This window comes from Wolbachia endosymbiont of Rhagoletis cerasi (genome assembly GCF_018454475.1).
Classification (GTDB): domain Bacteria; phylum Pseudomonadota; class Alphaproteobacteria; order Rickettsiales; family Anaplasmataceae; genus Wolbachia; species Wolbachia pipientis.
Map to the genome: position 1 here is coordinate 1 of NZ_JADCNC010000014.1, position 57,671 is coordinate 57,671.

Annotated in this window: 57 protein-coding genes, 1 tRNA gene and 1 pseudogene (1 of these 59 running past the window's edge); 22 read left to right on the forward strand and 37 right to left on the reverse strand. The window is 34.9% G+C overall.

The window, feature by feature from the left end; translation table 11 throughout:
* Positions 1–192 precede the first annotated feature (192 nt).
* The 8 genes from INQ25_RS06680 to rseP all read right to left on the reverse strand — a co-directional run bounded on the left by INQ25_RS06680 (position 193) and on the right by rseP (position 11,097).
* Positions 193–324, reverse strand: a complete 132-nt coding sequence (locus INQ25_RS06680) for a hypothetical protein (RefSeq protein WP_281410250.1) — start codon at positions 322–324, stop codon at positions 193–195.
* 202 nt (positions 325–526) lie between these two features.
* Positions 527–1,870: a signal recognition particle protein gene (ffh, locus tag INQ25_RS05200; protein WP_213863227.1), complete on the reverse strand. Its 1,344-nt coding sequence runs from the start codon at positions 1,868–1,870 to the stop codon at positions 527–529.
* Positions 1,855–3,414: a proton-conducting transporter transmembrane domain-containing protein gene (locus INQ25_RS05205; protein WP_213863228.1), complete on the reverse strand. Its 1,560-nt coding sequence runs from the start codon at positions 3,412–3,414 to the stop codon at positions 1,855–1,857. Before INQ25_RS05205 ends, ffh begins: the two co-directional genes overlap by 16 nt.
* A gap of 303 nt (positions 3,415–3,717) precedes the next feature.
* Complete coding sequence (locus INQ25_RS05210) at positions 3,718–6,600, reverse strand: FAD-dependent oxidoreductase (protein ID WP_213863229.1); 2,883 nt, start codon at positions 6,598–6,600, stop codon at positions 3,718–3,720.
* A 45-nt stretch (positions 6,601–6,645) separates the two neighbouring features.
* On the reverse strand, positions 6,646–7,077 hold the full coding sequence (gene fabZ, locus INQ25_RS05215; protein ID WP_065094742.1) for a 3-hydroxyacyl-ACP dehydratase FabZ: 432 nt from the start codon (positions 7,075–7,077) through the stop codon (positions 6,646–6,648).
* 4 nt (positions 7,078–7,081) lie between these two features.
* Positions 7,082–7,633, reverse strand: a complete 552-nt coding sequence (locus tag INQ25_RS05220; RefSeq protein WP_077188197.1) for an OmpH family outer membrane protein — start codon at positions 7,631–7,633, stop codon at positions 7,082–7,084.
* Positions 7,634–9,970, reverse strand: coding sequence for an outer membrane protein assembly factor BamA (gene bamA, locus INQ25_RS05225; RefSeq protein ID WP_213863230.1), 2,337 nt, complete (start codon positions 9,968–9,970; stop codon positions 7,634–7,636).
* Positions 9,971–9,978: 8 nt separating this feature from the next.
* On the reverse strand, positions 9,979–11,097 hold the full coding sequence (gene rseP, locus INQ25_RS05230) for an RIP metalloprotease RseP (RefSeq protein WP_213863231.1): 1,119 nt from the start codon (positions 11,095–11,097) through the stop codon (positions 9,979–9,981).
* A gap of 99 nt (positions 11,098–11,196) precedes the next feature.
* Here rseP and INQ25_RS05235 point away from each other — a divergent pair, with 99 nt between their 5' ends.
* Positions 11,197–11,475 (forward strand): FAD assembly factor SdhE, encoded by a 279-nt coding sequence (locus INQ25_RS05235; protein WP_006279484.1) that lies wholly within the window; start codon positions 11,197–11,199, stop codon positions 11,473–11,475.
* Here INQ25_RS05235 and INQ25_RS05240 read toward each other — a convergent pair.
* The 3 genes from INQ25_RS05240 to INQ25_RS05250 all read right to left on the reverse strand — a co-directional run bounded on the left by INQ25_RS05240 (position 11,450) and on the right by INQ25_RS05250 (position 13,809).
* The gene (locus INQ25_RS05240) at positions 11,450–11,776 is read right to left on the reverse strand and encodes a cell division protein ZapA (protein WP_213863232.1); all 327 of its coding nucleotides are present in this window, start codon (positions 11,774–11,776) and stop codon (positions 11,450–11,452) included. The genes INQ25_RS05235 and INQ25_RS05240 overlap by 26 nt on opposite strands.
* A 72-nt stretch (positions 11,777–11,848) precedes the next feature.
* Positions 11,849–12,127 carry an HU family DNA-binding protein gene (locus tag INQ25_RS05245; RefSeq protein WP_010963035.1) on the reverse strand — a complete coding sequence of 93 codons (279 nt, stop codon included), beginning with the start codon at positions 12,125–12,127 and terminating at the stop codon, positions 11,849–11,851.
* A gap of 29 nt (positions 12,128–12,156) precedes the next feature.
* A complete protein-coding gene (locus INQ25_RS05250) occupies positions 12,157–13,809 on the reverse strand; it encodes a 30S ribosomal protein S1 (protein WP_012673366.1) in 1,653 nt (550 codons plus the stop codon).
* 139 nt (positions 13,810–13,948) lie between these two features.
* On the opposite strand from INQ25_RS05250, the gene trmB reads away from it, so the two are divergent.
* Entirely contained in the window at positions 13,949–14,614 is a 666-nt protein-coding gene (gene trmB / locus INQ25_RS05255) for a tRNA (guanosine(46)-N7)-methyltransferase TrmB (protein WP_012673367.1), read from the forward strand.
* 476 nt (positions 14,615–15,090) lie between these two features.
* On the opposite strand, the gene INQ25_RS05260 is transcribed toward trmB, so the two are convergent.
* Positions 15,091–15,738 (reverse strand): heme exporter protein CcmB, encoded by a 648-nt coding sequence (locus INQ25_RS05260; protein WP_213863233.1) that lies wholly within the window; start codon positions 15,736–15,738, stop codon positions 15,091–15,093.
* A 106-nt stretch (positions 15,739–15,844) separates the two neighbouring features.
* On the opposite strand from INQ25_RS05260, the gene INQ25_RS05265 reads away from it, so the two are divergent.
* A complete protein-coding gene (locus tag INQ25_RS05265) occupies positions 15,845–16,237 on the forward strand; it encodes a TraR/DksA family transcriptional regulator (protein ID WP_213863234.1) in 393 nt (130 codons plus the stop codon).
* Positions 16,238–16,533: 296 nt separating this feature from the next.
* Positions 16,534–17,677 (forward strand): annotated as a pseudogene (locus INQ25_RS05270) (transposase).
* 9 nt (positions 17,678–17,686) lie between these two features.
* Here the strand turns inward: INQ25_RS05270 and INQ25_RS05275 are convergent.
* Positions 17,687–17,896, reverse strand: coding sequence for a hypothetical protein (locus tag INQ25_RS05275; protein ID WP_213863235.1), 210 nt, complete (start codon positions 17,894–17,896; stop codon positions 17,687–17,689).
* A gap of 131 nt (positions 17,897–18,027) precedes the next feature.
* Between INQ25_RS05275 and der the strand changes: the two genes are divergently transcribed.
* From der to INQ25_RS05300, 5 genes are all read left to right on the forward strand, one after another.
* The gene (der, locus tag INQ25_RS05280; RefSeq protein ID WP_012673406.1) at positions 18,028–19,353 is read left to right on the forward strand and encodes a ribosome biogenesis GTPase Der; all 1,326 of its coding nucleotides are present in this window, start codon (positions 18,028–18,030) and stop codon (positions 19,351–19,353) included.
* Complete coding sequence (locus INQ25_RS05285) at positions 19,350–19,871, forward strand: disulfide bond formation protein B (protein ID WP_065094847.1); 522 nt, start codon at positions 19,350–19,352, stop codon at positions 19,869–19,871. The genes der and INQ25_RS05285 overlap by 4 nt, the downstream gene beginning before the upstream one ends.
* Positions 19,846–20,388, forward strand: a complete 543-nt coding sequence (locus INQ25_RS05290; protein WP_006279362.1) for a demethoxyubiquinone hydroxylase family protein — start codon at positions 19,846–19,848, stop codon at positions 20,386–20,388. Before INQ25_RS05285 ends, INQ25_RS05290 begins: the two co-directional genes overlap by 26 nt.
* A gap of 580 nt (positions 20,389–20,968) precedes the next feature.
* Positions 20,969–21,949, forward strand: coding sequence for a phospho-N-acetylmuramoyl-pentapeptide-transferase (gene mraY, locus INQ25_RS05295; RefSeq protein WP_151807633.1), 981 nt, complete (start codon positions 20,969–20,971; stop codon positions 21,947–21,949).
* Positions 21,950–21,955: 6 nt separating this feature from the next.
* Complete coding sequence (locus INQ25_RS05300; protein ID WP_213863236.1) at positions 21,956–22,552, forward strand: ribonuclease HII; 597 nt, start codon at positions 21,956–21,958, stop codon at positions 22,550–22,552.
* A gap of 11 nt (positions 22,553–22,563) precedes the next feature.
* Here INQ25_RS05300 and virB9 read toward each other — a convergent pair whose 3' ends face one another.
* The 3 genes from virB9 to INQ25_RS05315 form a co-directional block, all read right to left on the reverse strand.
* Positions 22,564–23,346 carry a P-type conjugative transfer protein VirB9 gene (gene virB9, locus INQ25_RS05305; RefSeq protein ID WP_213863237.1) on the reverse strand — a complete coding sequence of 261 codons (783 nt, stop codon included), beginning with the start codon at positions 23,344–23,346 and terminating at the stop codon, positions 22,564–22,566.
* Positions 23,347–23,531: 185 nt separating this feature from the next.
* Positions 23,532–23,987: an outer membrane lipid asymmetry maintenance protein MlaD gene (gene mlaD / locus INQ25_RS05310; protein WP_213863238.1), complete on the reverse strand. Its 456-nt coding sequence runs from the start codon at positions 23,985–23,987 to the stop codon at positions 23,532–23,534.
* Positions 23,988–23,989: 2 nt separating this feature from the next.
* Positions 23,990–24,304: an NADH-ubiquinone oxidoreductase subunit NDUFA12 family protein gene (locus tag INQ25_RS05315; RefSeq protein ID WP_182309790.1), complete on the reverse strand. Its 315-nt coding sequence runs from the start codon at positions 24,302–24,304 to the stop codon at positions 23,990–23,992.
* A gap of 64 nt (positions 24,305–24,368) precedes the next feature.
* Here INQ25_RS05315 and INQ25_RS05320 point away from each other — a divergent pair, with 64 nt between their 5' ends.
* Genes INQ25_RS05320 through purF form a run of 3 tightly spaced genes read left to right on the forward strand, consistent with a single transcriptional unit; the run spans position 24,369 to position 28,403 of the window.
* On the forward strand, positions 24,369–25,835 hold the full coding sequence (locus INQ25_RS05320; protein ID WP_213863239.1) for a proton-conducting transporter transmembrane domain-containing protein: 1,467 nt from the start codon (positions 24,369–24,371) through the stop codon (positions 25,833–25,835).
* Positions 25,836–25,888: 53 nt separating this feature from the next.
* Positions 25,889–26,992, forward strand: a complete 1,104-nt coding sequence (gene rodA / locus INQ25_RS05325; RefSeq protein ID WP_213863240.1) for a rod shape-determining protein RodA — start codon at positions 25,889–25,891, stop codon at positions 26,990–26,992.
* 25 nt (positions 26,993–27,017) lie between these two features.
* Positions 27,018–28,403, forward strand: coding sequence for an amidophosphoribosyltransferase (gene purF, locus INQ25_RS05330; RefSeq protein ID WP_213863241.1), 1,386 nt, complete (start codon positions 27,018–27,020; stop codon positions 28,401–28,403).
* Between the two features lie 21 nt (positions 28,404–28,424).
* Here the strand turns inward: purF and INQ25_RS05335 are convergent, their stop codons facing one another.
* The 8 genes from INQ25_RS05335 to rsfS form a co-directional block, all read right to left on the reverse strand.
* Positions 28,425–28,931, reverse strand: coding sequence for a DNA-3-methyladenine glycosylase (locus INQ25_RS05335; RefSeq protein ID WP_213863242.1), 507 nt, complete (start codon positions 28,929–28,931; stop codon positions 28,425–28,427).
* A gap of 56 nt (positions 28,932–28,987) precedes the next feature.
* Complete coding sequence (locus INQ25_RS05340; RefSeq protein ID WP_246484103.1) at positions 28,988–29,920, reverse strand: hypothetical protein; 933 nt, start codon at positions 29,918–29,920, stop codon at positions 28,988–28,990.
* 65 nt (positions 29,921–29,985) lie between these two features.
* Positions 29,986–30,966, reverse strand: a complete 981-nt coding sequence (ruvB, locus tag INQ25_RS05345) for a Holliday junction branch migration DNA helicase RuvB (RefSeq protein WP_015589389.1) — start codon at positions 30,964–30,966, stop codon at positions 29,986–29,988.
* On the reverse strand, positions 30,963–31,544 hold the full coding sequence (gene ruvA, locus INQ25_RS05350) for a Holliday junction branch migration protein RuvA (RefSeq protein ID WP_213863244.1): 582 nt from the start codon (positions 31,542–31,544) through the stop codon (positions 30,963–30,965). The genes ruvB and ruvA overlap by 4 nt, the downstream gene beginning before the upstream one ends.
* Positions 31,545–32,406: 862 nt before the next feature.
* On the reverse strand, positions 32,407–32,736 hold the full coding sequence (locus INQ25_RS05355) for an SWIM zinc finger family protein (protein WP_007548583.1): 330 nt from the start codon (positions 32,734–32,736) through the stop codon (positions 32,407–32,409).
* 963 nt (positions 32,737–33,699) lie between these two features.
* Positions 33,700–34,950, reverse strand: a complete 1,251-nt coding sequence (tyrS, locus tag INQ25_RS05360) for a tyrosine--tRNA ligase (protein WP_007548582.1) — start codon at positions 34,948–34,950, stop codon at positions 33,700–33,702.
* A 1-nt stretch (position 34,951) separates the two neighbouring features.
* Positions 34,952–35,191 (reverse strand): hypothetical protein, encoded by a 240-nt coding sequence (locus tag INQ25_RS05365; RefSeq protein WP_010963049.1) that lies wholly within the window; start codon positions 35,189–35,191, stop codon positions 34,952–34,954.
* Complete coding sequence (rsfS, locus tag INQ25_RS05370) at positions 35,182–35,499, reverse strand: ribosome silencing factor (RefSeq protein WP_006279567.1); 318 nt, start codon at positions 35,497–35,499, stop codon at positions 35,182–35,184. Before rsfS ends, INQ25_RS05365 begins: the two co-directional genes overlap by 10 nt.
* 179 nt (positions 35,500–35,678) lie before the next feature.
* On the opposite strand from rsfS, the gene INQ25_RS05375 reads away from it, so the two are divergent.
* The 3 genes from INQ25_RS05375 to INQ25_RS05385 are packed head-to-tail and all read left to right on the forward strand — an operon-like array spanning position 35,679 to position 37,541.
* Complete coding sequence (locus INQ25_RS05375) at positions 35,679–36,296, forward strand: AAA family ATPase (RefSeq protein ID WP_246484104.1); 618 nt, start codon at positions 35,679–35,681, stop codon at positions 36,294–36,296.
* Entirely contained in the window at positions 36,289–36,777 is a 489-nt protein-coding gene (locus tag INQ25_RS05380) for an RNA pyrophosphohydrolase (protein ID WP_006279569.1), read from the forward strand. Before INQ25_RS05375 ends, INQ25_RS05380 begins: the two co-directional genes overlap by 8 nt.
* A complete protein-coding gene (locus tag INQ25_RS05385) occupies positions 36,774–37,541 on the forward strand; it encodes a TatD family hydrolase (RefSeq protein WP_010082353.1) in 768 nt (255 codons plus the stop codon). Before INQ25_RS05380 ends, INQ25_RS05385 begins: the two co-directional genes overlap by 4 nt.
* Positions 37,542–37,568: 27 nt before the next feature.
* On the opposite strand, the gene mdh is transcribed toward INQ25_RS05385, so the two are convergent.
* Genes mdh through INQ25_RS05420 form a run of 7 tightly spaced genes read right to left on the reverse strand, consistent with a single transcriptional unit; the run spans position 37,569 to position 41,398 of the window.
* On the reverse strand, positions 37,569–38,519 hold the full coding sequence (gene mdh, locus INQ25_RS05390; RefSeq protein WP_007548577.1) for a malate dehydrogenase: 951 nt from the start codon (positions 38,517–38,519) through the stop codon (positions 37,569–37,571).
* 3 nt (positions 38,520–38,522) lie between these two features.
* Positions 38,523–39,095 carry an NADH-quinone oxidoreductase subunit C gene (locus INQ25_RS05395; protein ID WP_213863246.1) on the reverse strand — a complete coding sequence of 191 codons (573 nt, stop codon included), beginning with the start codon at positions 39,093–39,095 and terminating at the stop codon, positions 38,523–38,525.
* Positions 39,088–39,594: a NuoB/complex I 20 kDa subunit family protein gene (locus INQ25_RS05400; RefSeq protein WP_006279574.1), complete on the reverse strand. Its 507-nt coding sequence runs from the start codon at positions 39,592–39,594 to the stop codon at positions 39,088–39,090. Before INQ25_RS05400 ends, INQ25_RS05395 begins: the two co-directional genes overlap by 8 nt.
* A gap of 3 nt (positions 39,595–39,597) precedes the next feature.
* Positions 39,598–39,951 carry an NADH-quinone oxidoreductase subunit A gene (locus tag INQ25_RS05405; protein ID WP_006279576.1) on the reverse strand — a complete coding sequence of 118 codons (354 nt, stop codon included), beginning with the start codon at positions 39,949–39,951 and terminating at the stop codon, positions 39,598–39,600.
* 18 nt (positions 39,952–39,969) lie between these two features.
* On the reverse strand, positions 39,970–40,338 hold the full coding sequence (locus INQ25_RS05410) for an HIT domain-containing protein (RefSeq protein ID WP_010082356.1): 369 nt from the start codon (positions 40,336–40,338) through the stop codon (positions 39,970–39,972).
* A gap of 3 nt (positions 40,339–40,341) precedes the next feature.
* A complete protein-coding gene (locus INQ25_RS05415) occupies positions 40,342–40,599 on the reverse strand; it encodes a hypothetical protein (protein WP_006279579.1) in 258 nt (85 codons plus the stop codon).
* 16 nt (positions 40,600–40,615) lie between these two features.
* Entirely contained in the window at positions 40,616–41,398 is a 783-nt protein-coding gene (locus INQ25_RS05420; protein WP_155969270.1) for a hypothetical protein, read from the reverse strand.
* Positions 41,399–41,583: 185 nt separating this feature from the next.
* Between INQ25_RS05420 and INQ25_RS05425 the strand changes: the two genes are divergently transcribed.
* Together INQ25_RS05425 and INQ25_RS05430 are read left to right on the forward strand one after the other, a co-directional pair.
* Positions 41,584–43,113 (forward strand): UDP-N-acetylmuramoyl-tripeptide--D-alanyl-D-alanine ligase, encoded by a 1,530-nt coding sequence (locus INQ25_RS05425; protein WP_213863247.1) that lies wholly within the window; start codon positions 41,584–41,586, stop codon positions 43,111–43,113.
* 50 nt (positions 43,114–43,163) lie between these two features.
* Positions 43,164–44,114 carry a complex I NDUFA9 subunit family protein gene (locus tag INQ25_RS05430; RefSeq protein ID WP_213863248.1) on the forward strand — a complete coding sequence of 317 codons (951 nt, stop codon included), beginning with the start codon at positions 43,164–43,166 and terminating at the stop codon, positions 44,112–44,114.
* An 8-nt stretch (positions 44,115–44,122) separates the two neighbouring features.
* Here the strand turns inward: INQ25_RS05430 and INQ25_RS05435 are convergent.
* Positions 44,123–44,196: transfer RNA gene (locus INQ25_RS05435), tRNA-Arg, on the reverse strand.
* Positions 44,197–44,908: 712 nt separating this feature from the next.
* Between INQ25_RS05435 and INQ25_RS05440 the strand changes: the two genes are divergently transcribed.
* The 3 genes from INQ25_RS05440 to INQ25_RS05450 all read left to right on the forward strand — a co-directional run bounded on the left by INQ25_RS05440 (position 44,909) and on the right by INQ25_RS05450 (position 50,803).
* Entirely contained in the window at positions 44,909–47,149 is a 2,241-nt protein-coding gene (locus INQ25_RS05440; RefSeq protein WP_213863249.1) for an ankyrin repeat domain-containing protein, read from the forward strand.
* Between the two features lie 87 nt (positions 47,150–47,236).
* Positions 47,237–49,687 carry a type I DNA topoisomerase gene (gene topA / locus INQ25_RS05445; protein ID WP_213863250.1) on the forward strand — a complete coding sequence of 817 codons (2,451 nt, stop codon included), beginning with the start codon at positions 47,237–47,239 and terminating at the stop codon, positions 49,685–49,687.
* A gap of 57 nt (positions 49,688–49,744) precedes the next feature.
* Positions 49,745–50,803: a leucine-rich repeat domain-containing protein gene (locus INQ25_RS05450; RefSeq protein WP_213863251.1), complete on the forward strand. Its 1,059-nt coding sequence runs from the start codon at positions 49,745–49,747 to the stop codon at positions 50,801–50,803.
* Positions 50,804–50,844: 41 nt separating this feature from the next.
* On the opposite strand, the gene trhO is transcribed toward INQ25_RS05450, so the two are convergent.
* Positions 50,845–51,651 carry an oxygen-dependent tRNA uridine(34) hydroxylase TrhO gene (gene trhO, locus INQ25_RS05455; protein WP_213863252.1) on the reverse strand — a complete coding sequence of 269 codons (807 nt, stop codon included), beginning with the start codon at positions 51,649–51,651 and terminating at the stop codon, positions 50,845–50,847.
* A gap of 129 nt (positions 51,652–51,780) precedes the next feature.
* On the opposite strand from trhO, the gene INQ25_RS05460 reads away from it, so the two are divergent.
* Positions 51,781–53,379 carry an ABC transporter permease gene (locus INQ25_RS05460; protein WP_213863253.1) on the forward strand — a complete coding sequence of 533 codons (1,599 nt, stop codon included), beginning with the start codon at positions 51,781–51,783 and terminating at the stop codon, positions 53,377–53,379.
* A 10-nt stretch (positions 53,380–53,389) separates the two neighbouring features.
* On the opposite strand, the gene INQ25_RS05465 is transcribed toward INQ25_RS05460, so the two are convergent.
* Together INQ25_RS05465 and apaG are read right to left on the reverse strand one after the other, a co-directional pair.
* Positions 53,390–54,283, reverse strand: coding sequence for an Rpn family recombination-promoting nuclease/putative transposase (locus tag INQ25_RS05465; protein WP_213863254.1), 894 nt, complete (start codon positions 54,281–54,283; stop codon positions 53,390–53,392).
* A 177-nt stretch (positions 54,284–54,460) separates the two neighbouring features.
* On the reverse strand, positions 54,461–54,862 hold the full coding sequence (gene apaG / locus INQ25_RS05470) for a Co2+/Mg2+ efflux protein ApaG (protein WP_174516854.1): 402 nt from the start codon (positions 54,860–54,862) through the stop codon (positions 54,461–54,463).
* A 99-nt stretch (positions 54,863–54,961) separates the two neighbouring features.
* Between apaG and INQ25_RS05475 the strand changes: the two genes are divergently transcribed.
* Positions 54,962–56,026 (forward strand): 5-(carboxyamino)imidazole ribonucleotide synthase, encoded by a 1,065-nt coding sequence (locus tag INQ25_RS05475; protein WP_213863255.1) that lies wholly within the window; start codon positions 54,962–54,964, stop codon positions 56,024–56,026.
* Positions 56,027–56,034: 8 nt separating this feature from the next.
* Here the strand turns inward: INQ25_RS05475 and INQ25_RS05480 are convergent, their stop codons facing one another.
* Both INQ25_RS05480 and INQ25_RS05485 read right to left on the reverse strand, forming a co-directional pair.
* Positions 56,035–56,235 carry a hypothetical protein gene (locus tag INQ25_RS05480; RefSeq protein ID WP_213863261.1) on the reverse strand — a complete coding sequence of 67 codons (201 nt, stop codon included), beginning with the start codon at positions 56,233–56,235 and terminating at the stop codon, positions 56,035–56,037.
* A 573-nt stretch (positions 56,236–56,808) separates the two neighbouring features.
* Positions 56,809–57,671, reverse strand: the 3' portion of a protein-coding gene (locus tag INQ25_RS05485) for a bifunctional 2-C-methyl-D-erythritol 4-phosphate cytidylyltransferase/2-C-methyl-D-erythritol 2,4-cyclodiphosphate synthase (RefSeq protein ID WP_213863256.1). The gene runs 340 nt beyond the window's last position; 863 of the gene's 1,203 nt are visible here — the last part of the coding sequence; its start codon lies beyond the right edge, outside the window; it ends in the stop codon at positions 56,809–56,811.

Below are 57,671 nucleotides of genomic sequence, written 5' to 3' on the forward strand. Positions count from 1 at the left end.
CGGTGGCATGACCTCGTCATCCCGCTACGTGTTAGCGGGATCTATGCTTTGAGATACCGCGAATGAATCGCGGTATGACGGTGTAGATGATGGTTAAGTAATTCGTCATCCCGCTGCTTGTTAGCGGGATCTAGAGATACCGCGAATGAATCGCGGTATGACGGTTCGCGGTGGCATGACGTAGGACTGCTGTCATTCCAGTCTGGAATCCAAAAAAAAGGATGACACCTCTGGGCGCTGGGATGACAGGAGAAGGAGGCTACTTTCATGACACCATTCTTTTTTCTGGATCCAAGTAGTCAAGCTACTCGGATGACACCCCACTGGTGGCCCACACTACAATGTTCGTACAGTTATGAAATGAATCGCGGTATGACGTGTTGCTTGGGTCAGCTATAGTATTTCTTAAAATTAATAATAAATTTCTTGGCTAGCAAGAAGCTGTAAATTTTTTTGCGAGACCTAAGCCGCTTTTGATATAGCTAAAGGTTTACTGATGATTTGTCTCATTCCACTACCTGCTGACTTACTTTCTGCTTAGCATATCCATCAAATCAGATTCTTTGAGTTTACTATGGTCAACTTTACTGAACTTATTTACCATAGAGCTCATTTGATTATACTGCTTAATTAGAAGATTAATGTCAGTTACAGTTGTTCCGGACCCCTTAGAAATTCTAAGTCTTCTTTTGCCATTTAAAATATCTGGATTTTGCCTTTCTTTTTCGGTCATTGAGTTTATGATGGCTATATATTTTTTCACTTTATTGTCATCTGGCACACTGCTACTTAGCTTTTTTGTAAATGAACTAGGAATGAATTTCATTATGTTGCTAATGCCATCCATTTTACTCAGAGTTTTTAACATTCCCACTAGGTCGTTTAGGTCGAATTTACCTTTTTTCACTTTCTTTTGTAACTTATCAATTTCTTCCTGACCAACAATCTCAGCAGCTTTTTCAACCAATGAGACAACATCACCCATGCTAAGTATTCTTTTTGCAATTCTATCTGGATAAAAATCATCGAGGTCACTTAATTTTTCACCATAAGCAATAAATTTAATTGGACAATCGGCGATCATTTTCATAGAAAGAGCAGCACCACCACGTGCATCACCATCAACACGGGTAAGAATAATGCCGGTTACACCTATTACCTCATTGAATGATTTGGCAATGTTGACCGCATCCTGGCCTATCATTGCGTCGGCTACTAAAATAACTTCTGCAGGTGAAGCTATTTCCTTTACGGCTTTCAACTCATTCATCATATTATTGTCAATATGAAGCCTGCCTGCGGTATCTAGTATTAATACATCATAATTATCGTTCTTTGCTGCTGCCAGTGCCCTTTTTGTAATTGTAATGGGCTTCTCGTCTATTACTACAGGTAAAGTTTGCACATCTATTTGTTTACCTAGCACTTCAAGTTGTTTTTGGGCAGCCGGCCTATAAATGTCTAAAGAGGCAAGCATCACTTTTTTCTTTTGCTTTTTTAGCTTTAAAGCAAGCTTTCCTGAGGTGGTTGTTTTACCTGCACCTTGTAAGCCCACCATCATAATCACAGCAGGGGGTTTAACTGCTAGATTTAAGTCACTTTTCTCTGATCCGAGAACTGCAACTAAATTATCCTGCACAATTTTAATTATCATTTGTGCTGGAGAAACGCTTTTTATGACTTTTTCCCCAATCACTTTATCTTTAATGTCGTTGATGAATTTTTTTGCAACTTCAAGTGAAACGTCAGCTTCAATTAAGGCTATGCGTATTTCACGCATGGCAAGATTAAAATCATCTTCAGAAATGATTGACTTTCCTCTTAGTTTACTAAATACAGAATTTAAACTTTCGGTTAACGACTTAAACATAATAGCATTAGTAGAATACTCATTAAAAAGAGAGAAGAAGCTGAAACAAAACTCACTGAGTTATAACCCAGCACTTCCTTAAGTTTAGTAATATTATCAAAGTATAAACTAGTAAGTGAATTAGTCAAGTTTTGCAGTACGTTGGCAGACATTTCTCTCACTTTAAAGACCAATTGATTGAACAGCAAGATAATATAGGGTATGAAAGCTCTAAAAATCCAATCAACATCCATTTTAAAATTTATTCTCGGGTAAAATAACTTGCGTAAAAGAATGAACAATAAAGTGGTACATAATAACAAATTAAATTGCGACAAAATATTTTTTGTGTTGTACACAAAATCGAAAATCGAAGGTTTATTGTAAATAGGTAAGTAAGGGTTGCCAGCAATTACGCATATAGATGCTAAAATAATCATAGTCATTTTGCCTCCCCTTTCTGCTAAAGGTTTCGACTTACTTTTTGCAATAAATATGTAGTAAAGAAACTTGAGCCCCACGCTTAAATAAAGCAGTAAATTTAGAATCTTGTATAAGTTTTTATACACTTCTAAATTAGCACCACTTGCTTCAATCTCGGCTGTAATGTATGATTTGCTAATAAATCCAGCGGTTCCAGGAAATGCAGCCATTGTAAGTATTGCGATTATAGCACACATGCCTTCCACTGACATCAGTTTGCCTACTCCATTAAAACTAATTGTTTTTGTTCGTGAAATAATCGAATTGCTGACCACAAACAATAATGATTGATAAACAAGAGAGAAGATTATATGCAGTATCAAAATTGGTATTGCCTTTTCCGAAGGGCTGAGTAAACCTCCTGCAATAATCAGCAAGCCCATTTGTCCTACAACGTTATAGCATAAAAATCTACGAATATTTTGCTCGAGAGAAGCAAATATAATGCTGTAAATTGCAGTGATGGTGCCTACAAGTGCTAACATTTCAGCACAATTTTGCCATAGGTTATAAGTGTGTAAAAGCATCGCTAAAAAAGAGACTTTAGTGGTAAATAAAGAGAGATATGTAGTGCCATATAGCGATGCAGCAGGATATGCATCAACAACCCAAAACGAAAAAGGAAAACAAGCGCAGTTTATCAATAAACCCAAAATTATCAGGTTAGTGCTTTGAAGTGCCAATCCTGCTATTAATATAACTCCAACCAAAAAGTGTACACAAGCGTACCTTATTGCAGGTCCACTATCTCTACAGCTAGCTGCGATAATAAAAAATGCACTGATGGTCATTAATTCACAGAATATTATAACCAATATCATATGTTCAGATAAAACTGCATAAAGTGAACTAATAGTGTAAGCAGCAAAAGATAGCATCTCTGAAAAAGTCAAATTTTGTGCTGGTAGAACAGCTAAAAATGCAACTGATAAAAAAGATATTAGTATGGTACGAAAAGATAAATCAAAATCTAGAATTGGGAGAGACCAATTTACTGCAATGCTCAAATTTTCAGGTAATTTTAGGACTATAACTATTAATACAGTCAGTAGAAGTAACAGTGACGATTTATAAAGTTGCACAATAATTAAAACCAATATGGTTTATGCTATCTCAATATATGAATAAAATCAATTTGCATATTAACCACTAATTAAACTAATTATCATATAATTATATCAGAGTTTAGAGGGTTATAGAGAAACCGGTCAGATTAGGTTTTTAATCTAATCTGACCGATAGCTTTAATAGTGAGGTAAGCTTTAATATAGCACTCCTAATTCATAACGCTACACTCGTGCATAATTTATTTTTAATTTGTGCACGAGCGTTAGTAAATTATTTACTTTTTGAAATAAAATTTGGCATCACTTTAATATTGAGACTTAGTAAACCTCAGTAGGTCTGCCAGTTGGGCCCATAAGAATTATTTGCTCGCCTTCTCTTAAGTGTCTGCATAAATTAGTGGAGCCGCCGATTTCCAGCACAATAGTGGAAATAATTCCTTTTTTTTTGTCTACTTCAGTGCCGGTTACGGCTATACCTTCCATAGCAAGGTTTGTATTATTGGCTTTTCTGCCATTGGTTGCAAAATTTTGCAATCTAAAGAATTGCCCAGGCTTAAAATTCTTTGCCGCAAGTGGTGCTTTAATCACTATTTCTATCACTTTATCTGTTAAATATTGAACTTTTATGACTTTTGCAGTGAATTGCTCTTTGATTCTATTGAAGAATTCTTTATTAGCCAGATCTTCAATGCTTGACCACGCATTTTTTTTCTGGCCCACAACATCACACACTGGAATGACAGAAACGAAGCTATTAACTCCACTCAAAAGCTGAGAAATAATAGGGTAGCCGTTCTTAGCACTTGCCATAGCTTTCACGACGCTGCCACTATACGAAGGGTGAAGATCACCAAAAAAGCTGATTGTTTTATTGCCTTGCTTATACACTAATATTCTATCTTTATTTTGCATTTTTGGAGAAAATATTGGATCTATTTCTTTTCCCAATGAATTCAATTCAGTAAAATACCCATTACTTAATTTAAAATGCTTTTCATCTTCTGTTGCAATAACCGTATTTGGCTCAGTACCTGCTGCTATAAAAATAGAACGTGCTTTTATACGTTTGATTTCGCCAGATTTTGTGTCTATTAGTTTTATTGATTCAGCATGGTTATATTTATCCGTCACAACTTCAACTGGCTCTAAGTTTTCAATAAAGTAAATCCCTTCTGATAATGCGTTTTGTACCTCTTCGCTATTTAATCGATAACTTGGCGAGTCTTTCAGCTCTTTTCTATATACAACTTTCACTCCCCTGAGGCTCTGCATTAATTCCAATATTTTTGCTTCTCTATTCTCTTTTTTTGCTAATTCTTGCTCTGCTTGGATCAACTTTGCATGCGATATAAACTCATTCGCAATTTCGCGTTCTTCTTCTGTCCAATCTTTTTCAACACAGTCCTTTCCATACTTATCAACTAATATCTCATAACGAAGAAGAAATTTTTTTACTTGAATTGGATAATACGCTAAAGCTTCAGTGGCAGTGTCAATCGCAGTAAGCCCCGCACCTATGACAACTATCGGCATGCGAACTTGCAGATTTGCTATAGAATCGAATTTAAGAGCGCCAGTCAGTTGTAACGACATAAGAAAGTCAGATGCCATACGCACTCCTCGAGCTAGTATATTCTTTATTTTGATCATTCGTGGCTTGCCAGAGCCAAGTGCTAGGGCAATGTGATCAAAACCCAAGTTGAAAGCATCATCAACATTAATCGTGCCACCAAAACGAATGCCTCCATAAAGTACGAAATTCTCACGTCTTTCCAGCAGTAATCTAATAATCTTTAAGTAATTCTTATCCCACCGAGAAGTAATACCATATTCTGCCACCCCACCAAACCCTCCTGCCATGCGTTCACTCAATTTTTCGTGTTTGAAATCTTTAATTAGCTGGAAATTATCGATCAAAGGCTCAATTTTTAGTCCATCAATGGCAATAACGTTATGCCCATCATTCAACAAATGATGAGCTAAATTAAAACCAGCAGGACCAAGGCCTACAACTAGAACGTTTTTTCCAGTGTTTCCTCTTGGCAATGAACGCTGAAAATTTAAAGGATTCCAACGGCTGAGCAGAGAATATATTTCAAATCCGTACGGTAAACTGAGCACATCATCCAGAATCCTTGTTTCAATTGCTGGCACATTTACGGGTTCTTGTTTTTGATATATGCACGAATTCATGCAGTCATTGCATATTCTGTGTCCAGTAGCCGCGCATAATGGGTTATCTATCATCACAATTGCAAGACTTGCTATGCTGTACCCTTCGCTTTTCACCAGATTCATTTCTGATATTTTCTGCTCTAGTGGGCAGCCGTGCAGTTCAACTCTAAGTGGAGACTTTTTGAAAGTATTGTCATCATTAATTAGCCCCTTTGAGCAGCTATCCTTACTTTGCTTATGACAAAATATGCAGTAATGAGCATTATCCAATGCTTTATCTAAACTAGCCTTTTCACTTGTTAGGTCAAAACCGTATCGTCTTTTTACTTCATTTGAATACAGCACTTCAACTTTGTCCACTTCTTTTTTAGAAAATGGTATGAGGTTTTCGTGGTCAATTTTTTTATGTATGCTAAATAATATGCTCTGTTTATTTTTCACTCTCCACGCTGCATATTGTGCCGCAAGTTCTATTTCCTCTTTGTGATTTTCTTTATCTTCAAACCAATGCATCACCTGCTCAGCGAAATTTTTTTCTGTTGTTGGCAAAGTGAGAAAATGACTTAGTTTGTTAGTAATATCTATATTCGCCACATTAGTGTATTTCTTCAATGCATAGCGTTGGACAAATAACCTTTTGCATTTATATATTACAGCAAAGTCGTTGTGCTTTTTCTTTAGCTCCTCTATTTCTTTTTCAACATTGAAAAGTTTTGCAATAAATTCATCAAGTAAATATGAGAGGTCTACTATTAACTGACTATCTGTCATCCAAGTAGCTGACCGTCCTTCTTGTTTTCTAGATCCCAGTGTCAAGCACTGGGATGACGGGGGGTGACACTGGGATGATGGGAGGTGACACTGGGATGACATCGAAGAAGAAGCTGCTTTTTCTCTTGCTTCAATTAATGAACAAAACAAGCTCTCATCACATGATTTGATATAATTCAAAAATGTCTCATCTAATTTTATTAATCCATTGCGAGTATATAGATTAGAAAATGAGATGTTGAAATTCAGCTTCATTGCTATACTATACAGTGTACATGCTGTTTCTTACAGATGAAGATTTTATTTATTTTGCAATACTGCTGAGATTGTTGCTTCTGCAACTTTTTCTTCGCTAACAGATGCAATACACCTAAATTTGTGTACACCTAAACACACACTTTGAATGTTAGCTTGAAGAATCAATGTGTCCCCTGGAGTAACTAGCTTTCTGAATTTTGCATTTTCAATGGATCTCAAGTAAACAACTTTATTTTCTATTGTTTCTTTACCTAGAACACATATAGCAGATGCCTGAGCTAGAGATTCAATTATCAAGACTCCTGGCATTATTGGATGACCAGGGAAGTGGCCAATAAAAAATGGCTCATTGAAAGTCACATTTTTGATTGCTTTTATACTTTTACCAGGATCACACTCTATAACTCTATCTACTAAGAGAAACGGATAAGAATGTGGTAATATTTTTATAATATCACTGATATTAAATTGCATAAGCCTACTCAATGCCTTTCAAAGCAAATTCAGGTATTTTCTTGTTTATATTGTTTAATACCACATCTGATAAATCAACTTCATCCATGGAGTATAAAACTTGGTTCTTTTTTGAAATAAATAGTACCAAATCTATGTTGTTTTTTTCTGCCGTTTTTTTAGCGACTTCTTTTATCTTGTTAAAAACACTCTCTACTGCGTCTCTATAGCTTTCTTCTAAATGTAACATTTTTTTAGCGTAATTATCTCTAGTATTTACAGTGTGCTTATTAAACTGTTCTGTCTTTTCTTTTTTTGCTTCTTCTGACAAAAGTTCAAATTCTTCTTTTGATGGCTTAAGTTTTTCTAACTCACTTTCAAATTCTTGTTGTAATCTAGAATTCTGCTCCTTTATTTGTTGTTGTATATTTTGCAGAGCAAGAGATTCATTGATGACTTTGTCACTATCGATAATTGCAGCTTTTGTGTTCTGAGGTTGATATCCTACAAACTTATACCCCACAAATAAGGAAATAATTAAGGCAATAACTGATATAAATAACTGTATATATTTCATTCAAATCCCCGCTTCAATAGAAAATTTAACATTTGGTGATGGTATTATATCATAAGATTCCTTTACTAAAGGAAACCCGAAATCCAATCTAAGTCTACCAAAAGGAGAAAGCATTGAAAAGCCAAAACCTGGTGACACTCTCACAAGCTTGCTATCGTAGTATTTCCCTTCATACTTCTTATTTTTATCATCTAAGCCAAAAAGTGTCGCATAGTCAACAAATAGTGAGCCTTTGATACCAGCATAGTCATATAGTTTTGGTAGAGGAAAATCCACTTGCTGTGTTAGATTAAAATAAGTTTTGCCTCCTAATGAGCTTTTATTTTTGTCTTCTGCTCTTGGTCCAATACCGGAAAGGTCAAACCCTCTAATCTCATTACCCCCTTTAAAAAAGTGCTGGCCAATGTTTAGATTTTCATCAGTATAAGAAAAAATATGACCTGCCGCCATCTTAAAGCGTAGCGTTATATCATCGTCAATTTTGCTTAATATAGGGTGCGTATAAAAAGATAAGAATTCAGATTTTAGGAAATTCACGTTTCCTCCCAATCCTGAAATATCCTGACTTAAGCGCAGTAAATACCCTTCTTTTGGAGCATATAGATTATCCAGTTTATTATATGCCAACGTGTATCCCACTGATGAAATCTGATGTTTACCTTTTCGGTCCAGTATTATTTCAGAGATATCGGTGTCTTGTCCACCCTTATTATCCATGTGTATATGATTATACTTATAAGAATAGCGAAGGGAATTAGTTAAGTTCTCTGTGACTTTATATGATAACTTTGTAAAAAATCCCATATCGCAACTATCAAAAGTAGTGTTTGGTTTATCTTGTTTTTCATAAAATACACCCATGCCTAGTGACGTATCAGAATCGTTAAAATTATTTTCAACAAACTCTAAATCAGTAGAAAATACGTATTGACTTTTTTCAAGAGCAAAAGAGAGCTCTTTTCCAGTACCAAATAAATTACGGTCTTTGAGGTCAATTTTAATCAATGCTCCACCAGGAAGAGACACACCTCCTCCCAAATACAACGAAGTAGTGTTTTTTTCTTTAACATTTAAGTCAAGATTTACTGTATTGTCATTAACTGCGTAACTATTTACTTTCACTGTTTCAAAAAAATCACTACTCATTAGTTTTTTACGTGACTTTTGAATCTCAGATATATTGTACGCATCACCTTCTGCTACACTTAGCTTACTTCTGATCACTTTATCTAAAGTGCGATCGTTACCATCAATTGTAATTTGATTTATATAAATCTTTTTACCCGGCAGCACTCTGTAGGTTACATCTACAACGTTGTCACGTTGTGCATACTCTGGATTAACTTTTGCAAATATATATCCTTTTTCATTTAAATATTTGTTTATTTTTTCTACTGTATTATTAATTTTAACTCTATTAAATATCTTATCGTTTTCCTCTGTTATAAAATCCAATATTTCTTCTTTTAGGCTCAAATCCTGAATTTCAGTTTCAATATTAACCTCATTATTTCCAAATAAATACTGCTGTCCTTCGTCAATCAAAAAAGTTAACTCTGTTTGATTGTTATTATCAACCTCAACAATTGGTTGAATATTATTTTGAATATATCCCTTAGACGAATAAAAACGATCGAGCAATTCTGTGTTAATCAATAGATATTGCGGTGAATAATGATTTTCGCCTTTAAAAATGGCTCTAAATAACTTACTAAATATGTCATTACTATGTCTTTTGATAACTTGCTCTAGCTCATTTTCAGAAAAGTTTTTATTGCCTATAAATCTTATATCCTTAATTTTAGAGGTTTTGCCTTCTTTTATTTTAAAAATTAGATTGACCCTATTGCCATCAAGCTTATTCAGGTCATATTCAATTTTAACACCAATCTTACCGTTATTTCTATAAGTAGTGACTAAATTCACTAAATCGTTTTGCAATTTTGTTTCAGTTAAAATAGTTAGCGACTTTGATTGAATCACATTACTTAGCAGCTCTTTGCTGTTAAATAACTTATTGCCTTTTAACACTACCTTGTTAATCAGTGGATTTTCTTGAATTTTTATTACTAAATTTTTTTTATCATCTATGTAAGCATTAACACTAGCAAATAACTTTGTTTTATATAGATCTTTTATAATTGAGTCTATATCATCGTCGTTTATATAATCACCAGATTTTAGTTTTATATAGAACCCTATTGTCTGGTTGCTTACCCTCTCATTACCAATACATTTGACATCTTTCACCTGCACTTTTTCCGCAGTTCCTAAAGCAACAAGCAGGGCAGGAAAAGAAATAAAAACCACTACCAGTATATAAAATAGCTTTTTCATATTTTATTTCAAAAAAGATCCCTAATATCATTTGACATTCCAGTTGCCATAAGCAAAAACAACACTAAAGCACCAAAAATAGCTGCATATTTTTGACATTTCAAGCTTAAATCCCTACGTATAACCGCTTCTATGATATAATGAAATAAATGCCCACCATCTAGCAGTGGTATTGGCAGCAAGTTAATTGCAGCTAAATTAGCTGAAATAATTGCCATGAAATACACAACCATAACGACCCCCTTTTTAGCTGATTGCCCTGAATACTTTGCGATTTTTATTGGCCCACCTATTTCATTGATACTCCTTTTACCAACAATAATGTGAAAGAGAGCTTTGATCGTTAAGCACATAGTGTGGTAAGTTTCACTTACTGATAAGCTCACGGCCCCAAGAAAAGACGACTGCTTTAATGTATTGACTGAAATAATCCCTATAGTTTCTCTTTCTATTGTGTTGCCAAAAACGTCTTTGTCCTTGATTATTAATGGAGTTAAACTGGTCCTGTGCTTCTCATTATTTCTGCTATACTCAATCTCCATTCTTGTTTTAGGATTCGACATTATCACACGTGAAATATCTTCAAAGTATTTTATTTTATGCTCATTGATTTGTGTAATAGTGTCACCTGGCAACAAACCAGCTTGCTTAGCTGCACTACCTTCGATTACATTTTCAATCACCGGTGGAGTGCGATAATAACCTGCTATGCTAAAAAATATTGTAAAAGCTATAACAGCAAATACCATGTTTGCAAAAGGCCCTGCAAAAACTACTGCTGCTTTTTTATGACGCGGTTTTGTATGAAATGAATACAATTTTTCTTCTTCCGTTAATTCTTGTTGATCAGCTGGGACACTCGCTGCATTAGTATCTCCTAGCATTTTAACATAACCACCCAATGGAACAACGCTTAATTTCCATCTAGTTCCAGACTTATCGTTAAAACCAAAAATTTCAGGACCAAAACCTATGGAAAAAGATTCAACTTTAACTTTGCATGCTTTGGCAACAACATAATGCCCATATTCATGCACGAATACTATGACAGAAATTATTAAAGAAAATGATAAAAAATAATATATTCCATCGCTAAATTGATGGATAAGATTAGAAATTAATTCCACCTGTATATTTAGATCTTAACAAAATGTTAAGTATATTAAAATGCGCCTCGCTTGACAAGTATTTAGTTTAACTTTTAAATTAAAAAAAGTTTAATTGTAATGACAGATACCTCACTACTCAGAAGAAAATTAATATATAGAAGCTGGCATAGGGGTTGCAAAGAAACCGATATACTTTTAGGGCATTTCGCATTGAAATATCTTGATAAATTTTCCTTAAGCGAACTAATCGAATACGAAAAAATAGTTGATCTTGATGATTACGAATTATATTGTTACATAACTCGTAAGACAAACCTCCCTCCTGGCTTGAATAGTCAGATAGTCAATTTAATTGCTTGCTTTATTGAAGCTAATCCTTTATGCACTCAAGATTAGTGATAATCTTATTTACCTTATCTAGTACCTCAGTATATTCTATTCTTTTCTCGTTTCTATACTTTTCGCGCTCTTGATTTACTTCATCTAATCGCTTTGTTAATTCTAAAATTTTATCCTCAAGAATTAGTGCTGCAAGTAAGAAATTTAATGCATCCGAACCCTTACCTCCAGTTTTTTGAGATACAGAACTAACTAACTTGTCAAAACTATTAGCAAGGCGTAATAAATGATTCCCCTGCCCACTTTCGCAAGATATTTTATATGTGTTATTACGTATAACTATTTCTACTACTTGCATATGGTGCTAAAAATTTCTATCGTACAGTATAAACTCAAACCCCTACTTTCATCTTATTTATGGTATAAATTTTTATTCATTTATCAAATCAGATAATTTTTTACTGCTACGAAAATATGTTTTAAAGTATTGATTCTTTGTAAACTTCTGTAACATTAAATGGCTTGTTTCTTTCAAGTTATAACTTCTAACTGAAAAAGAACCAAACCCCCTAATTTCAACTCTATTATGATGTTTCAATGTGCTTGAAAGTATCCCAAAAAATCTATCAACTATAGCTGCTATAACAATCTTATCTAAAAAAGGATGTCTTTTTGCTACCCTCGCTATTATATCAGACTTTGTTGCCATTTATATGAAGCCAAAATAAGTAAACCTTATCACTTAGCAGATAATGCTATGTTATATTCTTCAACACCCAATACTTCAACTTCTATTTTTTCTGATATAGAGAATTTTTTATTCTCTGGTAAATGCTCTTGATCTATTAGAAGGGTTACATCGTTCTCAACTTCAACGACTAGTCCATTATCTTCTCTCTTACCTACAATAACCTGTATTTTATCACCTACCTTAACTTTCTTTATCAGTTCTTCAAGAGGATCATACTCTATTTGTTTTATTCCAAGATAAATTCTTGCCCGATTCACGTTAGCCCTTATTACTTTTGCTTCTATTTTATCACCTACATTATACTTCTTTATCTCATCTGAACCATTTTTAGACCAACTAAAATCTTTCACATATATTGTCCCTTCTACGTTCTCATCTATTTCAGAATCACCGAAAGCAACAGATACATATGAGCCGGTATTATTCTTCACTTCACCAGAAACAATAGAACCAGGAGGATATTTATTGATAAATACTTGCCAAGGGTTGTCTACACACCTTTTCATGCTTAAACTCATCCTACTCTTAGCAATGTCAATACTGAGAATTTTTACATATACTTCTTGTCCCCTTGTTACGAGACTACTAACTGGTAAATTACTCTTAACCCAAGTTATTTCTGACGAGTGCACTAAACCTTCAATTCCAGGTCTAAGCTCAACAAATAATCCATAATCTTCTATGCTTGTTACATAACCCTTATGCACACTATCAACTGGATATTTTGACTCTGCATCTTGCCAAGGGCTATCTTCTAGCTGCTTCACACCCAAGGAAATTTTAGCATTTTCCTTATCTATTTTTATAATTTTAACTTTTATAGTCTGACCACAAGTAAAAACTGCAGACGGATGACTTACCCTACTCCAAGAGATATCTGTAATATGTAACAATCCATCTATAACTCCCACTACATCTGATTCATGAATACCGACAAATACACCGTAATGAGTGATACTTTTTATTTTCCCTTCTATTATATCGCCTTCATTTAAAGATTCTAAAAATTTAATTTTTTCACCAGCGTGCAATTTTTCTAACACCAGCTTTCTTGATACTACAATATTGCCCTGCTTCTTATCCATTTTAAGCACGATGAACTTTTGTTCAGTTTCAATAAGGTGCTTCGCATCTTTTACTTGCTTCAAATCCACATGACTCAGCGGTAAAAAAGCGCTTATTCCGTCACCAAGATCAACAATAAAGCCACATTTAATTGAGCGTTTAATAACTCCGCTTACTTCAGCCCTTGTAACTGTATCTTCTTCCAACTTATTCCATTTTTCGTCCCTAATTGCTTTTTCACGACTAAGAACAACATTACCATGATAATCTTCAATTCTTTCCACATAAACTCTGATTTTCGAGCCAATAATGACCTCATCATTACAACCGAGTTCCTTGATCAGAATTCTCCCGTCAGATTTTAAACCAATATCAACCACAACGTCGTTAGGGTTTATTCTTGTAATTACACCTTCTACCACATCTCCTTCTTTAATTTTGTTAACAAAAGAATCTTCAAACAAGGTATTATCTTGATCCTCAAATTGGCCTTGACATATCTCTTCTATAAATTTGTTTGATGATAGCTTTCTGATAGTAACCGGTAGATTTACGACTGGATTATTATTATTCATACCTTTAACTTAAACTTTATTAGAACTCATATATTATATAATATTAACAATTATTGACAAGTAATTTTTCATTAACTCATTTCGAGAATTGTTTAAGCTATATAAAATATAGTGAGAAAATTATATATGTATCAAGAATATGCTATTTAAGAATAGCAAGTGGATTAGATCGTTCTCCAGAAGGTCCAGGCTAAAACCTGATGTTGATGAAATATTGGAAAAATATTCTATTCAAAACAGCAAGGAATCTATAGAGAAAATTGTAAATTCACAAAAAAGAATATGGGTAGAAATAGGCTTTGGCAACGGTGAAAATATGCTTTACCAGGTGCTCAATGAACCTGATCTATTATTTATAGGATGTGAGCCCTACTTAAAGGGGGTTTCTCGCTTGCTAACAAACATAGAAATACAGAACATAAAAAATATTTTAATGTGGACAGAAGATGCAAGAGAATTGATTGCAAATTTTCCTGATAACAGTGTTGAAAGATTCTTTATTCTCTTTCCAGATCCATGGCCAAAAAGAAGTCACAATAAAAGACGATTAATTAATACGGAATTTTTAAATTTATTAGCAAAAAAAATACTTATAACAGGGGAAATATTCATTGCAACCGATCATCAGGACTATGCAGAGTGGATAGCATCACATATAAAGCAGTGTAACTCTTTAATCTATAGGGAAGACGATTTCACAAGTTATACTCTTACAAAATACCACAGAAGAGCGCTCAAAGATCAGCGTAAAGTGAGGTTCTTTAAAGTAAGTGTTATTAATAATTTGCAGACTATGGATCAATAGAGTTTTTGCATATCTCTTTTACGTTAACTATAGATTAAAAATAATAAAAAAAGAGGGAGAAATAGAGTAAATTCCTTTAACTACTTCTCCTTATGAAGGAATAGACTTCTTGCATAACCCAAACTAAGTAGAAAAAAGGTATCATCCAAGTAGCCCCTTTCTCGTCATGCCGCTGCGAATCGTCATACCGCCGCGGCGCTAACACGTAGCGGGATGATGAGGCTTATCGTCATGCCACCGCGAACCGTCATACTGTCACGGTATCTCTTAGCCGCTAACAAGTAGCGGGATGACGGTTGTCAGGTTAGCTGTTATCCCAGTTTTTGACACTGGGATGACAACGAAGGGCTACTTGGATGACAGGGAAGGATGCTGGAATGAAGGTTTTTCAAATTGTCGATAAACCTAAATCTATAATAACTATTTGCCTTTTTTCTAGGTTATGCAAGAAGTCTACTGAATAACAGTAAGATTTTTCAATCCTGTTCCACAGCAAATTTTAGTGCCATGTGAGTAGTTATGGTGCTGTTAACAATCAAAATAACAAAAACTAAGATGGTGATTAGTAGTGTATAAATATTCAAGGATAAATTTTCAAATTGAGCTAGCATTTTAAAATACACAAAGGTTGGCATTATCATTGGCAAAACAAGAATTTGCGATACTCCTGATGCTAAGTTGTTTCGACCAATCATCAATGCATTTCCAGTAGCTGAAATATTAATGATTATCAGCGTATTAAATAATAAAGACACTCCAACTGCTATTGAGTGTTCAACACTATTGCCTAGAACTGCAAGGCTGAATATGGAAGAAATTACTGAAATCGGTAACCCAAATAATAACCAGTGAGCGAAAATTTTATAAGCAACTATAAGCCTAGAAGAGAGTGGCTGTACAAAGATTTGCTCTAATATTCCATCATGATAATCAGATGTAAACAAATTATTTGTAGAGATCTGCAAAACAAATGTAGCACATATCCATGTTAATGTTAACATAACTTCTTGTTTATTGTTGTTTTCAAGTGTAAATGAAGATAAACTTAACATTATGATAAAAATACATACTATATAGGTAAAGTTCTTATCATCTATTACTAATTTTTTTACTGGGTCGATCATACTAGGCTTTTAAATGTTTATTATAAATTATAGTGTTTACTTTGAGGTAGTATAATTTTTTGTTCATAAGTTATATAGGTTTTATTATTTTTTTGATAATGCAATTATGGAAAAGTTACCGAAAATAAAGTCACCAGAAGATTACACTCCTTCAGAAGATGAAGAATATATGAGCGTAAAACAACTGGAATACTTCAGCTTAAAGTTACAGTCAATACTTGCTGAGCTGGAGAAACAAGAACTAGAAGAGAATAGTATTGATACATACTATTCTGATGGAGATAGTGGAAACGAGGAATTGATCAAGCGTCGAAAAGATAGAAAAGAAAAAATTAAGGAGGCGTTAGAAAAAATAAAATTAGGCACTTATGGTTACTGCGATGGAACAGGAGAAGAAATAGGAGTCGAAAGACTTAAAGCTAATCCGCTTGCTATATATTGTATTGAAGAGCAAGAGAGAGTAGAAAAAGAAAAGAACGTGTACAACATTGACGATTAATTTACACATAAGTGGTGAGCCCATTGGACTTCAAGAGGAGCAAGAGGCGCTGAAGTATGTTATGCTATAAAGAAAGTGGAAAATTGGACATTCTCAACTTGACTCCTGCAGATTAAAAATTAAGTTGTATCCGTTCAGGCAATGGCGTCAACTTAAGGAAAAATGTCAGAGATTGTGTATAAAATTTCTCTCTAAATTTTTTATCATTAAATTATCCAAAGAGTGCAAGGGACAGCACTTTTGTTTCTGTTTTATTTCAACAAAGAAGTCTAAAATGTGTCCTTTTTAGGTGAAATATGCAAAAAGGAAAAAACCTTATTCTACAAATTAAAAATATAATATACTCGAAAACTTTTCAGAAAATCCATTGTGTTGAGTTTTACACGAACAAGAAAACTTCCTTTTTCGACAGTATTTTCTATGATTTTAAAGTTAGTTAAAAAAAGTTTGGGAATAGAATGTGAACTTATGGAGCCATTGACATGTACCCTCAAAGCAAGCTTTTTCTAAAGCAAGGTATAAGATTTGCCATACAGGCTTTCAAGAATTTAAGCATCCAAACAGCCTATCAGGATGAACCTGAGTTGGAGAGGCTATAGACTTATTGCAGCAGATGGTTCTGGTATGAGATTACCCAGCTCTGGGAAAATTGTATCCGAGTTTGAACCAAATGGAACAACAGGCACCATTGGCAATTTGTTTGTTGATTTGTGTACTTTGCTGATTTGTAGTGCTCGTCTTGCAGCTTGGAATATAGGTGAACAAACGTTGGCGGCAGAGCAATTACCCGAAGTTATCACTCAAATGCGTTTATTAAATCAAGAGAAATTATTATTTATCTATGATCGTCTTCAGTAAAATTCATTCAGCAGCATTATGATTTGGAAGTAGACTTTATTTTTCGCTTGCAAAAAAGAAATTATAATAAGCTATGGGAACGCTGGCGAATTAGATTTTGATTTTATATTAGAAAATGAAAAGCTAAAAAATAAAATGAAAGGACAGAAAGTAAGAGTTATAGTGCTGACATTAGCCAACTGAGAAACAGAGTTTTTGACCGAGACTTTGGAGCAAAGCTTATGTGTTAAGGTGGCACATAGAGGAGTGCTATAAACGACTCAAAGTAGGAGCAGAGTTAGAGAATTTTTCTGGAGAGGCTGTATTACAAGAATTTTGGGCAAACTTGGTCATGTGCAATATATTATCGCTTCATATATGTGATGCACAAGGGCCTTGGAACCCAGATCAAATTACTGAGTATCGTTTAAATTTTTCAGTTTTATTTGGTGTAATGAGGCAGAAACTCTATCAGGTACTTATTGCGCCAAAAAACTTTCAAGCCCTTTTTAAGTATACGCGCTAAAGTTAAAATCCGACCGGGACAGCCGCAATAAAGTAGATAAGCCTAAACGCCATCATGTCTTTAGGAGAGTTTGCTAATGAAAGTTCTTAAGTTGACGCCATTGACTGTTCCGATTCGTTATATGACATAAGAGCATCATATATTTCATGCAATGTATTTGAGATGTTTTTTTCCATATGTTGATTAATATGCCCATATATTGTCGTCTCTTCCGAACACTCTGTATCTTTATGTATATGATTTTGTTGCTTTAATTCTTCTCTATCTATACTCTCTATTTGCTCTGACACTAGCATAACTACCCCATATTTTACATAACGAAATAAAAAAATTCTAACTGTAGTATGCTTATATAATCTACGAAGTCAATAGTTAAATTGAAAAGTTTCGGTTATAATTTACTTCATATAGAACATGCCCTTGAATTATGCTAAAAATCGCCATAGTAGGCCTACCAAATGCTGGAAAATCGACCCTATTCAACAGATTAGTAGGAAGAAAAGCAGCAGTAGTGAGTAACATTCCAGGAGTGACAAGGGATAGGCGAGAGGGAATGGGGAGAATTAGCGATTTGGAGTTTAAAGTTATAGATACAGGAGGATGGAACGACCAAACTAGTTTTTCACTGCAAGTTATTGAGCAAATAGAGTTTTCTTTATCCAGTTCAAACATAATTTTCTTTCTTGTTGACGCAAAAGTGCAAAATGAGCGAAATAAAGAGTTTGCAAAGTGGCTGAAGAGAAAAATAAATAAACCTGTGATACTGATAGCAAATAAATGCGAGAGTCATAAATCCGAAAATGTTGATTATTTGCAGTTTTTTGATTTTCTTGGCCCGGTGTATATCTCTGCCGAGCATAATCTTGGCATGGTTGATCTTTATGATGCATTAGCTGGTGTTATTGAAAATTTTAACGAGAACACTGAGTTACCTAACAATGAACTGAGTAGGCTGAGGATCGCGATCATCGGCCGTCCGAATGTTGGAAAATCAACTTTTTTAAATGGTTTACTTGCAGAAAACAGACTAATAACAAGTTCAGAGCCAGGTACCACACGTGATTCTGTGGATATTACATATGATCATGATGGAGAGTTAATTACTCTAATTGACACTGCCGGAATCCGCAGAAAGGCGAATGTTGTAGATGGCTTAGAATCAAGATTTGTTGAGAAAAGCATGGAATCAATCAAGCGCTCTCATGTGGTAGTTTTAATGCTAGACTCCCTAGTTGGTATTGAGCAGCAGGATTTATCAATTGGTGAAGCTGCAATTAAGGGAGGGAAAGGGATTATTGTTGTTTTAAATAAGTGGGATTTAATAGGTAAGGATGACAGAAGCAGGTTAATAAAATTTGTCAAACAACAGGAAGTAACCAGGTTATTCTTGGAAGTGCCAACTATAACAATTTCTGCGTTAAAAGGCATGCGCTGCGGTGATGTGATAGATAAGTGTCTTGAAGTGAGTGAATCCTTGAACAAGAAGATCAGCACTGCAAAACTGAATAAGTGGCTCATAGATGCTGTAGGAAAACATTCTCACCCTCTTGTAAAAGGCAAAGCAGTTAAAATGAAGTATATCGCTCAAATTGGTACTAAACCTCCAGCTTTTTCTTTGATATGTAACATACCTGAAAGTGTTGATGAAAGTTACAAACGCTATTTAATTAACGATCTCAGAAAAAATTTCTTTGCAGACGGTGTGCCAGTTAGATTGCTTTTGAAAAAAAATAAAAATCCCTATGTAAAATGAATACTCTGCTTTATACTTTCAGGGATAATTTACTTAAAGTTATGTGTAATAATTCCAGAATTCCTGCAATCTTTCTGCTGTCGAGTGCCGCTGCTCTAATTTTTGCATATGTGCTAGAATATTTTTTCAACATGCTGCCATGCAAGTTATGTACATACGAGCGAATAGTTTACTATATCGCCGGATTACTTGCAGTAGCGTGCATGCTTAAAGACAACAAAATTCTAATCTATGCAATGTTTTGCAGCTACCTCATAGGTGCAGTAATATCTTTTTATCATGTAGGTCTTGAACTCCACTTATTTCATGATGTTTTAGGTTGTACAGAGCAAGCAAGTGGTAACGTTAGTATAGAAGAGCTCAGAAATAATCTACTAAATCCTAATTACTCTCCATCTTGTGACAGACCTCATTACGTTCTAGGTGTTTCCTTAGCAACATGGAATCTAATTTATCTCATAGTAGCTCTGTTCGTATCAGGTAAGGTGTATTGTGGAGAAAGAAAGAAATCTAAATAATTTAAGGTACAGCAACAATCAGTTCTTGCAACAGGCAATTAGAGTAGATCACGCTGGAGAATATGGAGCTATTTGCATTTATTCTGGTCAAAAATTTATTCTTAAGAAATCTTCTATAATCAATGAAATAATTGAAATGGAAGAGCAGGAAAAAAAGCATTTTCACTATTTTAATGAGAAAATCAAAGAGCAAAAAGTTCGTCCTACTGTTTTGTTGCCTGTTTGGCGTGTTTTAGGAGTGTCGCTTGGCGTTGCAACTGCCATTATGGGCAAAAAAGCTGCTATGGCTTGCACTGCTGCAGTTGAAGAAGTTATCGGGGAGCACTACAAAGAGCAAGTTTCACATTTAGAAGATGGGGAATTAAGAGAAACTATAAGTAAATTTCGCGACGAGGAGTTAGAGCACAAAGATATTGCAATTCAGCACAATGCTGAAAGCGCATTTGGCTACAACATTTTATCATCATTCATAAAAACAGGCTGCAAAACTGCTATTTACTTGTCTAAGTTAATTTAACTAAGCAGCTTTCTTAAAGTGTTTTAAATGTTCTGATAACAACAGAAACCAGGAAGGAATTCAAGTGTAACAATTATTTTATAACTATATTTACATATCACCATTATTAATAAATAATTAGTATTTGTAAATTAAATACATCTAAAGTATAGACTGCAAAGGAGGCAAAAGTGCGTTTTAATTTAGAAGAGGGAAATGCTCTTATGTAATACCTGCCACAGGTTCACAACTGTACGAACATTCATTTTTGAAGGTAAATTGCACAGCAAATGGTGTCATTCCAGTCTGGAATCCAGAAATTTTGCTTATAACTGAGCTGATAAGCTAAAGGTAATTGTCTTACACTAAAACAAACGTTTTTAATTAAGTTGCATAGAACCAGTGTCTGGGCACTGGGATGACACCCCACTGGTGGTCCAAACTACAACGTTCGTACAGTTGTGGATTCCAGACTGGGATGACACCCTACTGATGGGCCCAAATCACAATGTTCGTACAGTTGTGGGTCAGGCTATAGGATGACAGAAGTTGACTTTATTAGCTATAGGTGGTATGACACTTAGTCAATTTAAGTAAGCAGATGATCTTAGCTACAAAAGTATTTTTTACCTCATTTGTTTTTGGGTTTATTCTTTTTCCCTATTTTATAAAGCTTCTAAAAAAAATAAGCAAAGATGGGCAACCAATTAGATCATGTGGACCAGAAAGTCATTTAATAACAAAAAAGAATGTACCACCTATGGGCGGAATAATAATACTGATTTCTTCTTTATTACCAATTTTACTCTGGGCTCAGTTAACACCAGAAATTTTGCTGCTGATATTGATAACTCTATTTTTTGCTCTACTTGGATTTATTGATGATTATTTAAAATTGAAGACAAATCACTATCGAGGTTTAAGTGCAAAAACCAAAATACTTATTCAGTTTATTGTTGCTCTGGTTGGTGTGTTTATACTTAAGCTATACTCTGCTGAATGTTTTACAAAAACGTCCCTATTTAAAGGAGTAATAATAGATTTTGGCTATCTATATGTTCCGTTTGCTGCGTTTGTAATTGTCGGCTCTTCTAATGCTGTGAATCTCACAGATGGTTTGGATGGCCTTGCTGCAACTCAAGTTATCACTTCCTTTGCTTTTTTGGGGCTAATTGCATATATAACTCAGGCAGATATGAATATTACTTTATTCTGCATTGCATTTATAGGAGCTATTCTAAGTTTCTTGTGGTTTAACACACATCCAGCAAAAATATTTATGGGTGATGTTGGTAGCTTGTCGGTAGGTGCGGCTTTAGGGTTAACTAGTGTCCTAATTAAAAGAGAAATGCTTTTTGCCATTATTGGAATAATCTTTGTAATAGAGACTCTATCTGTTATTATTCAGATATCATATTTTAAATATACAAAGTTTAAATATGGAGAAGGAAAAAGAGTTTTTCTTATGGCACCAATACATCATCACTTTGAGAAGAAGGGATGGTCAGAAAATGCAATCGTTATGAAATTTTGGATAATTTCTATTATCTGTTCAGTTTTTACTATAACTTTCTTATTATAAAAACCTATGAAATACCCAGACTTTACATTAGAAAATAAATTATCAGGAGTGATAGCAGGAGTGGATGAAGTTGGAAGAGGTCCGCTAGCTGGTCCAGTAATATCCGCAGCCGTAGTGTTTATTGATAGAAATACAATTATTGATGGAATCAACGACTCGAAAAAGTTGACTCCTCAATGTAGGCAAGTCCTATATGAAAAAATAATATCCGTTGCAAAATTTGGTATAGGAATGGCAAGCGTAGAAGAAATAAATTCATACAATATCTTGCAAGCAACAAAACTTTCAATGAAACGTGCGTTGATAGACTTGGACCTAGAGTTAGATTATGTGCTAGTTGATGGTAATCAACCACCTGAAGTGAAATGGCAAGTGAAATCCATAGTAAATGGTGATAATTTGAGTACATCAATTGCAGCAGCTTCAATCGTTGCAAAAGTTACGAGAGATCGGCTTATGCAAGAATTGCATAATAAGCATCCTGAATATAATTGGTATAAAAATAAAGGATATGGGACAAAAGAGCACCTTAACGCTATTGGCCTTTATGGAATTACAGAACATCATAGAAAAAATTTTGCACCCATATCTCGGGTATTATAGCCTTTAATCACTCACCCTTTTTTGAAAGGTATGTTTTCATTAAATAGGCAAACTGTACTTGATCCATTCCTTAAGGTAAACACTGAACTCACCCTTTCGATTATCAGGTAGTCGTCAACTGTACGGAAGTTTACTAAAGACTCATACCCTGCAGAATCAACCATAAAAACTGCCGGGAAATCAGAGTTTATTTTATTGAATTGTAGATATGTAAATTTTCCATCATCAAAAACCTTGATTGGTATTATTGACTGACTGCCTTTAACGTGCGAGATGGAATAATTAAAATTTAAGCCTTTCTTTACAACTTCAATATCGTTTATATCAGGAATAATGGTATGACTAGCTTGTTCGAAGATATCACCGTTATTTGTTGTGTAAATCTCATCACTGCTAAATAGTGGATAAAGAAACCTTACTTCATATGCTAATTTTGGATCATCTAGTCCAGTTGCTTCTTCAGCATGAAGTTCAAAGTAATAAACTCTTTTGTTGGTAATTATAGTTGCATTAGTATCAGCAATATCATCTATAGGCTTAATAAACAATCTGTTACCTTGAGGAAGAAGTTGCCAACCAGTTGAATCACCCATTGAAAGGTTTTGTATTACCTCCCCTGGTTCAAACAATATACTGGACTGATAACCATAAAAACCCGTATACTTATGTATAGCTTGTGGGTTATAATTTATTACCTTTATGTGATTATCTCCAGCTATTGAACGTGGCTCCTGTTTTGCAAGTGCATCACTACCACAGAGGAATAACAGTACGGCAAACAGTAAACCAATCATAATATCAAAATAAATTAATCTTCATTTTATCATTGATAGACATGCACTGCAACTGTTAAGGCACTTTCTATACTATAAACCCCAAAGCAAGCGGTAGAAAAGGCAAGGAATAAGGCAAACTCCTTAAATACTTTAGAACTACAGGAGGCTTCATCTGAACGGGTACACTTGGAATCCTGCCATTTTCATTTTGTAAACATACCAATAATTTTGTCCATTATTCCACCCATATTTGCTTCAGCTTGAGTATACTCTATTTTACCACCGTGCAAGATTAGTTTAATATCTGATCCAGGTGATATATTAACAAATTTACTGCCAACAACTCCACTGCTAGTGATCAGAGCTGAACTATCAATTGGCAATTTTATGTCTTTGCTTATACACATATCGATTCGTGCTACGTAGGTAGCTTTGTCAAGTGATACACCAGTTATGCTTCCAACATCTACACCAGAGATCTTGACACTATCACCAACTCCTATACCGTTAGCGTTAGCAAAAAGACCATATATTTTATTGCAATCCTTATAGTTTTTCTTTATGTAAGATAGCTTATCAATAGCAAAGAAAATCAGAAAAATAGTAAAAATTAATACAAATAATCCAGCGGTTATTTCAAGTATATTTGACCTTCGCATCTTTAGTTATCAGGACTCCAGCTTTTATAGTAATTTTTCACTTTTTGGTTTGGATAGTATGCACCTTTTGTACCCGTTAAATTAGGAGTATGTTTTACTTTTCTTTTTTTATTATTAACTGGTACTACATTATCAGTATAGTGAAGCCATATATGCCATTCCGGAGGCACTGTTGTAGGCTCAGAAACACTGCTATACATAACCCACCTTTTTCCTTTACTTGATTCATAGTAAGAATTTCCATTTTCATCTCTTCCTACAAATTTATCTTCTCTTCGTAATAGGCGTTTTATTGCATTACAAATTTTAGATAACATAAGGGTATTAAAACAAAAAGTATTATATATACTAATACTTTAACGATATATTAACAACAATTTAATGCAATTACCAATTTTACAAGTTATTATCCCAATAATTGCATCAATGTTTTGCTTTCTTGCCAAGAAACACAAGGTATCTTGGTTTATTTCTTTTATTGCAACAACAATCACTCTTATCATTTCATCAATACTACTCATTAAAACATATAAAGGCGAAATTATAACTTATCACCTTGGGGATTGGGCTCCCCCGTACGGCATAGAGTTAAGAATCGACGTGTTGAACTCCTTGATTCTAACTTTGGTGAATTTTATAGCGCTGATTAGCGTGCTTTATAGCTTTTATATTAACGAAAAAGAAATTAGCAAAAACAAAATCACTGGTTTTTACTCTCTATTTCTACTGTGCTTAAGCGGACTGTTCGGGATTCTAGTAACAAACGACATATTTAACCTTTACGTTTTCTTGGAAATTTCATCTCTTTCTTCTTATGTATTAGTTTCAATGGGAAGGGATAAAAAAGCCTTGGTTGCAGCATTTGAATATCTAATTAGTGGCACTATAGGGGCAACGTTTTACTTGTTTGGCATCGGGCTCTTGTATTCAATGACTGGAACACTCAATATGTCTGACATGGCTGAAAGAATAGTTCCATTATACGATAACAACATCATAAAACTTGGCACATTGTTCATTTTTGTTGGTCTCTCAATTAAAATGGCACTGTTTCCATTAAGCAGGTGGCTGGTTAATGCATATAGTGAAGCGCCAAGTTTCATCAGCATATTCTTTTCAGGCACAGTAACTAAAGTGATGATATATGTTTTCATCAGAATCTTTTATACCATTTTCCAACAAAATTTTTTCTTGTTTAAGCCGCTGTTGGACAATGTGATAATTATCCTCGCACTTTGCGCTGTTATATTTGGGTCAATATCTGCAATAACTGCAAAGGATATAAGAAGACTGCTTGCTAATTCTAGTGTCAGCCAAATTGGTTATATAATTTTAGCACTGAGTTTTAACTCAAAAACAGGTGTATTTGCAGCAATTCTTCACATAGTAAACCACAGCATAATAAAAACATCTTTATTCATGGCTGCAGGATGTATTTCTTACAAATTTGATACAACAAAAATAGAGAATTTATCGGGACTCAAGAAATCAATGCCTTATACAGCACTTGCATTCACTCTACTCAGTTTAGCATTAATCGGTGTGCCTTTAACAAATGGCTTTGTAAGCAAGTGGTATATAATGAAAGCAATTATCGAATCTCATGCGTGGATTTCCCTTGTAACATTTGCTGCTGGCTCTTTCCTTGCATTGATATATATGTGGAAGATGGTAGAGAAAATGTATTTTGAAAATGATGCAACGTCACGCACTGGAATGACACCGGACAAAATTAATGATGTGCCATTTCCTATGCTTTTCTGTCTATTGTTTATGGCAGTTTTAACAGTAGTAACTGGAATATATAGCACTCCAATTCGGTTAGTAGTTGAGAAGTTGGTTTTTTGATTTTTATCTTTGTTTCATATTTTACTATACTTTAAGGTTATAAGGTCTTTATTGTGGATAGACTGAAGAAGATTCATTGGTTGTTAGTCATTAACGTGATAGCGCTGTTTTGCGTTGGCATTGTTGTTCAATACTCTTCTGCTGGAGGAAAGTGGGTGCCATTTGCGATTCACCAACTGGTCATATTCTCCTTCTTTTTCCTACTTGCTATAGCTATGTCATTCATAGAGCTAGATTTTTATTTGAAGCACGCCTACTTTTTTTATGTAGCAGCAGTGATTTCGCTATTAGTAGTGAATTTTTTTGGCTCACACATAATGGGTGCAACAAGGTGGATAAGAATTGGATCAATTAGTTTGCAACCATCAGAATTTGCAAAAGTAGGCTTAATACTTGCGCTTGCTCGCTATTTTGATAAGCAGAGTGTATATAAAATGATGGAATTTAAAAGATTGCTTAAGGCACTTATAATTATTTTCTTACCCGTGTTCTTGGTGTTAAAGCAACCTAATTTAGGAACAGCTGTGATAATGTTATTTATAGGGATATCAATTATATTCACAGCAATAATAAAAAGATCTCATTCGGTAATATGTGGAACGCTTGGCATTTTTGCAGTACCGGCTATTTGGCCTTTTTTACGTCCTTATCACAAGCAAAGGATATTGTCGTTTTTGGATTCATCAGTGGATCCACTTGGGATAGGTTATAATGCGCAGCAATCTCAGATAGCTATTGGTTCAGGAGGTTTGCTTGGTAAGGGCTTTGTTAACGGAAGTCAAACTCAACTTGGATTTTTGCCGGAAAAGCGTACAGATTTTGCTTTTGCAGTGCTGAGTGAGGAGTGGGGATTTTTAGGTAGCATGGCTTTAATTTTACTCTATACTACATTGCTTGCTATAATGCTCTCTATTGCTTATAGGTCAAAAAATTATTTTTCTAAGTCGGTATCTATCGGTATTTTCGCCTTTTTTAGTGCTCATTTCTTTATAAATATCGGAATGACAATGGGCCTCTTACCTGTGATAGGTGACCCATTGCCATTTCTGTCCTATGGAGGAAGTACAACTGCTGCAAGTTTGATATGTATAGGGCTATTGCTGGCAATAAAAGCAGATGAACAACAAAATGCTTGTATTTTACCTATGCTAAAGTAGAATTAAACTTTACTTAATAGTTTTTATGCTAGATGAAATGCGTGAGGAATGTGGGGTATTTGGCATAAGCTGCAACCAAAGTGCTGCTTTTAACTCTATACTTGCTCTCCACGCTTTGCAGCATAGAGGTCAAGAGTCTTTTGGCGTAGCAACCAGTAACAACGATAAGCTGCACTCTTATCACTTTCAAGGTCAAGTGAGCAGCGTATTTGATGATATAGATGAAATAAAGAAATCCTTACCTGGGGATTGTGCAATAGGTCATGTTCGATACTCAACAAGTGGTAGTAAATTTGGAGTGCAGCCCATGTTTGGCAAAAGTGGCAAATTTGGGGATTTTGCCATAGCACATAATGGTAATTTAATTAATATTTCTCCGATACGCAAACAATTAATTAAACAAGAGTGCGTTTTTCAGTCAGATATTGATACAGAAGTAGTAGTGCATCTGACAGCAAGCGGTGAAAAAGATAGCTTCTTAGAGAGTTTTATATATGCATTAAAGCAAATACAAGGTGCTTATTCTTTTGTGGCAATCAATCAAGAAGTAGTTATTGGAGTACGTGATCCATCTGGAATCAGGCCTCTTGTTTTAGGAAAGTTAAACGGTTCTTACGTTCTTGCATCTGAAACTTGTGCTCTTGATATAATAAATGCAGAGTTTGTTAGAGAAATAGAACCAGGCGAATTAGTTACCATCAGTTCGGATAGTAAGCTAGCCTCAGTGTTTCCTTTCCCACAGCAAAAATCAAGTTTTTGTATTTTTGAATACGTTTATTTTTCAAGACCAGACAGCATAATGGAGAATAGGTCTATATACGATACAAGAAAAGAAATAGGAAGAATACTTGCAGAAGAGAGCCCACCAAAAAACAATGTAGATATGGTTGTACCAATACCTGATTCTGGAATACCTGCAGCTATTGGATATGCAAAGCATTCAGGATTACCTATGGAACTGGGAATAATTCGTAATCATTACATAGGAAGAACTTTTATACAACCAACTGCTGAAGTACGTAAAGTTAGAATAAAATTAAAATTCAATGCTAATAAGCACACTTTGAAAGGTAAAAACATAATTTTAATAGATGATAGTATAGTGCGTGGTAGTACGTTAACAAATATAATAGTTATGCTAAAGGATGCAGGAGTAAAAGAGATTCACCTCAAAATTTCAAGCCCACCAATTAAGCATTCTTGTTTTTATGGAATAGATACGCCAGAGTGCAAAGATTTAATTGCTGCAAATAAATCTGTAGAGGAAATTAAGGAAGTTATAGGAGTAGATAGCCTAGCCTTCTTGAGTATTGATGGACTATATCAGGCTGTTAAAGCAGAAAAGCGTAACAATGCTACGCCACAATATTGTGATGCTTGTTTCACTGGTGATTATCCGATTGGCAAATAATCTACGTAAGATCACTGGAGCTCAGATCTTAAACCGCCAAAATTTCTCTTGGCCTTTACTAATTCCGATTCTCGGGGTGCAAATATAATCTGGTTTGAGGTGAGATTCATAAACACAAAATTTGTGGCTTATAGTAAGGTCCTGTTTGTTATGTTCTTTTGTAATATTTAATCTTTTACACAATATTCCTGGCCCACCTAAATTTGCTTCAAGCGGTTCAATGAGCTTTAATCCCCGTATTAACACTGCTGCTGGGAACCCTTCTGCTTCTGTTACAATATTTAAACAGTAATACATTCCATATATAAAATACACGTATGAAAATCCTGGCATACCAAACATTACTGAGGTTCGATTAGTATAGCCTCTTGCCGCGTGACAAGCTGGGTCATTCATTCCTATATAGGCTTCAACTTCGGTTATTATTCCACTAAAGTTAGAAAATTTGAGGACTTTTCCCAATAACTCTCCAGCTACAGTTAAGGTCGGCCGCTCGTAGAAATTTCTTGGTAGTATTATGTTGCTCATTATAAGAGTATAAGTTACTTGCAAATGCAAGCAACTTATACTGAATTTTCACTACTTTACCTATTTTGAGCAGCAGAAGCTTGATGCTTTTGTGGTGCGCCGCTCAAGTCTTCTACATTTGTTGAAGGCTGCTCCAAAAATTTTACTTCTTCAGAGCTTTGTTGTAATTGTGTTTGTGGCAATTGTGATGCTAATGCTTCATGTAAAGGCTTTGCTTCATATTGCCTTCCTACTTTTACTTCTTTATGTGCAGCTAATTGCTCCATAGTAACACCATTACCCTCAATAAGTTTTATAGAACCATTATCGTGAATGCTAATTTTAATATTACATTCCTTTCCTTCAACATGCCACTTCAGAGTCATCTCATATGACCCATTTGCCACTTCGTAAATTTTTGTTCCATGCTCGTCAATTCGGAGACGTAGCCCCCTTGCTTTACTTTGAGGTAGCAATAATGTAATTGCTTTCACGCCATATTGTTTACACAAATCGTTATTTAGAATGTCACTCATGCTTATTTCTTTTGTATTACTACCTATCGCAATTCTTACGGCAGGCTCAATAATATTATCTTCATTTTTGCTTTCTTTAAGTTTTATAAATTCTATATCATTATTTTCTATATTTTTAGATATCTCTTCTTTAATCTGTTCAGCAATTTTGCCTATAATGTTCTTACCACCATATTTATTCTCATCCCGAGCAGTATATGTACATATACCATTACTATCCTTATGAATATAAGGTTTTGGTTTCTTTTTATTAGTGGTATTAGTAGAAGTGTTGTTCTGCATTATAAAGAACTCATTCCATTCTTCTGCATTATTAAGAGTGACGTATTTAGGTACGTTCTCATCTAGTGTTGATTTAGGTACATTTTTAGTATCCGAAATCGAATTATTATCAGAAGGACTGATATTTAGATTAGAAGAAGTTTCAATTAAAGATACAGTTTCAGTGCTATTAGTTAACATATATGCCTCCATTATTTTTAATATATAAATGTTAGCATATAGATACCACGCCAATTAGTCAATATAAATTATGATGTTTAATGTTGAAAGCTCAAATACTCCTTTGCTTGATCGGTTAGAACGCGCCCTCTTGGTGTGCGCTTTACAAAACTAATTTTGATTAAATAAGGTTCTACTGTTTCTTCAATATTGCCAACATCTTCGGATAGCGCAATAGATATGGTGTCAATTCCAACAGGGCCTGAAGTGTTGAATAAAAATCTTAGATAATTCATATCAAGTTTATTGAGTCCCATTTTATCTACACCCAATTTTAGTAATACAGAATCAGCGACTTCATAAGTAATTTTTTTATCATCTTTCACTTCAACAAAATCCCTTATTCTTCTGAGTAACCTCAAAGCAATTCTTGGAGTGCCGCGCGCACGGCAGGCAATTTCCCGCGCAGCACCCTCTTCAATTTCAGCAGAAAGAACTCTTGCGCCTCTTTTTATAATATCGACTAGCTCCTCAAAAGAATAAAACTCAAGGTGCAAAGGAATGCCAAAACGATCTCTGAGTGGCGCAGAAAGTAATCCAAGCCGTGTTGTTGCTCCAATTAGCGTAAATGGTGGTAGATCTATCCTTAAAGTGCGAGTAGATGGACCTTCACCTACTAATATGTCCAGGCAAAAATCTTCCATAGCAGTATATAAAACTTCTTCGATGCTGCGATTTAATCTATGAATTTCGTCGATAAATAGAACATCTTTTGCATTTAAAGTGGTAAGCACTGCGGCCAAATCTCCAGCTTTACTAAGTAAAGGACCAGAAGTTGCGCGAAAGCTAACTCTTAATTCTTTAGAAACAATTTGTGCTAAAGTTGTTTTGCCAAGCCCTGGAGGACCGTACAATAAGACGTGATCTAAAGCTTCAGTTCTCGTCTGTGCAGCGTTTATAAACACTTTTAAATTTTGTATTAAGTCTTTTTGCCCGACAAAATCATCAAGTTGCTCAGGCCTTATGTTAATATTGCGCACATCTTCAGTATATTCTTTACCGCACGATATTGATTTCATAATGTTAAGAGCTCCTTAAGCGCCATGCGAATAATGTCCTTAGTGTCCAGGTTTGACGATTCGTCTTGTATTTTTTTTATCGTATCATAAGCTTTCATTTTTTCATACCCAAGATTGATCAATGCTGAAAGGGCATCTTCATTAATTGGATTAAAGTTATTGTTATTTATTTCTAGTTTACTCACTTTGCCACTCAATTCAGTGATGATTCGATTTATGAGTTTCAGGCCAAGTCCGCTCATCTTGAGTGCTACTTTATCTTCATTCATAATTGCCAAAAATAGCTGTTCTGGAGTTAATTTGCCCAAAATTGACATTGCAGTTTTATAGCTAACGCCGCTTACTTTAACTAGCAACCTCAAGCACTGCTGTTCTTCTTCGCTTATAAAACCATATAGCTGAGCGACATTTTCTCTGTTATTTGCATAGGTTTCGATAAGTAATTTGATTCTACTTCCAATTGCACAAGCACTTAAAGTTTTGGCTGAAAGATACACCATATAGCCAACATCATTCACATTCAGGATTATGTGATCACTGCGCACTTCATCAACTATTCCGCTTAGATTTCCTATCATTTTTAACACTATATAGAGTTCAGTTTAAATACTCCCGGATCTTAGGTCAAGCAAACGAACATTATAACAGGGAAACGTGGCTAAAAAACCACTTGACAAACTCCGCCAGCCCCCTTATCATAAACACTGAAGCTATTTATTTATCTTCTCTGTACAGATTAAATGACAAAAAAACTCACGTATCTGGCGTATCATGTTTAATTTTTTGCACTATGTGCACCTTATGTCTTATAAAATTTCTACCTACATAAGCTGAAACGCGCTTATAAAGCGTTTAAAACATAAAAAAACGCCAACTTAAAAAATGGATAGTGAATAACTAGCTACCCTAGGGTTTCTTTTGCCTTTTTTTCTGTTTAGTAAATTTCTTAACGTTTATAATTTAGATTAGTTGCGGTTTAAAAGTAGCTGAATCGCGGTTATTAAGTGTTTAGAATAAAAAAACGCCATACTTGAAAGTATAATGTAAGTAATTAGCCAATCATGGGGCTTTTTTTGCCTTTTTTTTCGTTTGGTAAATTTCTTAATGTTTATAGCTAAACGACAACCGTCATCCCGCTGCTTGTTAGCGGGATCTATGCTAAGAGATACCGCGGATGAATCGCGCGGTATGACGGTTCGTGGTGGCATCTCGTCATCCCGCTACGTGTTAGCGGCTAAGAGATACCGCGGCGGTATGACGTCTTAGCCATAGATTACCTGATCTCACCATCTTTCCGGTTGTTTTATACATAATTCTCGGATTTTGAAAGTTCACTTTGAATAAATTGCTCATATTCTTTATCCTCTAGTTCTTCAAAAATCTCAGGATAATGTTTACTGGAACGAGTAATTATTGAAATTAGCTCTTGCTTTGTTTTTCTTAGTAAAACCTTTCAAAGAGAGTCTGTTCATCTGGGCGCGCAGACGATCGATACTCCTTTCTATCAAGTGCAACCAAAGCAAAACCTGTTGCAGCCATATGCTTACATGGACCATAATACACAAATGCAGGACAGGAACATGTTCCACTCAAAAGAGGACCATCGTGCTTTAGTGTTACTCGATATACATTTGATCCAACTACCTTTGATTTAGCTTGAGATTCATTAACAGATATAATCTGTACCTTTCTTTTGTCAAAATAATCCCTTCCTCTGGAGCGGTAGGGTTCTTTGATAAGACCTGTGATATCTTTATAATACAGTCTCATTTTTACCTCCTTTAAAACCCTCAATTTTCTAATATATCCTTTCTTCCATAAAAATTTATTAACTCACCACAACTTTTATATGGCCCTGCGGACAATTTTATAGTGCTATAGCTAACTCAAGAAAGGTTTCCCTACGTCATACCGCGATTCATTCCATAACTGTATGAACATTCATTTTTGAAGGTAAATTGCACAGCAAATGGTGTCATGAAAGTAGCTGACACTGGAATCCAGCCTTGCCGTAATCTCATCAAGAACGTTGTGTTTTAACATAAAACGGCTACTTTTATACTTACCAACTTAATAAAATTCCTGGATCCCAGTGGGCTTTGTTGCATCGCTACTTATGAAAGGCTAACTATAATTAGGATTATAAGCAACCTATTGAAAATCTTGTTTTTTTGCAATCAATCTGATCAAATTTAAGAATAGTAATTTATTATTTATATTAATAAATTTAATTCTATTGAAAATAGCTAAAGCATTGAAATTCTTGAATTTTAGCCGGATTAGTGAGTGGTAGTGAAATTTCTTTTACTCAAATTTAGGTATTCACTGACCGTTCTTGTTATAAATACCAGAATAATAAGCTACTGATATTCTCCACCTTTTTTATCTTTAATCCATCATAGCTAGCGATGCAACAAAGCCATCCCAGTGCTTGACACTGGGATGACAAGAAGAGGGTACTTGGATAAGAGGCATTGCCCTCCTGGTAGGCCCAAATTGCAATGTCCGTACAGTTATGGATTCATTCGCGGTATAGATTCCGCTAATGAGTAGCGGAATGACGAATTTGTTGTTTTTCAAATTGTAGGTAAACCTAAGCCACTTTAGCTATATATAATAGAATTTCGCTTTCTACTATCTTTCCAGTTGTTTTATACATAATTCTCGAATTTTGAAAATTTGCTCCATATCTAATTTCTCACTTGTATAAAATTTGTTTTCTTACTTCGAGACCTAATCTACCACAACTTTTATATGGCGTTTCTTTCCTGCAGATAATTTTATAAATGGCTGATCTTTAAAGCTTTCGAAATTTATTACATGATCAATATTGTTTACAACATTATCATTAATCTTGCATCCGTTGCCCTGTATTAAACGCTTTGCAGCGCCTTTTGAAGGTTCAAAACCGGTGTCATGTAGTAGGTCTACTAAGGATATGCCGCTTGCAACTTGTTCTTTTTTTATGATGTAATCAGGAAGTAGTGAGCTATCTTCATTCTCAAAAGCAGAAATTGCAGCAAATTGTGCAAGTTCCGCTTCTTTGTCACCATGACATATTTTTGTCACTTCTGTTGCCAAGACCTTTTTTGCTTCATTTATTTCTTGATCCTTTAAAGACTCTAATTTTCTAATCTCATCAATTGGCACATCAGTGAGCAATCTTAAAAAACGTCCAACATCTTGATCATCAACGTTGCGAAAATATTGCCAGTAGTCGTAAGGCTTTAGCATATTATCATCAAGCCACACTGCTCCACTTTCAGTTTTGCCCATTTTTTTTCCTTGTGCATTTAATAAAAGAGGCATGGTAAGGCCAAATAGCTCAGGTAAATTCAACTTTTTTCCAAGTTCAATTCCGTTTACTATATTTCCCCACTGGTCTGACCCTCCAATCTGCAGACGACAATCATATTTTTTGTTTAATTCAATAAAGTCGTAAGCTTGCAATAGCATGTAATTAAATTCCAGAAAGCTTAAGGTTTGCTCTCTATCCAGCCTGGTTTTCACACTATCAAAACTTAGCATACGATTTACAGAAAAATAAGCTCCTATATCACGCAAAAAATCTATGTATTTTATGTTATCCAACCAATCTGCGTTATTTACTATCATTGCACCAGTCTTGCTGTCATTAAAAGACACCATTTTCTCTAATATTCTCCTTATACTGGATGTATTTTGATTGATGTTCTCTACAGGCAAGATGCTTCTTGCTTTATCTTTGAAGGATGGGTCACCAATTTTTGTTGTGCCACCTCCAAGTAAGACTATCGGCTTATAACCAAATTTTTGTAGGTGACAGAGCATCATAATCTGAATTAGGTGACCAGCATGAAGACTTGGTGCTGTGCAATCAAACCCAATGTATGCAACTATATAATTGCTCTGCAATAATAATTGATCTAGCCCTTCAATGTTTGTGCATTGGTATAGGTACCCTCTTTCTTGGATGAAATTTAAAAATTCAGATGCGTGTTTCATTTTATAAACCCCAGTCTATCCTGTCATTAATGCCGAAGGTAACCCTAATAGAGAAGCCAGTGCCCAGACACTGGAACTTAATTATAAACAAGCACACTATACAACGTTTTCGATGAAATTGCATGAAAAACTGGATTCCAGTGTCAGCTACTTTCATGACACCACTACCTGTGCAGGAGTTGCCTTCAAAATTACAACGTTTGTGCAGTTGTGCACCAGCTATCCAGGCAATCAGTTCCATAACTCTTCTATTTTATAATACTCCCTTACTTCCGGCCTGAATATGTGAACCATTATGCCTTGAAAATTCAAAACTACCCAATTGCCTTCATCCATACCTTCTACATCTATTTTATCATGTGGCTTGAGGCTTTTTATTACGTGCTCAGCTAAAGCTTTAACGTGACGGCTTGAATCACCAGATGCAATAATCATATATTTTGCAATAACGGTTTTATTCTGCACATCAAAAGTTACTATATCATGACCTTTATTTTGATCTATTATCTCTTCAATTGTACTTCTTATCGATTCCATATCGCTAAGCATTGTTTACAGGTTATATGATTCATTTATAATTATATACTCAAAATTTCTAAATATGAACTATTTTCAACGCAACTACTTGTTAAAGGTATTACCTGCATCTATTTTATCATCATGTTTTTAGCATGTACAATGTATATACTTTTTATATAATTGAAAATAGCTTTTTACTAGTATTCATTATGGGCAAGACTCTCATCTACTTAATCGGCTTTCCAGGCAGTGGTAAGTTTACTACTGCAAAGGAACTGTGTAAAATCATTGGTGCAGTAATAGTAAGCAATAATCTATTCAATAATATTATATTTGATATTGTTAAATTACAAAACGCTGAAGTTCCAGATGACCTATGGGAAAAAATTTTTGCAGTTAGGGAAAATGTATTAGCAATACTGGAAAAACACTACGTAAAATCAAAACATTATATATTTACAAATGAATTGATAAAGGGTGATCCCTATGACCAAAGATTATATAACTCAGTGGTAAATTTAAGTAAAAAAATGGACATGGAAATTTTTTCTGTAGTATTACATTGTAATAATGAAAAACTAGTAAGACGTGTCCAATCAGAAGAGAGATATCAGGAAAATAAAATTACTGATCCGGATTTTGCTATAAAGAAAATTGAAGGGAAAAGGCTATTTATACCTGAGGGTTCGCTTGAAATTGATAACTCGAACTTGAGTGCAAAGGAAGTTGCAAAGAAAATTGTTGAAGAGATGAAGAAAGAAAAAAATGGAAAATTAATTAAAACTTCTGTAACAAATCATTTAAAAACAGAGCGTACTCGTGGTTGAGCAGAAAGATAAGTACCGTCCTTGTGTTGGCATAATGCTATTTAACAGACAAGGACATGCCTTTATTGGAAAACGCTTTGATAGCGATTCTTACTGGCAGATGCCACAAGGAGGTGTTGATGATGGTGAGGAACTGGAACAAGCAGCGTTACGTGAGTTGCTAGAGGAGGTTGGTACTAATAAAGTAAAGGTTATAACTAAAAGCAAGGATTGGATATACTACAACTTGCCTGAAGAAGTTATACCAATATGCTGGAATGGAAAATATTCTGGTCAAAAGCAAAGGTGGTTCTTAATGAAGTTTTGCGGAGAGGATGAGGACATTGATATTAATTATACTGGTCATCCAGAGTTCAAAGAGTGGCGTTGGCAAGGTATAGATAGTTTAGTAGCCAGTGCTATATCATTTAAAAAAGAAGTTTATAAAACAGTGATAGAAGAGTTTTCTTCTATAATAAAAGCCTCAACAATAAGCTCATGATAGTAGATTCTCATTGCCACTTGATTTATTTTTCTGACGATGAAATACCAAAAGTAATTTCAAGGGCAGAGCAAAATGGTGTAAAGGTTTTGCATAACATATGCGTAAGCATTGACGATGTTCCTAAGTTATTAAAAATTTCTTCATCCTATGATCAGGTCTACTCCTCTGTTGGTATACATCCGCTTGATGCTGCTATAGAAAACGGTGAGTGTATACATGTTGATGAATTAGTTGAATTTACCAAGAACCAAAAGGTAATTAGTATCGGTGAAACCGGGTTAGATTTTTATAAATCTGACAACAAAGACAATCAGAAAAAAAGTTTTGCATTACATATAGAAGCGTCAAGAATAACTGGACTACCTTTAGTTATTCACACAAGAAGCGCTGATAATGAGATGATCGATATGTTAAGGTCAGAAATGAAAGCCGGTGCTTTTAGTGGAGTAATGCACTGCTTTGCTTCCTCTAAAGAACTTGCTTATCAATCTATAGATTTGGGGTTATATATTTCATTTTCTGGAATTATTACTTTTAAAAATGCGAGCTTACTCAGAGAAATTGCACAAAATGTACCACGCGAGCGTGTTTTAGTCGAAACTGATGCACCATATCTATCACCTGAGCCTTATAGGGGAAAAAAGAATGAACCAGCAATGGTGAAATACGTTGTTGATTGTTTGGCAGAGTTGTGGAATGAGTCACCAGAACAAGTAGCGAAGGTAACCACAAGCAACTTTTTTAGGCTGTTTGAGCTATAAAGAAGCTCTATAAAACCATTAATTTGCTTATGAACCTAAAGATTTCACCAGCTCTCTCACCGAGTTTACAGACTTATTAAACATTTCTTGTTCACTATCATTCATTTTAACTTCTAGGATCTTTTCAATTCCGTTTTTTCCAATAATTACAGGAACACCAATAAACAACTCTTCTACACCATATTCACCATTAAGGTAAGCAGCACATGGTAATATGCGCCTCTTATCTTTTAAATATGATTCTAACATGCATATAGCTGAAGATGCAGGGGCGTAGTATGCAGATCCAGACTTAAGCAGATCAACTATTTCTTTACCGCCATTGCGAGTGCGTTCAACTATTTCATCGACTTTTTTCTGTGTGATAAGACCCATATCGATAATTTGAGTAAGTGGAACTCCAGCAACTGAAGCACAATTGATTAGTGGTACCATAGTGTCGCCATGTCCTCCAAGCACAAAAGCAGATATATCTTCAACTGAGATATTTAACTCACTTGCAAGAAAGTAACGAAAACGGGAAGAATCAAGCACTCCTGCCATGCCAACAATCATATTAGTTGGAAGGTTTGAAAATTTATGCACCACTGAAACCATGGCATCCAAAGGGTTGGTAACCACTATTACAAACGCGTTTGGAGAATATTTTTTAATATTTTCGCCAACCTCCTTCATTACTTTAGCATTGGTTTGCAGGAGGTCATCCCTGCTCATTCCAGGTTTTCTAGCGATGCCAGCGGTTATTATAATTGCATCGGAGTTTTTTATATCTTCATACCTATTTGTGCCAGTAATATTGACATTAAATCCATCAATAGGGGATGATTCTGCTATGTCGAGTGCTTTACCTTGTGGTATTCCATCACTAATATCAAGTAAAACAACATCACCGAGTTCCCTTAGTGCAATCATATGGGTGAGAGTTCCACCGATATTTCCTGCACCGATTAAAGATATTTTTTTTCTTTGTACTGTCATTTTCTACTCCTTTATATTTACTTTTATGGTTTTACCTTCCCAAGGCGATAAGCTATCAAACATACGAAAATCTTGCGGTAAATCTATAGGATTATACACAACCTTTTTTGTCTCTATATCATATCTTACTTCCTCATAACCAGTGAGAGGGAAATCTTTTAACATTGGATGACCTTTGAATCCATAGTCTGTTAGAATCCTACGCAAATCAGGGTGATCAGAAAACTCTATTCCATACATATCAAACACTTCACGCTCAAACCACAAAGCCGTACTAAATATCTTCGCTACACTTGGAGGCATGTCGCTTTCACATAACTGAAGCTTTATGTGTACTCTAATATTATGCACAATGCTGAGCAGATTGTATATTAGCTCGAAACGCTTCTCTCTATTTGGATAGTCAACCCCAAAAATATCAACTAATAGTTCAAACCTACACTTTTCATCATCACGTAGAAAGAATAGGTACTTTTCAATTTCATCTAAAGTTGAATATATTACAATAATGCCATCATCTTTTTGAATGCACTCGCATTTGGTCTTTTTTTGTATATACTTTGCAGTTTTATCCATTCCGAGTCCGTTTTATTTTGTTTTGTAGGCATAGCATTCCATATAGCAACGCCTCAGCGGTTGGTGGGCATCCAGGGACATACACGTCAACTGGCACAATTCTATCACAGCCTCGGACTACTGAATAAGAGTAATGGTAATAACCACCACCATTTGCACAACTTCCCATGGAAATAACATACTTCGGGTCTGCCATTTGATCATAAACCTTGCGCAATGCTGCTGCCATTTTATTAGTTAGTGTGCCAGCAACAATCATCACATCTGATTGACGTGGGCTTGCACGAAACATTATACCATATCTATCAAGATCATAACGGCTGGATGCAGTATGCATCATCTCAACTGCGCAACATGCAAGACCAAATGTCATTGGCCACAATGAACCAGACCTTGCCCAATTCATTACATAATCTGTTAAATCACCAAATTTAGTGACAAGAAACCCTTCTTTTTTATAACGACCCCAGTCATCATTAGATAGAATTTGATTTGTCATAAACTACTCCCACTCTAATGCACCTTTACACCATTCATAGATAAAACCTATAGTGAGTATTGCAAGAAATACCATCATAGACCAAAATCCACCATAGCTTATCTTAGATAAAGAAACAGCCCAAGGAAAAAGAAAAGCAATTTCTAAGTCAAATATTATAAATAATATTGAAACTAGGTAAAATTTAATGTCAAAATTTTTCCTTGCACTGGATAGTGGATTGAAGCCACACTCATATGTGGAAAGCTTTTCACCATCTGGCTTACTCACTGCAAGAAACATAGGCAATATACCTAAAGCAAAAGATACTACAATTGATACGCAGATAAAGATTACTATGGTTAAATATTCGCTCATTTAACAAAACATATAACACTATGAGTTTACATGCTTTCCTAACTTTTTACCACCTAAAATATGCACGTGAAAGTGTGGTACAACCTGCTCTCCATTTTCACCGTAGTTAGTGACTAATCTATATCCTGTTTTTTCTAGATTATATTTGTGTGCTATCTCTCTTACAGTTTTGAAGAAATCCGCTATTTCCTCTTCAGGAGCTTTTAGAATGAAATCATCATATGAAATATATTGATTTTTTGATATAACTAAAATATGAACTGGTGCGTCAGGGTACTTATCATGAAAAGCTAGTACATTTTCATTTTCATGTACCTTCTCACAAGGTAACTCACCTCTTAATATTTGAGCAAAGATGTTATCGCTATCATAAACTTCATTGCTCATATTTTAAGAGCGACCTTTCCCTCTTTCTTCGTTTTTCTCTACATTAGGTGTAGATAGTGGTTTTATCGCTTCACCAGAAGCATCTTCAAGATTTAAAGAGCTTACAAGTTCCCTTACTTTTACCATGTCCTGCTGTTCTTTCAAAAAGGGTTCTATTCCACTTACCCTTTTTCCAGTAATAACTCCTGGTTGTAAGTGATACATATCCCCAGGAACAGTTAGACTATGATGTCTTTCCTCTATTTTTTTAGCTTCACTCATAATACTCCCCTATAACTTATTTTTGCATTCCACAACTTTGCGACTTACCTGCTTTTATAGCTTCTTGCGCCCATTTTTTCTCACCTGAAGCTATAGTTTCTGAAGGCTGACCAACATCAGACTTCACAACTTTGTCTGATGACTGCTTTTGATCATCATATTCCTTATACAATTTTTCTGCAATACCATACAGCAATTTTAAGTCTGTGTGAACTTTAAATTCTCCGCCAGTAATTTTTGCTAGCTTTTTAAGGTTGCCACCAACTCCTTCAGCTCCTTCAGCAATTTTTTCAAGAGCAAGCTCTTTTATTCTTTTCTCATCAATTCCTGGATTGTTCTTTTTGATGTCTTCAATTATTTTTTTAACATCAACTTCAATTACAACTTTGTTTTCTTCTTTAAAGATAGTTACATTTGGCAGGTTTTGCTTTATTTCACCTAATCGTTCTGGCGTCAAATAGGGTATATCCCCTGTCAGAGTCCTTGATGCTAAAAAAGTTACCTTTCCTGTTCCTTTCTTTTGCTCCATTATTTGGACACCAAGATCCTCACTAGCTTGTGTGGTTTCTATAGGTGGATCATATTCTTCAAGTGGGTTGCCAATAATAGAACGTCCGCCATTTTTTATGTCGTGCCGCATTTCATCCCAGGACTTAAACCAATTCTTTGGCCATATAGGGTACACTGCACCCTTGACTAGAACTTTTACACCTCTACCCAGAAAACTTCCTACTCCCGAAGCTGCATTACCAACTTTAGCTAGTATAGAAGTAGATTTTTCATTTTTTCCTGTGAACATACATACCTCCAAGGTACTTTCTACAACTAAATACATTTTAATTATAGACGAAAAAATTTAAACTTCTATATTCATTATAAGATAGAATTATAGGGATTGCAACCATTATTTGTACATTGTCTAAAACATGTAGTATTTTCGCTACTTTTATTGTTCAATTTATTATAAAGAATACTCTCTAAATTATGTTTAAATGGAGCACAAATAATATCATTGATGCAACTGGCGGAAGAGACGTAAATGGTTGTAATTGGATACATAGCTCAAATATTTCAACGGATACAAGAAGCATAAAAAAAGGTGATTTATTTATTGCACTCAAGGGAAAGAATTTTGATGGCCATAATTTTTTGCATGAAGCGTTTTTAAAAGGGGCAGTAGCTGCAATAGTAAGTGAGGGTAAATATAAAAATTTTCCTCTCGTTATTGTACAAGATACCCTGAAAGCTTTGCACGATATGGCATCATACTATATTAGAAATGTTCTTGTTGACGCTAAAGTTATTGCAATTACAGGCAGTGTCGGGAAAACTACTACAAAGGATATGCTGCACACTGTTTTATCGCAATATGGAGTGTCCCATGCAAACGAAGGTAACTTAAATAATAATATAGGATTGCCTTTGACAATTCTAAAAGCTCCAAAAAACTGCCAGTACTTAATCCTTGAAATGGGAATGAATAAAGCTGGTGAAATAAAAGAATTATCAAAGATTAGTAATCCGAATATTGCAGTTATTACCAACATCGAACCTGCACATACTGAAAATTTTTCATCACTATTTGACGTTGCACAAGCGAAGTTAGAAATTCTGTATGGTATGAAAAATAACGGTACTTTGGTTTTAAGCAGAGATAATAAATATTATGATTATCTCTCATCACACGCCAATAGAAATGTAATAAGCTTCGGTAAAGATAAAAATGCTGAAGTTTGTTTACTAAACTTAATAAGAAACGATGAATCTTCTGTCATTTCAGCACTATCTTCTGTCATCCCAGTGCTTGACTACTTGGATCCAGGAAGTTCAATTGCAAATGAGCATATCAGACGGTTGTATAATAAAGACTGGATTCCAGCGTCACGCGCTGGAATGACATCAAACCGAGTTGCTAATAGATTAAGTTTAAAAATCAGGCTGAGTGATAATCAAATTATAAACTGTAATTTACGTGTACAAGGTGAGCATTTTGCTTATTCGCTACTTGCTGTTGCAGCAGTTGTGCAAAGCCTCGGACTTGATTTATCAAAATTACCACTTGCACTTAAGAATTTTAGTGTAGCGAAAGGTAGAGGCAATATTCATAAGGTCAAATACAATAGAAAATATATACATTTAATTGATGACTCCTATAACGCCAGCCCTGCTTCGATGAAAACTGCGATAAAAACTTTGAGTACATATTCTAATCAGAGAAAAGTAGCTTTGCTTGGTGATATGTTGGAACTTGGTGATGAAAGCATAGAGTTTCATACAGATTTGGTTAAGATTATCACAGGAAATAATATAGATAAAGTTTATACAGTTGGTAAATTTATGTTAGAATTGCATGAGCTTTTGCCAGATAATATAAGAGGCGCGCATTTTAATGATTCTAATCAATTGAAAAGTGATTTAGCTAACATTATTCAGAATAATGATGCAATTCTAGTTAAAGGCTCACGAGGAATGAAAATGGATCTTATTGTACGGGAATTCGTAATAAAATATTAAGCGAAATCATTGTATTAATTTACAGTAACAAATTATTAGGAACTTTAATTGTGACAAAACGTGTAATTATTTTTGGTGGAACGGGGTTTATAGGGAAACACATCGTAAGACGCTTGGCAGCAGAAGGATATTTAATAAAGATATTCACTCGTAATCAGGAAAAAGCTGCTTGTTTAAAATTGTGTGGCAATTTGGGACAAATATCAATATTTAAAGGCGATTTTTTTGATGAAAAATCAGTTCTGGATGGTATGGAAGAATGTGATGTAGCCATAAACTTAGTGGGAATATTATATGAAGCAAAAAAGCACGATTTTTACGCTGTTCACGTTAAAATAGCTGAAAGGATAGCAAAAGCGGCAAAAATGAAAAATGTACCTATGATGATACATTTTTCTGCTATGGGAATAGAAAATAGCAAGTTGTCAAAATATGCTCAAAGTAAATTGGAAGGTGAAAAAGCTGTAACCTCAGCATTTCAAAAAGCAATAATAATTAGGCCAAGCCTTGTATTTGGTAAAGAAGACAACTTCTTTAATAAATTTGCAAGATTAGCAACTATTCTTCCTTTCTTACCACTAATTGGCAATGGAACAACTAAATTTCAGCCAATATGTGTAACAGACTTAGCTGAAGTGGTATATCGTATTATCAGTTTTAATAAGCAAGACAAGAAAATTTATAACATGGGTGGACCAAAGGTTTACTCTTTCAAAAGCTTATTGAAGTTTATTCTGAATGTTACTAACAGAAAGTGTTTGTTGATCAATGTATCTTTTCCAATGGCAAAGTTAATAGCTTTCTTTTTAGAAAATAAAATTATTTCTATGCTGCTAAAACCAATAACCGGAGATACGAACCCTATGCTTACTCAAGATCAGGTGAAAGTTATGATGAATAGTTCAATCGAAAAGTCAGTTGACCTTGAAACAATGAAGGTTCGACCATTAGCAATTGAAAATGTGGTGCCAGAGTACTTGAAGATTTATAGAAAGTATTGATAGAAGAGTGTGCCCGGTGGGATTCGAACCTACGACCCACAGCTTAGAAGGCTGTTGCTCTATCCAGCTGAGCTACGGGCACACAACATATATAAAATGCTTCTTAGTACAAGTGAAGTCAAGTATTTCGTGTGAATATGATGTTTATCTTACAAAACCTTGTCATTGCAGTTGTGTGTCGCGCGCTGCCAAAATTGGATGCAAGAAGTCTATTTATTTTAGAAAATATTATATAGAAACTTACTTAACAAACTCCGCCAGCGCTCTTATCATGGCACTAAGAGTATTTCTGACTCAAAACTTGTTTTTGATCCGCGCGGGCTCAACAACAAAATCCAGTAAAAAAACTCAGGTGTTTATTAGCGGATTATATAAAATTATAGCGGCTGCATGTCTTTTAAATTTTTTCTACATTCAGCCAAATCGCGCTTAAACTAAGCGTCAGCACATTATTACAGCGCCAATTTAAAGCATTAGAGAGTCAAAACTCGCACTACGGGGTTTCTTTGCCTTTTTTTTTATTTGGTAAGTTTCTTAAATATTTATGGATAAACGACAACCGTCATCCCGTTACTTGTTAGCGGATGAGATACCGTGACGGTATGACGGTTCGCGGCGGGATGACAAGAAAGGAGCAACAGAATGACAGAGAGTAATGCAAGAAAATAATTGGATTTTTTGTAATGCTACGGAGTCCAGTGTTTTCTACAAATTTTTACGTGATTTGTTAGCAAAATTGACAGTTGCTGAAATACTGGATAAAACGCTTGTATAGTGTTTAGTAGAGAAAAGTTATGAAATATGAACAGTGGATAAAAATATTAAGTGCAGTAAATGCTGATGGTGATTTAAATCAGGGTAACATAATCGAAAAGATAAAAGAGAGGTTACAGAGGATAGATTTAAGTACATTCCAGGATTGGAAAAATGATAGATTTAACATAAATTATAAATTCACCTTATATACAGGTCTTGCCTCTTTTAAACTTACATTGTTATATTTGGCTACTAGGGATGGCTGCAAAAAGGTAGTAGAAGCTCTGATATCAAATGGAGCTGATGTTAATACGAAAGATATGAATGGACTGACCCCTTTATATTGGGCTGCCAAAATTGGTCACAAGGAGGTAGTAAATGCTCTAATAAAAGCGGGGGCGGGGGTTAATATTAATGCAAAAAGTAAGAAGGAACAAACTTCTTTGCATAGGGCTGCTGAAACAGGCCATACGGGTGCAATAAATGCTTTATTAGCAAAAGGGGCTGATATTGATGCAATAGATGATAATGGAGAAACTCCTTTACGTTTGGCTATTAAAAATGGCCATACAAAAGCAGTAAATGCTCTATTGGAGGCAGAAGAATTTAATATTAATACGAGTGATGGTTTATGGAATTATGGATGGGCTCTTTTACATTGGGTTATTGCAAATGACCATAAAAAGATAGTAGAAGTTCTAATAGCAAGTAAAGCTAGTGTTAATACGAAGAGTGAAAATGGATGGACTCCTTTACATTGGGCTGCTGAAAATGGTTATACAGATGCAATAAATGCTCTATTAGCAGCAGGGGCTGATGTTGATGTGAGAGATTGTTGGCTTTACGATACTCCTTTACATTTGGCTGCTGAAAATGGCCATACAGATGCAGTGAATGCTCTATTAGCAGCAGAGGCTGATGTTAATTTACAAAACGCGCGTGGCAAAACTCCTTTACATTGGGCTACTAAAAATGCCCATAAAGAGATAGTAGAAGTTCTAATAGCAAGTAAGGCTAGTGTTAATGTGAAGGGTGAAAATGGATGGACTCCTTTACATTGGGCTGCTGTGAATGGCCATACAGATACAGTGAATGCTCTATTAGCAGCAGAGGCTGATGTTAATTTACAAAACGCAGATGGCAAAACTCCTTTGCATTTGGCTGTTGAAAAGAAACACAAAAGTGCAGCGGAGTTTCTGATAGCACATGAAATTAAGTTACAAGGTTCCAATGCACAAAAGCCAGAATATCTAGTACAACATAATTCTAATTTTACAAGGGAAATGTCAGAATATTGGAATAGGTGCCTAGGTGAATACGAAAAACTTGAGGAGGAAGATAAGTTACTACATGACTTTTTGAAGGAAAGTGACACTAGTACATTAGTAAGTATATGGGAAAAAAATGAAGATATATGCAGTAAGTTTGATAACCAAAAAAGCTTACAAAGGCAATATCCAGAATATGCTTATACTCTAATTAATAAAGCTAACGAAATAAAAAAAGAAATTTTTCTGCACAATCATGAGCCGCTAATTGATGCTTTATCAACGCATTATAGGCGTGATTTTCAAGCAATGATATTTGCTGGTATAGAAAACTTTTTTAAAGTTCACAAAGATGACTTTAGAAAAGAGTTAGGAAATGGAGGAATCACTCTAATTAACTTCGTAGATTTTGAAAATTTTGCAGAAAGGCATGCTCCTACATTGAAAGTAAGAGCGTTTGCAAAGGTTATAGAGAATAACCTATCAAGCGAGAGCCCTGATGATCAAAACATTGATCAAGCTTGTTCTTCTAGTGTTGATGAGCAAGTTCCTCAGCCTGTAAGTGAAATAACTGGCATTATTAAACACATAGGTGCAAGTAATAGTGAGGCTTCTTCAGAACTCGAAAGTAATGGTAATCAACAAAGTACACAACCAGAATTTTTAACAACCAACGGTAACTCTAGTAGCATAGCTTCTGAAAGTGGCAGTACTAAAATACTAGTTTCAGATCAAGAAAATGACATCCAGAACAATAATATACAACCAAGTTCACGAAGTGAAAAGAGAAGTAAACTGCCTGGTGTGGCTGCTTCTGCACTGGCAATAGCCGGGGTTGCTTTAGGAGTAGCTATTGCAGTTCACCTAGAAATGTTAGCGGTGGGAATAGCAGTTGGAGCTTGTTGTCTGGTTGCTGCTGCGATCATATACTATTGTAATGAGCCTTCAAAGTCACTTAAAAATAGCAATGTCCAAGGGTTTTCTGGAATCCGTGAACAATCTACTTTGTAAAATTCACAAGACCTATTAAAATATTTTTTTACTTTTCATCGTATATTTCTCAACATATTATCTTTAAGTACTAAAATAATTAACAATATGGCATTATTAATAGTTGAATCACCTGCGAAAGCAAAGACAATAGGTAAATATTTGGGTAAAGAGTTCAAAGTAGCTGCATCCTTTGGACATGTGAGGGATCTTCCAGCAAAAAACGGCTCCGTCGATCCGGATAATGATTTTGCTATAAAGTATGAGACCATTGAAAAAGCAGAAAAGTATATAAAAGAGTTAGTAAAAGCCGCAAGCAAAACATCAGATATATATCTTGCAACAGACCCAGACAGAGAAGGGGAAGCAATGGCTTGGCATGTGATAGAGACATTAAAAGAAAAGAAAGCAATCAGTAATGAAAACAACATTTATAGAGTAGTCTTTAATGAGATAACAAAGAGAGCAGTTCAAGAAGCAATAAAGAATCCACGTGAAATAAATATGGATTTAGTGCGTGCACAACAAGCACGTAGAGCTTTGGATTATCTAGTTGGATTTAGCTTGTCACCACTGCTGTGGACAAAATTGTCGGGGAGCAAGTCTGCAGGGCGAGTGCAGTCTGTTGCATTAAAGATTATATGCGAACGAGAAGATGAAATTAGTAAATTTATAACACAGGAGTATTGGAGCATAAAGGCAGAAATGCAAAATAGCAAAGATGAGGCTTTTTTTGCTATGCTAAGCCACTATGACAATAAAAAGCTAGAAAAATTTGATATTAAGAATGAAGAAGAAGCAAAGAACTTAGTCAGGGAGATTGAATCAAGGCAATATGCTGTAAGCACAGTAGAACGCAAGCAAGTTAAGAGAAACCCGCTTCCTCCGTTTATTACTTCAAGTCTTCAGCAAGATGCAGTGAATAAACTGTATTTTAATGTGAAAAGTGTTATGCGCACAGCGCAAAATTTATACGAAGGTATCGATATTGGTGGTGAAACTGTAGGGTTGATAACTTACATGCGTACAGATGGGTTTCATATTGCAGATGAGGCTATAAACTCAATTAGAGGGTCAATTAAGTCATTATATGGTGATAAATATTTACCGCAGTCCCCTCGTAAATATGTAAAAAAGGTCAAAAATGCTCAAGAAGCACATGAAGCAATTCGTCCAACTGATATCAATAGAACGCCGGGTAGTATTAAGGATTACTTAACGCCAGAGCAATTTAAATTGTATGATTTAATCTGGAAAAGGACCATTGCAAGTCAAATGGAGTCGGCGATTCTTGATCAAGTGGTAGTTGAAATTAGTTCTACTGATCAGAAAGTGATTCTGCGAGCAAGTGGGTCGAGTATATTCTTTGATGGTTTTTATAGAGTCTACCAAGATAACATGGAAGCCGAAAATGAAGGCCTGCTACCTACCATGAAGGAAGGGGAAGCGTGTGAGCTGATTTCAGTTGAGCCAAAACAGCACTTTACTCAACCGCCACCTCGTTATAGTGAAGCGAGTATCGTTAAAAAAATGGAAGAAATCGGTATAGGTCGCCCATCAACTTATGCAACAATTATTTCGGTATTACAAGATCGTGAGTACGTTTCATTGGATAGCAAAAGGTTTATTCCAAGCAGTCGTGGTAAAATCGTTACTATATTTTTAGAAACCTTTTTTCAGCGTTGTGTAGAGTATGACTTCACAGCACAAATGGAAGAAAAGCTTGATTTAATTTCAAATGGACATGCAGATTGGAAAAAAGAATTAGGCCACTTTTGGGTGCCATTTTTTGGTCATGTAAACTCTGTCAAGCAAATGACGCATGATGAAGTTTTCAGCGGCATTCACAATTTGGTAGTCGATTGGTTTTGTTCAGAAGAAGGAAGAAAAGAGGTGAATACGAAATGCCCTGACTGCTTAGGTGGCATATTGAAATTGAACTTTGGAAAAGCCGGGGTGTTCCTTGGATGTTCTAACTATCCTGAATGTAACCATACAAAAGAAATTACGGGCAGTGACGACAATTCAGAATATCCAAAAAGTTTAGGTGTAGATGATATCACAGGACAAGAGGTAGTAATTAAAAAAGGTCCTTTTGGGCTTTACCTGCAGTTTAATAATGAGTCAGAAAAGAAAAAGGCGGTTTCTATACCAAAAGATATAAATGTTAATGATATTGATCTGAGCACCGCTACTCAGTTACTTTCCTTGCCAAAAGTAATCGGAGAGCACCCTGAAACCGGAAAGGAAGTAAAAATAGGCCTTGGACGATTTGGGTACTATATTTTCTATGATGGTAAATACTTTTCTCTTAAGAAAAGCTCCAAAGAGGTGCTGAATACAGAATTGAGCGAAGTTATACAAATTATTGCAAACAGCCCACGCAAAGAGCTAAAATCTCTTGGGGTTAATGAAAAAGGAAAAGAAGTTTTTATCTGCAACGGTAGGTACGGATTCTATATAAAATGCGGTAAAACAAACGTTGCTTTGGGCAAGAGTGCAGATATTGAGAGTATAGATCTGGAGAAGGCTTTAGAGTTGATTAAGAATAAGAAGTAGACTTTTATTGAAATATTAGGTAAAGTTAAAATATACTCTAATAATGCGGTGGGATAAATGATATTTTACACACAGGGCGACACTCCAGCTTTATGTAGGTTAGATTACACGGATGTAAGTAAGTTAGTAGGCATACCAAATATCACAAGACTTGATTTAACTGAGTGCAAGATTAGTGTTGAAATTGTAAAAGAATTAGCTGAGCTCAAAAATCTTACTTCACTTCATTTAGGTAAGTGCAAGATTAGTGTTGAAGTTGCAAGAGAATTAGCTAAGCTTATAAATCTTACTTCACTTGATTTAAGTGAGTGCAAGATTAGTGTTGAAGCTGCAGGAGAATCAGCTAAGTTCACAAATCTTACTTCACTTAATTTAGCTGGGCACAAGATTAGTGTTAAAGATGCAAAAGAATTAGCCAAACTTACAAATCTTACTTCACTTGATTTAGGTAAGTGCAAGATTAGTGTTGGAGTTGCAAAAGAATTAACCAAACTTACAAATCTTACTTCACTTCATTTAGCTGGGTGTGAGATTAGTGTTGAAATTGTAAAAGAATTAGCTAAGCTCAAAAATCTTACTTCACTTCATTTAGCTGGGTGCGAGATTAGTGTTGAAATTGTAAAAGAATTAGCTAAGCTCAAAAATCTTACTTCACTTCATTTAGCTGGGTGCAATATTGGTGTTGAAGTTGCAAAAGAATTAACCAAACTTACAAATCTTACTTTACTCAATTTAATTGGTTGCAAGATTAGCAATGAAGTTGCAAAAGAATTAGATAAACTCAAAAAAAATCTTCCTTCACTTAATATAATTGGTTACAAGATTAGCGGTAAAGGTGCAAACGTAAAATTGCAGGATGAGGTATCAAACTCGCAAGAAAAACTTAAAAGCAGTAGCAAATACTATATTTGTGGAGCAACAGTTGGTTTAGTTATTGGTCTAGTTGCAGCATATTGTTTAGGGGCTGCTGCTTTAACTCCTGTTGGTGTTTCTGTTGCAGCGTTTATTGCATCTGCTGTGGTTGGCGCGTTACTCGGAGCTGGGGTGGGTTATGCTGTGAGTACATATCTTGAAAGCACTGAATTAAACAATATGCAACCACGAAGGAGTTGTTGAAGATCCGTGTTAAATTCTAGTACAGGAGCTTTTTTCTAATGCTAAAGTTTACAGTTGAAACAAACCACCTGGCCACGTGGAACTGATTTCAGTTTATCAGTTGAAACTTGATTTGAGCAGAGTATGCATTTTATTGTGTTGCTTGGAGTAAGTAAGTTATCAACAGCAATTCTATCATCAAAAACAAAACACTCACCTTCCCAATTACCATTTTTATTATAAGTTTTTTCAAGGTAAGAAAGAATGCCGCCTTTCAGGTGGTACACATCGTTAAATCCAAGATTTTTCATGTACGCTGTTGATTTTTCGCATCTAATCCCACCAGTGCAGTACATAGCCACTTTCAGGTCTTTACTCTCAGAAAATGACTCTGTCCACTGAGGAAACTCACGGAAACATTGTGTGTGTGGATTAATTGCATTCTTAAACTTGCCTAATTTCACTTCATACTCGTTTCGTGTATCTATTACTAAAACGTCAGGTTGAGAAGTAAAATCATCCCAATGCTCTGGATCAACATATTTACCCTTAAGGGAAATATCAAGATTGCTTACACCAAGATTCACAATCTCTCTTTTTAATTTTACCTTCATCTTGCTAAATGGTTGATATTCTGCTGCACTCTCTTTCCATGTAAGGTCCCTTAGCCTATAATCAGAACGTAGAAAATCGAATATTTTATCAATTGCGTTTCTTTTACCAGATATTGTTGCATTAACACCTTCTTCTGCAAGGAGTATAGTGCCCTTTAACTCAACTTTGTTGCATGCAGCTTTTATTTCGTCTTTCATGTCATAATAATTAGAAAGTTCTACAAAATGATAGAAAGTTGCAATGACGAAGCTCATGATTATTCACTTATCAACTAAAAACATGATATATAAAATTATAAAGATATTCAATAGTACGGCTGTTAATTACTGGATATCTTCAGTTTTTACATATAACATTTTAATATAAAATATAGATTCAAATTAATGTTTTTAAGAGTATTTAAAAATATATTCTTATTTCTAGTAAGTATATTATTCGTCTGTCCAATATTATCATTAATATCAATTCTATTTACAGATACAGCAAATTCCGGATGGGTAATCAGCACACTTTTCCCTGAATATATACTGAGTACGTTAATTTTGATGATAGGAGTAGGGGGAATATCCTTCATATTTGGAGTAATTCCAGCTTGGCTCACTACATTTTTTTCATTTCCTGGAAGTAAAATTTTTGAGATTGCTTTATTCTTTCCGATATCGATTCCTGGATATATAGTAGCGTTCGTCTATGTAAATACGCTAGAGTTTTCAGGTCCTGTGCAGAGCTCATTAAGAGACATTTTAGATTGGAGCAAAGGTGACTATTGGTTTCCTGAAATAAAATCCCTAGGTGGTGGAATATTAGTAATGGGATTTAGCCTATATCCATACGTTTATATGTTAGTCCGCTCAAGTCTAAAGAATGTTAGTAACTCAGTCACTATTGCGTCAACGCTTGGGTTCTCCTCATTGAAGAGCCTGTTTTCTGTCATCATACCCTCCATACGCCCATCGATTATAGCTGGGTTGTCTTTGGTACTAATGGAAGTAATTACAGATTTCGGCACACCACAGTTTCTTGCTATCGATACTTTTACGACAGGAATATATCGCACCTGGTTCTTACTGCATGACAAATATTCAACTACTGTTTTAGCAGTTGCAGAATTAATTTTCGTTGTGATACTAATAGCTATCGAAAAAAAACTACAAAAAAAAGGAATATCCTACTCTTCAATCAATACCAATTCAGATTATCACAACAAACGGAGTGTGAGTGGTGCTATACCGTTAATTTGCACTTATATTATGTGTGCATTACCAATATTGATAGGTTTTGCTTTGCCAGTGATCCCACTTATATATTGGAGCATAGAGAAGGGGTTGTTCATATACGAAGCAAGATTCTATAACATAATAGCAAATAGCATTAGTTTATCAGTTATTACCGCACTAATCTCAATTAGCATTGCAATAATGATTGGATATACGGCGCGTAAAAATAAGGTAATCAATAATGTAGCACGTCTCATTTCTTTAGGCTACGCAATTCCAAATGCAATTATCGCAATTAGCATAATAATATTTTTAAGCAGAATATCCTCTTTCATTACTCAATATATTGTGGAAATTAGCTTGGTAGGAACTATTGGCGCATTAGTTTACTCATATTTATTTCGTTTTTTTGCTATATCTTTCAAGGCGGTAGAGTCAGGGCTCAAAAAAACACCAAATGAAATTGAGTGGACTGCATATACTATGGGTCATGGACCTATTTCCACATGTTTGAATGTTCATATCCCTCTCATCAAGAAGAGTATATTATCGGGATTTTTGCTCGTATTTATGGATACTATCAAAGAGCTCACAGCAACACTTATTATAAGACCATTTAATTTTGAAACTATATCAACTAGAATATATGAACTTGTAAGCGATGAGCGCTATAGAGAAGCTGCCCCATTTTCGTTAATAATAGTTATAATAGGCTTAATCTCTACAATGACCTTATTTACACTTGATGATAAGGATAAAAAATAAACGTAACCGTTCACAGATTTCCACTTAATTCTTCAATCTCACTAATAGAAAGGCCAGTAAACTTGACAATAGTGTTGACATCAACATTATTAACCAGCATTGCTTTTGCGACTTCAATTTTCCCTTCAATTTTCCCTTCCTCTTTACCAATTTTTTTGCCTTTTTCAGTAGCAAGATCAAGTCTGTATTCAAGAATGGCTTCTTCTTTCCGTAGATCCATTATCCTTTCTTCGTAAGCTACTAAATCTTTTTCGTTCCAACGAAACTTGTCTAATTCATCATATGCTAGCTTTATTATTGGCGCTTTTTCTGCTATCTCTTTTAAGTCCTCTTCTGTTGTTTCTTCTGCGTATTTAAAAAAGAAACACCACCTTTCTACTATACTTTCTAACTGCTCTACTTTATTTTTTGCGAATTTAGGCAACTCAATAAAGACAAACTGAAAATCTTTTAAGTAATGGCCGTTAGTTTTTATATCACGTATATTGTGAGTAGAAATATAATCAACTTCTTCAGGAAGTAAGTTACAATTTGATATAGCAATAAAGAAGACTTTCTTTAAATCAATGTAGTTGCCAGATTTATCTAATTGTCTTGAGTAGGCTTTAGCAGCATAGAGTTGTGCGCGTTTTTCGAAGCCCTTGTCTCTAGCGAGCTGCATTTCTGCTATATATCTATTTCCGTGAGAATCCTTGCAGAGAACATCAACAATACTTTGTTTATCAGAGGCAACTTCGGGGTCCATAATGGTGCTTAAGAATTCTACTTCTTGTATTGCATTTATCTCAGTAAACCCTAAAATATCGTTCAAAAAGTGGATCAGGATATTCTTATTTTTTTCCGTTCCAAAGATTTTTTTGAAACACAAATCATTGCGAGGATCGAGAAATTTTGAAAGAGCCATGGCAAAAATGCTTGAAAATATTAATAATTATACACTATTATTAACAATTATTCAACCATATTTTTGAAGATAGCTAGTTTCTGTATTTATTTTAAATTGAAGAAAGCTCAAATGAAAGATCATGTTTTGCTAAAAATCACAGAATGCAGTCTGGTTACAAATAAACTATTTTGATAGTTAATGGGGTCTAGTTTTGACGTATGGACTATCCAAAGAAAAGGGTGGTATCATAACCTCAAAAATTTTTATGCTCTCTTCATTCAGAAATTCATACTTACCCTGCATTATTCCTGACGGTGCATTTAAGTATGTTCCACTTGTGTATTTGAATACCTCTCCAGATTTTATCACAGGTTGTTCTCCGATAACACCAACTCCGGCAATTTCATTTACTTTTCCCTTATAATCTATTATTTGCCAATGACGACTTAACAATTGAATAGTTGATTGACTTTTGTTTTTTATCTTAACGTTATACATCCATACATAGCAATTTTCATAAGGAATGGATTGCTCTTCAATATAAATTGGTAAAACTGTAACTTCAACAAAGTTGGTAGTTAGTGTGTATTCTAGAATCATTATAGAATATTCATGATAAAAAGATAACATTCTAATTATATACTTTTTTCATAGATTTTTCAAGTATACTTTAATTAGGAAATATCAATTTATAGTATGAATGAACCAGATGCGCTGAGCAAAAAAGTAATAGGAATAATAGGTGGTGGACAATTAGGTAAAATGACTGCTATCGCTGCAACAAAACTTGGACAAAAAACACATGTTTTTGCCAGTGCTAAAGACGATCCGGCTTGCTCTGTTGCTGATGATTTCACAATAGCAGATTTCTCTGATAAGAAAGCGCTTGAATCTTTTGCACAGAGTGTGGATTTGGTCACTATTGAGTCTGAAAATATTCCATGTAGTGCAATTGATATCGATGTAAATTTTTATCCGGGTAAAAAAGCGTTACACATTGCGCAAAATAGGCTTAGAGAGAAAGATTTCATTAGAAGCTTGAGTATAAAAACTGCTGAATACAAAAGTATACAAAATTATAATGAGCTACTGAAAAGCAGTAGAGCTTTTGGCTATCCAACAAGGCTGAAAACAACAGAAATGGGTTATGATGGAAAAGGGCAATATGTGCTTGAGAATGATTCTGAAGTGAAGCAATTTGCTTCCTTTGATTGGAATACAGAGTACATTCTTGAAGCAAGTGTTGATTTACTGAAAGAGGTTTCAATAGTCGTTGCAAGAGATAAAAACTGTAAAGTAGCTTTTTTTCCTATAGCAGAAAATTACCACGTTGATGGAATACTTGATACTTCAACAGTGCCAGCTAAAATAGATAGCAAATTAACTCAAGAGGTACAACGAGCTGCAAAGAAAATAGCAAATGCGCTTGATGTAATAGGAATTCTGGCTATTGAATTTTTTGTTACTAAAGATAACGAATTGTTAGTTAATGAACTAGCTCCCAGACCTCACAATTCTTGCCACTGGAGCTTGGATGCATGTAACGTTAGTCAATTTGAACAGCTAGTTAGGATAATATGCGGGCTACCTATGCAGGAAGTAGTATTACGCTTTCCTTGTATGACGAAAAATATAATAGGTAATGATATATATGATTCTCATAAGTATTTGAGCAACGAAAAAGCTAGTTTAACCATATATGGGAAAAAAGAGGTTAGGGATAAGCGTAAAATGGGACATGTCAATATAGATTTAAGTTAACAGTTTTTCTACGTCATACCGCCACAACTGTACGAACATTGTGATATGAGAATAATCTCCGCCAGGAAGGGTGTCATCCCAGTGCCCAGACACTGGGATCCAGTTTTCCATATAATCTCATCGAAAACGTTGTAACCACTTTCTATGCTAGTTTGCTTGCTTACAAGCAAACTTTTCTGGATCCCAGTGTCTGGGCACTGGGATGACACCCTCTTGGATGGAAACCAGCGTCAGCTACTTGAATGACAGCAGTCCTACGTCATGCCGCCGCGGTATCTCTAGATCCCGCTAACACGTAGCGGGATGACGGTTGTCGTTTAGCCATAAATGTTTAAGAAATTTACCAAACGAAAAAAAAGGCAAAAGAAGCCCCGTGGTTGGCTAGTTACTTACATTATACTTTCAAGTATGGCGTTTTTTTATTCTAAACGTTTAATAACCGCGATTCATCTGCTTTTAAGCCGCAACTAATCTAAATTATAAACATTAAGAAATTTACTAAACAGAAAAAAAGGCAAAGAAAACCTAGGGTAGCTAATTACTCACTATCCATTTTTTAAGTTGGCGTTTTTTGATGTTTTAAATGCTTTATAAGCGCATTTTAGCTTGTATAGCTAGAAATTTGATAAAGACATAAGGTGCACATAGTGCAAAAAATTAAACATGAGACGCCAAATACGTTGAGTTTTTTTGTCATTTAATCTGTACAGAGAAGATAAATAAATAGCTTCAGTTTCATGATAAGGGGGCTGGCGAAGGGTGTCAAGTAAGTTTTTTCGTTTCTATTTCCAATAAAAGTTTGTATGCAATAACACAGAAGCATGCACTGCTATTCCTTCATTTCTTCCAATATAACCTAATTTCTCTGCAGTGGTTGCTTTGATATTTACAAATTCATCATCAATTTCTAATGCTTTTGATATGAATTTCTTCATTTCTACTTTGTAAGGCGATATTTTAGGCTCTTCACAAACTATAGTAATATCTAAATTAGACACGCTGTACCCTTTTTCTTTTGCTTTTTTAGCAGCAAAGTCAAGAAAGTGAGATGAATTGCAATCTTTCCATTCAGAGGAACTAGGAGGAAAGTGCTCTCCTATGTCGCCACATCCCAGTGCTCCGAGTATTGCATCAACGATTGCATGTATTGCAACATCACCATCAGAGTGCGCTTCTATTGCCATGTTGTGTTCAATTTTCACACCGCAAATTTTTATAAAGCTTTCAGCACCATTTTGAACTTTAATGAACTTATGTATATCATAACCGGCTCCGACACGAAATTTTGGCTCTTCAAAAAGAAGCTTTGCCATATTGATATCCTCTTTTGTGGTTAACTTAAAATTGCTTTTCTCACCTTTAATAATCGCAACATGTTTTTTGTGCTCTACCATTAGTGATGAATCGTCAGTAAATTCTTTGACTGATTGATGGCATGATAATAATTCTTTGAAATTAAAAATTTGAGGGGTTTGTATGGCTCTGAGCTTTCCTCTTGAAATCGTAGATTCAATAAAACTATTACTCACCAATGACATAGTGTCTTCAACTTCTATTGCTGGAACTACTCCTGTATATTGATCATTAATCATAGATTCAACCAAGTTATCTATCAGAACATCTGACACAAAAGGCCTACAAGCAT

What these genes read in the sequence shown, in the direction of transcription:
- INQ25_RS05300 (WP_213863236.1), top strand. Translation starts at nt 21,956, where the DNA reads ATGAAATACCCAGACTTTACATTAGAAAATAAATTATCAGGAGTGATA.
- mraY (WP_151807633.1), top strand. Translation starts at nt 20,969, where the DNA reads ATGATCTTAGCTACAAAAGTATTTTTTACCTCATTTGTTTTTGGGTTT.
- INQ25_RS05265 (WP_213863234.1), top strand. Translation starts at nt 15,845, where the DNA reads ATGGAAAAGTTACCGAAAATAAAGTCACCAGAAGATTACACTCCTTCA.
- virB9 (WP_213863237.1), bottom strand. Translation starts at nt 23,346, where the DNA reads ATGATTGGTTTACTGTTTGCCGTACTGTTATTCCTCTGTGGTAGTGAT.
- INQ25_RS05395 (WP_213863246.1), bottom strand. Translation starts at nt 39,095, where the DNA reads ATGGATAAAACTGCAAAGTATATACAAAAAAAGACCAAATGCGAGTGC.
- INQ25_RS05410 (WP_010082356.1), bottom strand. Translation starts at nt 40,338, where the DNA reads ATGAGCAATGAAGTTTATGATAGCGATAACATCTTTGCTCAAATATTA.
- INQ25_RS05375 (WP_246484104.1), top strand. Translation starts at nt 35,679, where the DNA reads ATGGGCAAGACTCTCATCTACTTAATCGGCTTTCCAGGCAGTGGTAAG.
- INQ25_RS05250 (WP_012673366.1), bottom strand. Translation starts at nt 13,809, where the DNA reads ATGAATAATAATAATCCAGTCGTAAATCTACCGGTTACTATCAGAAAG.
- INQ25_RS05385 (WP_010082353.1), top strand. Translation starts at nt 36,774, where the DNA reads ATGATAGTAGATTCTCATTGCCACTTGATTTATTTTTCTGACGATGAA.
- INQ25_RS05450 (WP_213863251.1), top strand. Translation starts at nt 49,745, where the DNA reads ATGATATTTTACACACAGGGCGACACTCCAGCTTTATGTAGGTTAGAT.
- INQ25_RS05235 (WP_006279484.1), top strand. Translation starts at nt 11,197, where the DNA reads ATGACAGATACCTCACTACTCAGAAGAAAATTAATATATAGAAGCTGG.
- ffh (WP_213863227.1), bottom strand. Translation starts at nt 1,870, where the DNA reads ATGTTTAAGTCGTTAACCGAAAGTTTAAATTCTGTATTTAGTAAACTA.
- INQ25_RS05465 (WP_213863254.1), bottom strand. Translation starts at nt 54,283, where the DNA reads ATGGCTCTTTCAAAATTTCTCGATCCTCGCAATGATTTGTGTTTCAAA.
- ruvA (WP_213863244.1), bottom strand. Translation starts at nt 31,544, where the DNA reads ATGATAGGAAATCTAAGCGGAATAGTTGATGAAGTGCGCAGTGATCAC.
- INQ25_RS05260 (WP_213863233.1), bottom strand. Translation starts at nt 15,738, where the DNA reads ATGATCGACCCAGTAAAAAAATTAGTAATAGATGATAAGAACTTTACC.
- INQ25_RS05425 (WP_213863247.1), top strand. Translation starts at nt 41,584, where the DNA reads ATGTTTAAATGGAGCACAAATAATATCATTGATGCAACTGGCGGAAGA.
- INQ25_RS05285 (WP_065094847.1), top strand. Translation starts at nt 19,350, where the DNA reads ATGAATACTCTGCTTTATACTTTCAGGGATAATTTACTTAAAGTTATG.
- INQ25_RS05240 (WP_213863232.1), bottom strand. Translation starts at nt 11,776, where the DNA reads ATGCAAGTAGTAGAAATAGTTATACGTAATAACACATATAAAATATCT.
- INQ25_RS05275 (WP_213863235.1), bottom strand. Translation starts at nt 17,896, where the DNA reads ATGCTAGTGTCAGAGCAAATAGAGAGTATAGATAGAGAAGAATTAAAG.
- mdh (WP_007548577.1), bottom strand. Translation starts at nt 38,519, where the DNA reads ATGACAGTACAAAGAAAAAAAATATCTTTAATCGGTGCAGGAAATATC.
- tyrS (WP_007548582.1), bottom strand. Translation starts at nt 34,950, where the DNA reads ATGAAACACGCATCTGAATTTTTAAATTTCATCCAAGAAAGAGGGTAC.
- INQ25_RS05220 (WP_077188197.1), bottom strand. Translation starts at nt 7,633, where the DNA reads ATGAAATATATACAGTTATTTATATCAGTTATTGCCTTAATTATTTCC.
- der (WP_012673406.1), top strand. Translation starts at nt 18,028, where the DNA reads ATGCTAAAAATCGCCATAGTAGGCCTACCAAATGCTGGAAAATCGACC.
- ruvB (WP_015589389.1), bottom strand. Translation starts at nt 30,966, where the DNA reads ATGAAATCAATATCGTGCGGTAAAGAATATACTGAAGATGTGCGCAAT.
- INQ25_RS05245 (WP_010963035.1), bottom strand. Translation starts at nt 12,127, where the DNA reads ATGGCAACAAAGTCTGATATAATAGCGAGGGTAGCAAAAAGACATCCT.
- INQ25_RS05355 (WP_007548583.1), bottom strand. Translation starts at nt 32,736, where the DNA reads ATGAGACTGTATTATAAAGATATCACAGGTCTTATCAAAGAACCCTAC.
- fabZ (WP_065094742.1), bottom strand. Translation starts at nt 7,077, where the DNA reads ATGCAATTTAATATCAGTGATATTATAAAAATATTACCACATTCTTAT.
- INQ25_RS05400 (WP_006279574.1), bottom strand. Translation starts at nt 39,594, where the DNA reads ATGACAAATCAAATTCTATCTAATGATGACTGGGGTCGTTATAAAAAA.
- INQ25_RS05335 (WP_213863242.1), bottom strand. Translation starts at nt 28,931, where the DNA reads ATGAGCAACATAATACTACCAAGAAATTTCTACGAGCGGCCGACCTTA.
- bamA (WP_213863230.1), bottom strand. Translation starts at nt 9,970, where the DNA reads ATGAAAAAGCTATTTTATATACTGGTAGTGGTTTTTATTTCTTTTCCT.
- INQ25_RS05460 (WP_213863253.1), top strand. Translation starts at nt 51,781, where the DNA reads ATGTTTTTAAGAGTATTTAAAAATATATTCTTATTTCTAGTAAGTATA.
- INQ25_RS05415 (WP_006279579.1), bottom strand. Translation starts at nt 40,599, where the DNA reads ATGAGTGAAGCTAAAAAAATAGAGGAAAGACATCATAGTCTAACTGTT.
- mlaD (WP_213863238.1), bottom strand. Translation starts at nt 23,987, where the DNA reads ATGCGAAGGTCAAATATACTTGAAATAACCGCTGGATTATTTGTATTA.
- INQ25_RS05440 (WP_213863249.1), top strand. Translation starts at nt 44,909, where the DNA reads ATGAAATATGAACAGTGGATAAAAATATTAAGTGCAGTAAATGCTGAT.
- INQ25_RS05405 (WP_006279576.1), bottom strand. Translation starts at nt 39,951, where the DNA reads ATGAGCGAATATTTAACCATAGTAATCTTTATCTGCGTATCAATTGTA.
- topA (WP_213863250.1), top strand. Translation starts at nt 47,237, where the DNA reads ATGGCATTATTAATAGTTGAATCACCTGCGAAAGCAAAGACAATAGGT.
- INQ25_RS05475 (WP_213863255.1), top strand. Translation starts at nt 54,962, where the DNA reads ATGAATGAACCAGATGCGCTGAGCAAAAAAGTAATAGGAATAATAGGT.
- INQ25_RS05315 (WP_182309790.1), bottom strand. Translation starts at nt 24,304, where the DNA reads ATGTTATCTAAAATTTGTAATGCAATAAAACGCCTATTACGAAGAGAA.
- INQ25_RS05210 (WP_213863229.1), bottom strand. Translation starts at nt 6,600, where the DNA reads ATGAAGCTGAATTTCAACATCTCATTTTCTAATCTATATACTCGCAAT.
- INQ25_RS05420 (WP_155969270.1), bottom strand. Translation starts at nt 41,398, where the DNA reads ATGTTCACAGGAAAAAATGAAAAATCTACTTCTATACTAGCTAAAGTT.
- trmB (WP_012673367.1), top strand. Translation starts at nt 13,949, where the DNA reads ATGCTATTTAAGAATAGCAAGTGGATTAGATCGTTCTCCAGAAGGTCC.
- trhO (WP_213863252.1), bottom strand. Translation starts at nt 51,651, where the DNA reads ATGAGCTTCGTCATTGCAACTTTCTATCATTTTGTAGAACTTTCTAAT.
- INQ25_RS05365 (WP_010963049.1), bottom strand. Translation starts at nt 35,191, where the DNA reads ATGGAACTGATTGCCTGGATAGCTGGTGCACAACTGCACAAACGTTGT.
- INQ25_RS05340 (WP_246484103.1), bottom strand. Translation starts at nt 29,920, where the DNA reads ATGGAGGCATATATGTTAACTAATAGCACTGAAACTGTATCTTTAATT.
- rsfS (WP_006279567.1), bottom strand. Translation starts at nt 35,499, where the DNA reads ATGCTTAGCGATATGGAATCGATAAGAAGTACAATTGAAGAGATAATA.
- INQ25_RS05320 (WP_213863239.1), top strand. Translation starts at nt 24,369, where the DNA reads ATGCAATTACCAATTTTACAAGTTATTATCCCAATAATTGCATCAATG.
- purF (WP_213863241.1), top strand. Translation starts at nt 27,018, where the DNA reads ATGCTAGATGAAATGCGTGAGGAATGTGGGGTATTTGGCATAAGCTGC.